General features: G+C 61.8%; 44 protein-coding genes. 15 read left to right on the forward strand and 29 right to left on the reverse strand.

Annotation, left to right across the window (positions count from 1 at the left end; translation table 11 throughout):
• Positions 1-316: LysR family transcriptional regulator (locus UW3_RS29965; RefSeq protein WP_010226459.1), on the reverse strand; the 316-nt coding region annotated here is incomplete at its 3' end.
• A gap of 192 nt (positions 317-508) precedes the next feature.
• Here UW3_RS29965 and UW3_RS0124330 point away from each other — a divergent pair.
• Positions 509-2,038 (forward strand): MFS transporter, encoded by a 1,530-nt coding sequence (locus UW3_RS0124330; protein ID WP_010226460.1) that lies wholly within the window; start codon positions 509-511, stop codon positions 2,036-2,038.
• Between the two features lie 28 nt (positions 2,039-2,066).
• Here the strand turns inward: UW3_RS0124330 and UW3_RS28825 are convergent, their stop codons facing one another.
• Positions 2,067-2,495: a hypothetical protein gene (locus UW3_RS28825; protein ID WP_145997596.1), complete on the reverse strand. Its 429-nt coding sequence runs from the start codon at positions 2,493-2,495 to the stop codon at positions 2,067-2,069.
• Between the two features lie 176 nt (positions 2,496-2,671).
• On the opposite strand from UW3_RS28825, the gene UW3_RS27660 reads away from it, so the two are divergent.
• Entirely contained in the window at positions 2,672-2,881 is a 210-nt protein-coding gene (locus UW3_RS27660; protein ID WP_010226463.1) for a DUF2158 domain-containing protein, read from the forward strand.
• Between the two features lie 109 nt (positions 2,882-2,990).
• Here the strand turns inward: UW3_RS27660 and UW3_RS27930 are convergent, their stop codons facing one another.
• From UW3_RS27930 to UW3_RS0124375, 6 genes are all read right to left on the reverse strand, one after another.
• The gene (locus UW3_RS27930; RefSeq protein ID WP_010226465.1) at positions 2,991-3,356 is read right to left on the reverse strand and encodes a hypothetical protein; all 366 of its coding nucleotides are present in this window, start codon (positions 3,354-3,356) and stop codon (positions 2,991-2,993) included.
• A 207-nt stretch (positions 3,357-3,563) separates the two neighbouring features.
• Complete coding sequence (locus UW3_RS28830; protein ID WP_148276817.1) at positions 3,564-4,034, reverse strand: hypothetical protein; 471 nt, start codon at positions 4,032-4,034, stop codon at positions 3,564-3,566.
• A gap of 783 nt (positions 4,035-4,817) precedes the next feature.
• A complete protein-coding gene (locus UW3_RS0124360) occupies positions 4,818-5,996 on the reverse strand; it encodes a cystathionine gamma-synthase (protein ID WP_010226471.1) in 1,179 nt (392 codons plus the stop codon).
• Complete coding sequence (locus UW3_RS0124365; protein WP_010226473.1) at positions 5,993-7,369, reverse strand: pyridoxal-phosphate dependent enzyme; 1,377 nt, start codon at positions 7,367-7,369, stop codon at positions 5,993-5,995. The genes UW3_RS0124360 and UW3_RS0124365 overlap by 4 nt, the downstream gene beginning before the upstream one ends.
• Before the next feature lie 314 nt (positions 7,370-7,683).
• Positions 7,684-8,727 (reverse strand): SDR family oxidoreductase, encoded by a 1,044-nt coding sequence (locus tag UW3_RS0124370; protein WP_010226475.1) that lies wholly within the window; start codon positions 8,725-8,727, stop codon positions 7,684-7,686.
• A 3-nt stretch (positions 8,728-8,730) separates the two neighbouring features.
• Positions 8,731-9,150, reverse strand: coding sequence for an ester cyclase (locus UW3_RS0124375; protein WP_010226477.1), 420 nt, complete (start codon positions 9,148-9,150; stop codon positions 8,731-8,733).
• 116 nt (positions 9,151-9,266) lie between these two features.
• On the opposite strand from UW3_RS0124375, the gene UW3_RS0124380 reads away from it, so the two are divergent.
• From UW3_RS0124380 to UW3_RS0124405, 7 genes are all read left to right on the forward strand, one after another.
• Positions 9,267-10,172, forward strand: a complete 906-nt coding sequence (locus UW3_RS0124380; protein WP_010226478.1) for a LysR family transcriptional regulator — start codon at positions 9,267-9,269, stop codon at positions 10,170-10,172.
• Between the two features lie 4 nt (positions 10,173-10,176).
• A complete protein-coding gene (locus UW3_RS28480; RefSeq protein ID WP_010226479.1) occupies positions 10,177-10,584 on the forward strand; it encodes an acyl-CoA thioesterase in 408 nt (135 codons plus the stop codon).
• 71 nt (positions 10,585-10,655) lie between these two features.
• Positions 10,656-10,862: a YceK/YidQ family lipoprotein gene (locus UW3_RS0124385; RefSeq protein ID WP_026001512.1), complete on the forward strand. Its 207-nt coding sequence runs from the start codon at positions 10,656-10,658 to the stop codon at positions 10,860-10,862.
• 114 nt (positions 10,863-10,976) lie between these two features.
• The gene (locus UW3_RS0124390) at positions 10,977-11,705 is read left to right on the forward strand and encodes a fimbrial biogenesis chaperone (RefSeq protein ID WP_010226481.1); all 729 of its coding nucleotides are present in this window, start codon (positions 10,977-10,979) and stop codon (positions 11,703-11,705) included.
• A gap of 26 nt (positions 11,706-11,731) precedes the next feature.
• Positions 11,732-12,724 carry a fimbrial protein gene (locus UW3_RS0124395; protein ID WP_010226482.1) on the forward strand — a complete coding sequence of 331 codons (993 nt, stop codon included), beginning with the start codon at positions 11,732-11,734 and terminating at the stop codon, positions 12,722-12,724.
• A 137-nt stretch (positions 12,725-12,861) separates the two neighbouring features.
• Positions 12,862-13,287 (forward strand): bleomycin resistance protein, encoded by a 426-nt coding sequence (locus UW3_RS0124400; RefSeq protein WP_010226483.1) that lies wholly within the window; start codon positions 12,862-12,864, stop codon positions 13,285-13,287.
• A 12-nt stretch (positions 13,288-13,299) separates the two neighbouring features.
• A complete protein-coding gene (locus UW3_RS0124405) occupies positions 13,300-13,827 on the forward strand; it encodes a DUF2867 domain-containing protein (protein ID WP_010226484.1) in 528 nt (175 codons plus the stop codon).
• Positions 13,828-13,837: 10 nt separating this feature from the next.
• Here the strand turns inward: UW3_RS0124405 and UW3_RS0124410 are convergent, their stop codons facing one another.
• Together UW3_RS0124410 and UW3_RS0124415 are read right to left on the reverse strand one after the other, a co-directional pair.
• The gene (locus UW3_RS0124410; protein WP_010226486.1) at positions 13,838-14,119 is read right to left on the reverse strand and encodes a hypothetical protein; all 282 of its coding nucleotides are present in this window, start codon (positions 14,117-14,119) and stop codon (positions 13,838-13,840) included.
• A 73-nt stretch (positions 14,120-14,192) separates the two neighbouring features.
• Entirely contained in the window at positions 14,193-14,717 is a 525-nt protein-coding gene (locus tag UW3_RS0124415; RefSeq protein ID WP_010226488.1) for a DUF3016 domain-containing protein, read from the reverse strand.
• 85 nt (positions 14,718-14,802) lie between these two features.
• Between UW3_RS0124415 and UW3_RS0124420 the strand changes: the two genes are divergently transcribed.
• A complete protein-coding gene (locus UW3_RS0124420; protein ID WP_010226490.1) occupies positions 14,803-15,498 on the forward strand; it encodes a metallophosphoesterase in 696 nt (231 codons plus the stop codon).
• On the opposite strand, the gene UW3_RS0124425 is transcribed toward UW3_RS0124420, so the two are convergent.
• Both UW3_RS0124425 and UW3_RS0124430 read right to left on the reverse strand, forming a co-directional pair.
• Entirely contained in the window at positions 15,476-16,102 is a 627-nt protein-coding gene (locus UW3_RS0124425; RefSeq protein WP_010226492.1) for a LysE family translocator, read from the reverse strand. The two genes, UW3_RS0124420 and UW3_RS0124425, sit on opposite strands and share 23 nt — an antisense overlap.
• A 79-nt stretch (positions 16,103-16,181) precedes the next feature.
• On the reverse strand, positions 16,182-17,000 hold the full coding sequence (locus UW3_RS0124430; RefSeq protein WP_026001514.1) for an AraC family transcriptional regulator: 819 nt from the start codon (positions 16,998-17,000) through the stop codon (positions 16,182-16,184).
• 142 nt (positions 17,001-17,142) lie between these two features.
• On the opposite strand from UW3_RS0124430, the gene UW3_RS0124435 reads away from it, so the two are divergent.
• Entirely contained in the window at positions 17,143-17,769 is a 627-nt protein-coding gene (locus UW3_RS0124435) for a LysE family translocator (RefSeq protein WP_010226496.1), read from the forward strand.
• On the opposite strand, the gene UW3_RS0124440 is transcribed toward UW3_RS0124435, so the two are convergent.
• A complete protein-coding gene (locus UW3_RS0124440; RefSeq protein WP_010226498.1) occupies positions 17,766-20,057 on the reverse strand; it encodes an autotransporter family protein in 2,292 nt (763 codons plus the stop codon). The genes UW3_RS0124435 and UW3_RS0124440 overlap by 4 nt on opposite strands.
• Before the next feature lie 274 nt (positions 20,058-20,331).
• Here UW3_RS0124440 and UW3_RS27675 point away from each other — a divergent pair, with 274 nt between their 5' ends.
• Complete coding sequence (locus UW3_RS27675; protein WP_010226500.1) at positions 20,332-20,592, forward strand: DUF1652 domain-containing protein; 261 nt, start codon at positions 20,332-20,334, stop codon at positions 20,590-20,592.
• On the opposite strand, the gene UW3_RS0124450 is transcribed toward UW3_RS27675, so the two are convergent.
• The 12 genes from UW3_RS0124450 to UW3_RS0124505 all read right to left on the reverse strand — a co-directional run bounded on the left by UW3_RS0124450 (position 20,589) and on the right by UW3_RS0124505 (position 34,037).
• Positions 20,589-20,864, reverse strand: coding sequence for a peptidylprolyl isomerase (locus UW3_RS0124450; protein WP_007932676.1), 276 nt, complete (start codon positions 20,862-20,864; stop codon positions 20,589-20,591). The genes UW3_RS27675 and UW3_RS0124450 overlap by 4 nt on opposite strands.
• 35 nt (positions 20,865-20,899) lie before the next feature.
• Positions 20,900-22,861 carry an acetoacetate--CoA ligase gene (locus UW3_RS0124455; RefSeq protein ID WP_010226506.1) on the reverse strand — a complete coding sequence of 654 codons (1,962 nt, stop codon included), beginning with the start codon at positions 22,859-22,861 and terminating at the stop codon, positions 20,900-20,902.
• Positions 22,862-22,934: 73 nt separating this feature from the next.
• Positions 22,935-23,414, reverse strand: a complete 480-nt coding sequence (eco, locus tag UW3_RS0124460) for a serine protease inhibitor ecotin (RefSeq protein WP_010226508.1) — start codon at positions 23,412-23,414, stop codon at positions 22,935-22,937.
• A 56-nt stretch (positions 23,415-23,470) separates the two neighbouring features.
• The gene (gene hbdH / locus UW3_RS0124465) at positions 23,471-24,241 is read right to left on the reverse strand and encodes a 3-hydroxybutyrate dehydrogenase (protein WP_010226510.1); all 771 of its coding nucleotides are present in this window, start codon (positions 24,239-24,241) and stop codon (positions 23,471-23,473) included.
• Between the two features lie 10 nt (positions 24,242-24,251).
• Positions 24,252-25,643, reverse strand: a complete 1,392-nt coding sequence (locus UW3_RS0124470; protein WP_010226512.1) for a GntP family permease — start codon at positions 25,641-25,643, stop codon at positions 24,252-24,254.
• Between the two features lie 278 nt (positions 25,644-25,921).
• Entirely contained in the window at positions 25,922-27,313 is a 1,392-nt protein-coding gene (locus tag UW3_RS0124475; protein WP_010226514.1) for a sigma-54 interaction domain-containing protein, read from the reverse strand.
• Between the two features lie 30 nt (positions 27,314-27,343).
• Positions 27,344-28,366 (reverse strand): ABC transporter permease, encoded by a 1,023-nt coding sequence (locus tag UW3_RS0124480; protein ID WP_010226515.1) that lies wholly within the window; start codon positions 28,364-28,366, stop codon positions 27,344-27,346.
• The gene (locus tag UW3_RS0124485; RefSeq protein WP_010226516.1) at positions 28,366-29,424 is read right to left on the reverse strand and encodes a microcin C ABC transporter permease YejB; all 1,059 of its coding nucleotides are present in this window, start codon (positions 29,422-29,424) and stop codon (positions 28,366-28,368) included. Before UW3_RS0124485 ends, UW3_RS0124480 begins: the two co-directional genes overlap by 1 nt.
• Positions 29,421-31,268 carry an extracellular solute-binding protein gene (locus UW3_RS0124490; protein ID WP_085989531.1) on the reverse strand — a complete coding sequence of 616 codons (1,848 nt, stop codon included), beginning with the start codon at positions 31,266-31,268 and terminating at the stop codon, positions 29,421-29,423. The genes UW3_RS0124485 and UW3_RS0124490 overlap by 4 nt, the downstream gene beginning before the upstream one ends.
• A gap of 100 nt (positions 31,269-31,368) precedes the next feature.
• Complete coding sequence (locus tag UW3_RS0124495) at positions 31,369-31,650, reverse strand: peptidylprolyl isomerase (RefSeq protein WP_010226518.1); 282 nt, start codon at positions 31,648-31,650, stop codon at positions 31,369-31,371.
• 111 nt (positions 31,651-31,761) lie between these two features.
• Positions 31,762-32,823, reverse strand: coding sequence for a 3-deoxy-7-phosphoheptulonate synthase (locus UW3_RS0124500; RefSeq protein ID WP_010226519.1), 1,062 nt, complete (start codon positions 32,821-32,823; stop codon positions 31,762-31,764).
• Positions 32,824-33,371: 548 nt separating this feature from the next.
• Positions 33,372-34,037, reverse strand: coding sequence for a response regulator transcription factor (locus UW3_RS0124505; protein WP_010226520.1), 666 nt, complete (start codon positions 34,035-34,037; stop codon positions 33,372-33,374).
• A gap of 162 nt (positions 34,038-34,199) precedes the next feature.
• Between UW3_RS0124505 and UW3_RS0124515 the strand changes: the two genes are divergently transcribed.
• A complete protein-coding gene (locus tag UW3_RS0124515) occupies positions 34,200-34,826 on the forward strand; it encodes a response regulator transcription factor (RefSeq protein WP_010226522.1) in 627 nt (208 codons plus the stop codon).
• On the opposite strand, the gene UW3_RS0124520 is transcribed toward UW3_RS0124515, so the two are convergent.
• Both UW3_RS0124520 and exaA read right to left on the reverse strand, forming a co-directional pair.
• Positions 34,823-35,461, reverse strand: coding sequence for a pentapeptide repeat-containing protein (locus tag UW3_RS0124520; protein WP_010226524.1), 639 nt, complete (start codon positions 35,459-35,461; stop codon positions 34,823-34,825). The genes UW3_RS0124515 and UW3_RS0124520 overlap by 4 nt on opposite strands.
• A 111-nt stretch (positions 35,462-35,572) precedes the next feature.
• A complete protein-coding gene (gene exaA, locus UW3_RS0124525; RefSeq protein ID WP_026001516.1) occupies positions 35,573-37,444 on the reverse strand; it encodes a quinoprotein ethanol dehydrogenase in 1,872 nt (623 codons plus the stop codon).
• Between the two features lie 260 nt (positions 37,445-37,704).
• On the opposite strand from exaA, the gene pedF reads away from it, so the two are divergent.
• On the forward strand, positions 37,705-38,142 hold the full coding sequence (pedF, locus tag UW3_RS0124530) for a cytochrome c-550 PedF (RefSeq protein WP_010226528.1): 438 nt from the start codon (positions 37,705-37,707) through the stop codon (positions 38,140-38,142).
• A gap of 84 nt (positions 38,143-38,226) precedes the next feature.
• Here pedF and UW3_RS0124535 read toward each other — a convergent pair whose 3' ends face one another.
• Together UW3_RS0124535 and UW3_RS0124540 are read right to left on the reverse strand one after the other, a co-directional pair.
• Positions 38,227-39,378, reverse strand: coding sequence for an acyl-CoA dehydrogenase family protein (locus tag UW3_RS0124535; protein ID WP_010226529.1), 1,152 nt, complete (start codon positions 39,376-39,378; stop codon positions 38,227-38,229).
• 16 nt (positions 39,379-39,394) lie between these two features.
• Entirely contained in the window at positions 39,395-40,465 is a 1,071-nt protein-coding gene (locus tag UW3_RS0124540; RefSeq protein WP_010226531.1) for an enoyl-CoA hydratase/isomerase family protein, read from the reverse strand.
• A 351-nt stretch (positions 40,466-40,816) separates the two neighbouring features.
• On the opposite strand from UW3_RS0124540, the gene UW3_RS0124545 reads away from it, so the two are divergent.
• Positions 40,817-41,998 (forward strand): porin, encoded by a 1,182-nt coding sequence (locus tag UW3_RS0124545; protein WP_010226532.1) that lies wholly within the window; start codon positions 40,817-40,819, stop codon positions 41,996-41,998.
• Positions 41,999-42,035 lie beyond the last annotated feature (37 nt).

A 42,035-nucleotide genomic window follows, 5' to 3' on the forward strand; every position in this document is an offset into this window, starting at 1 on the left:
GGCCGTCGCCGATAAAGTTCTCGGGTACACCGAAACGCACCGCCCCGGATATCGATGACGCTTCGAAACGTCGGGAAAGGGCGTCCTGCGCTCTGAGGACTTGTTCGGCATGGCGCAGAAAGTCTTCGCCATCTTCTGTCAGTGTCAAACGTCGGGTGGTGCGTACCAGCAGTCTGGTACCGGCCTGTTCTTCCAAACGCCGGATCTGATGACTGATCGCTGACTGGCTCACGTGCTGCCGCTCTGCGGCACGGGTGAAACTGCCGGTTTCCTTGATCGCGACAAAAGCACGCAATAACGCTGGGTCGAAGTCCATTAAGTTAACTCATGACGGGTGCTCATGAAACTTACGAAATTAAATCATTTCTGTCATTTTTTAATTACTTCCAGAATGCGGGCGGTCACCTGGACGTTTGCCCGGTGACGCTGGCGAGGCTATTGCGTCTGCCCCCTGACAGCGTTCAGAGCAGTCTTGCCAGGCCCCATCAACTTGATCTGGAAGATCACAATGCAGTTCTCTTCTTCGCAAAAAGATGTGTTCGCCATAGCCGCCGTTTGCTTGGCCTCGCTGATGTTCGGCCTGGAAATCTCAAGCGTGCCGGCCATCCTGCCCACGCTTGAATCGGTTCTGCGCAGCGATTTCAAAGAGATGCAGTGGATCATGAATGCCTACACCATCGCTTGCACCACGGTGCTGATGGCCACCGGCACGCTGGCGGATCGGTATGGGCGCAAGCGTGTGTTCGTCATTAGCCTGGTGCTTTTCGGCATTACCTCACTGGGCTGTGGATGGGCGCAAAGCGCCAGCGTGTTGATCGTCAACCGATTCCTGCAAGGTATGTCCGGCGGGGCCATGCTGATCTGTCAGGTGGCAGTGCTGTCTCACCGATTCCAGTCAGGCGCTGCACGCGGCAAAGCTTTTAGTGCTTGGGGGATCGTGTTCGGTATCGGTTTGGGGTTCGGTCCGATTATCGGCGCAATGATCGTGGCGTTGTCGAATTGGCAATGGGTGTTCCTGGTACATGCGCCAATCGCCGTGCTCGCGCTGCTGCTGGTGATCGCCGGTGTCGATGAATCACGCGATCCGCAGCGTCGCAAGTTGGATGTTTTGGGCATTACTTCGCTGTCGCTGGCAGTGTTAGGCCTGTCCTGGTTCATCACTCAGGGAGCGGCGCCAGGTTTTTCCAGCGCTTTGGCCATCGCCAGTCTGGCCAGTCTGGTTGTGGCAATGGTCAGCTTCATCGTCTTTGTCGTCGCGCAACGACGCAACGCCGATCCCATGTTCGATTTCTCTGTATTGCGCATCCGCCGCTTCTCGGGCGCCTTGTTAGGCTCGGCCGGCATGAACTTCAGCTTCTGGCCATTCATGATTTACCTGCCTCTGTACTTTCAAAATGGCCTAGGCTACGCCAGTGTCGGCACCGGCCTGGCACTGCTGGCCTACACGTTGCCGACGTTGGTTGTCCCCCCGTTAGGCGAACGACTGGCGCTGCGCTATCGGCCGGAGGTCGTGATCCCGGCGGGCTTGTTCACCATAGGCCTGGGGTTCCTGCTGATGAATTGGGGCAGCAGCGTCACGGATGCCAGCTGGCTGACGATGCTTCCAGGCTGCCTGATCGCCGGGATTGGACTCGGGTTGACCAATACGCCTGTTACCAATACCACCACCGGATCGGTGCCCAGTGAGCGTGCTGGCATGGCATCGGGCATTGATATCAGCGCTCGTATGATCAGCCTTGCAATTAATATCGCACTGATGGGATTCATCTTGGTGGAAGGCATCCTGTCTTCCCTGCGCGACCAGTTATCTGGCGCACCCGATGATGTGCAACTGAGGTTGCTGGCGGAGGAAATTTCAGCCGGCAACACTGCCGAGTTGGCGCAGGCTGGCCAAGGGACTGCGATTGCGGTCGATGTCGCCAATGCAGCGTTGGCGCATGGGTTTGGCTGGGTGATGCTGTATGGCGGTATTGCTGCATGGGTGCTAGTGGCGGCGAGCTACTGGGTCTTTCGTTCGAGCAAAGCCGTTAAGCCTTAGTTGTGACTGTAATCCGAAGGTCTTCGGTCTATCGACCTGGTATTTCGTTCGCGGTCAGTGCCGCTCTCTTGCACGCGATCACGAGCATCACGGTTGATGTGATCCCTGGCGTGAGAAAGAAGCAATAAATTTGCGGGATGAACGCCTTGAAGGAGGCGGCGATTGTTAGACCCCATAGGGTGGTAACAATTACCCCAACGACGAGCAGTGGCTTGTTTTTCAGTGCGGGTGTGCTCGAGATTGCAATGCTGAAGATTTTCCAGCCTGACCAGATTCCGAACATCGAGATTGCAGAAGCGATGAGCGTGAAAGGAATGGTGCGCGAAGGGACCTCGGGAACGAAAGGGGGATGGATGAAAATAGCCACCAGGGTCACCGAGAAAAGCACGGTGATCGGTAGCAGGCCGAAGAGTGCTCCGATGATTAAGCCAATACGGAGTTTGATGATGCTATCCATGCTTACCCTTACGAACTGAACCGGCGGCGAGGAATCACCCTGCAAGCGGTGGCGGCGGGTGAAATCGTAGGTTTGAGAATATACTGAGGCAGACGCAGATCAGGGCTCTCCAAGGGTAATTGCGCTTAGGTTTGCCGCAACCCATGAGGGGGGTCAATCAACCAGGGAGCGAGGCCATGTCGAATTTCGAGAAGGGCGATCTAGTGGTTTTGAACAGTGGTGGCCCTGTCATGACTGTCAGGTATGTTGATAATGACATAAGCGAAGGTTACAGCGTGCAAGTGACCTGTGATTGGTTTGATAAAGCAGAGCAGCATCACACGGCTACATTTAACGCTGAGATGATTGCAAAAGGGGACGGTCGGCTTAAAGGCTCAACCCTTTGAGGCAAGCGGGATAGGGATGATCACCATGCACGATCGGCGCAGCCGTGTCGATGGCGCTGGTGGCCGGGGCGCTCTGGCGTAGCTACCAGCACGGCCGGTGTCGTAGATATCAAGGGATAGATTTTCCGATCTTGGCGACAGCATGGACAATGGCGCGGCGCATCAATTCACACTCGTCATCGCTATCGATATCCGCGCCCTCAGACCAGTCGTCCGGGTTCTTTCCAAAAAGATCTTTGGGCATTGCGCATAGAAACGCGCAATCGATATGAAGACCAAGCTTCACCGCCAGGCGCAGCGCGTCGCCATCATTTACCAGTGGATTCCAGAGCGCTCTACTTTCGTCAACGAGCATTAGAAAGCCCTCTTCACAGACCCTCGGGTGCCCAGGATCGCCTTGCCACAAGTCCGTCCATTCGATGAGTTCATACCCAGCAGCCTTAGCCGCCAGCTCCAGCAATTCCCGGTCCATCATGATGTGTACCCATTATCCAGTGCCCGGCTGAGCCGTGCTGTCAAGTGCTGATTCCTTCAGATCCTCGCATGATACGAAAAATTCTACCGTTATTGTTCGGTAGGCGTGTTGGCGATGCGCCCCGAGAGGGGCGCATCGATGTGTTCGGATTTGCTCCAAGGGCCACAGGGGCAGTGCGACAAAGGACGCGAGCCTAACGGGCGGCCATCAATTCGGCAGCTGTAGTTCGGCAAGCGTATTCGATGCGGGCTGGTTGGTAAAAACCCATTGATTTTGATTGTCCAAGATCAGAATCTCTTCACCGTTCGTCGTGATGCTGTCATTTGTTGTTGAGCTCTGTACGTCGAGCCCATTGAAGTATTGAGTGAGCCTGTTAAAAATCTGTACTGAACCCATGCCTGCAGCATTCCCTCCCCACGTGAATCCTACTGCTCGGATAGTATTTCCGTTGAGTGGGAAGTGGTCGGTGAGCACGGGATCTAACGAAGCATCCACCCTGGCCTGGGTATAAGGAGGGCCATAATTCACAGAAAAATGGGCGCAACGCTTTGCTATGGCACCATTCTGGCCGTTCTGGTAGATGACGATAAGTGCGACGCAAGGGTCGCAGCCACGCGTTCTGATATTGTCCGTTCCATCACATTCAAGCAACTCACCCACGTTTACAGTTACAGGCATGGGGTTTCTCCGAGAAGGTTGCGAAGCTACAAACTGTAGCTTGCTTGTGAAAACATGCCAGCGTAGAGGGCTTACCGCTCTTGGCCGGCGCCAACAGGGTGGCGCCTGCTGGGTCCGCAAAGGTCCAGGGGAAGGCATGGGAAGGCCTAATCCGCAGACTTCACGGCTTTCATCATTACGCTGGCTGCCGACTATTGCGCCACCTGTAGCGACAATGAAGGTTACGGTGTATAAATTTGCCCTTCACTCGGAAAGCAGGAAAGGGAAACAGTGCTATTCAATAACGGCATCGCCAGTAAATCCCAACTATGGGATACGGTTTTCGGGTCCGCCGAATGTGTTAATAATTATTATTTTTACATGTATGAATACATTGACGAGTGCGCTTTCATGCAAGACGCAGAGGCTATGTTTGAGGGTTGGCCCCCAGCTGGCGAGTTGCTTAAAGCGGTTTACAAAGAACTAGAAGAACATGGGTGTTCAGGGGGTGGAAAATTTGAAATCATGTGGCTGCCGTCCTTCGTTGGAGCAAACACAAGCAACCATTACGGTCACTATCTTTTACATTACAAGCAGGATCAGGACGGCGTCTCGTGGCTAGTGTCCCCTTGCATTCTTCCGTTTCATCGGTTGTTTCAATGGGATGACACAGAGACTCGCCGACCTCGAACCAAAGATAAACTCACGGAATAAGCAAGGCCGCCCTGGCTCTGCTTGCCCAGAACGTAGGCCCTGTATACGAAACACTGGCAGACAGGTCAGCCAATGTCTTGCACCCACCGCTTATATCCGCGCCAATGCCTGGGCCAGGTCGGCGCGCAGGTCTTCGACATCTTCGACACCCACTGACAAACGCACCAGCGCATCACCGATGCCCAGTTGCGCGCGGGTTGGTGCGGGGATGCTGGCGTGGGTCATGATCGCCGGGTGTTCGATCAGGCTTTCCACCCCGCCCAGGCTCTCGGCCAAGGCGAATATCTGTACCGCTTCGAGGAAGCGTTTGGCGCCGTCCAGGTCGCTGTTCAGGTCAACGGAAATCATCCCGCCGAACCCGCGCATCTGCCGCTGTGCCAGTGAGTGCTGCGGGTGCGACGCCAGGCCCGGATAATAAACCCGCGCAACCTGCGGCTGACGTGCAAGCCATTGCGCCAGCTCCAGCGCATTGCTGCAGTGGCGCTCCATGCGCAGTGCCAGGGTCTTTACGCCGCGCAGGGTGAGGAAAGCGTCGAACGGCCCGGCGATAGCACCCACCGCGTTCTGCAGAAAGCCCAGGCGTTCGGCCAGCTCGAGGTTCTGCCCGACCACCGCGATGCCGCCGATCACGTCGGAGTGGCCGTTCAGATACTTGGTCGTCGAGTGCAGCACGATATCGAAGCCCAGCTCCAGCGGACGCTGAATCCACGGGCTGGCAAAGGTGTTGTCAGCCACACAGATGATCCCTCGCTCGCGACAGGTGCGCGCGACGGCGGCGAGGTCAGTGAGGCGTAGCAAGGGATTGCTCGGTGTCTCGACCCAGACCATCCGCGTGTCGTCCTGCAGCGCCGCTTCGAATGCCGCCAGGTCAGTCAGGTCGACGAAGCTGAAGCGATGCCCGGCGCTGCGCCGGCGCACCCGTTCGAACAGCCGGAAAGTACCGCCGTACAAGTCATTGCCAGAGACGATGTGGGAGCCTGTGTCGAGCAGTTCGAGCACAGTGGCGATCGCCGCCAGCCCGGAGGCGAAGGCGAAGGCCTGGGTTCCGGCCTCAAGGTCCGCCACGCAACGCTCCAGCGCCCAGCGCGTGGGGTTGTGCGAGCGCCCGTAGTCAAGGCCCTTGTGCACACCGGGGCTTTGCTGCGCATAGGTGGAGTTGGCGTAAATCGGCGGCATCAGTGCTCCGGTCGAAGGGTCCGGCGCCTGTCCAGCATGGATCACTCGGGTGGCGAAGGCGCGTGGCGCGCCGGTTTCATCGTGCTGACTCATGGTAGGGACCTGCGTAAGTGATTGAGCATGTCGACGCGGGTAATCACGCCGTGGAAGCCCGAAGCGTCTTCGATGATCGCCACCAGCCCACGGTCGAGCTCAGCCTGCAGCTCGGCCAGGCTGGCGCTGGGCGGCAGGGTTTCCAGTTTGTCGGTCATCGCGCTGGCCACGGTCAGATGAAAGTGCGAAGCGTCCTGGTGCACGCCGAGCAGAATATCGGACTCGTCGATCACGCCGACCAGGCGCTGTCCATTCACCAGTACCGGCAGTTGCGACACATCAGCCAGGCGCATGCGCTGAAAGGCGGTGAGCAGCGTGTCGTCCGGGCCCACGCTGATCACCCGGCCATCCTCGAAACGCCGCGCAATCAGGTCGCGCAGATCGCCATAACGCTTGCGCGCAAGCAAGCCCTGATCGGTCATCCACTGGTCGTTGTAGACCTTCGACAGGTAGCGGGTGCCGGTGTCGCAGACGAAGCTGACGACCCGCTTGGGCTCGGTTTGCTCGCGGCAGTAGCGCAGTGCCGCCGCCAGCAATGTGCCGGTCGAAGAGCCGCCGAGAATGCCTTCGGCGCGCAGCAGTTGGCGGGCGTGATCGAAGCTCTCCTCGTCGCTGATGGAGTAGGCCTGGTGCACACTGGAAAGGTCGGCAATAGACGGAATGAAGTCTTCGCCGATGCCTTCCACAGCCCAGGAACCGGGCGTACCGAGGGTGCCGCTGCGGCTGTATTCGGCGACCACCGACCCGATCGGATCAGCCAGCACCATGGCCAGGTTCGGCTGCAGGCGGCGAAAGAAGCGGGTCAGCCCGGTAAGCGTGCCGGCCGAGCCGACGCCGACGACGATGGCATCCAGATCATGCTGGGTCTGCGCCCAGATCTCCGGAGCGGTGCTGCACTCGTGGGCCAACGGGTTGGCCGGGTTGTTGAACTGATCGGCGAAGAAGGCGTCGGGAATCTCCTGCGCCAGCCGCGCAGCAACATCCTGGTAGTAGTCGGGATGGCCCTTGCCGACGTCAGAGCGGGTGATGTGCACCTCGGCGCCCATCGCCTTGAGGTGCAGGACTTTCTCGGTGGACATCTTGTCCGGCACCACCAACACCACCCGGTAACCCTTGGCGCGGCCGACCAGGGCCAGGCCCAGGCCGGTGTTGCCGGCGGTGGCCTCGACGATGGTGCCGCCGGGTCGCAGGCGGCCATCGCGCTCGGCGGTGTCGATCATCGCCAGGCCGATGCGATCCTTGATCGAACCTCCGGGGTTTTGCGATTCGAGCTTGAGGAACAGTGTGCAGGGGCCGGTATCGAAGCGGCTGACGCGCACCAGCGGCGTATTGCCGATCAGTTCGAGCACGGCAGGGCGGGAGTCGTTCGGCATGTCGTCACCTCGCTGCGGGAATTCGCACTGGATGGACGGTAACCTGCGCTGAAGCGTTGCGTGTCAGTCGCAGCGAAAGCCTCGCTTGGAACATAGGCCTGGATTGCACCCTCCGCAACCGTCCGCAGCCAGCCGGTAGCGATGCCGAGATGGCTGATGCTGGCCGGAAGTAGACAGTTGCGATCGTCGCTGATCGGGTTGATCCGCAGCGAAGCCCGAACCCCACCGCTCGCTGATTGGCGTCAGTGCCTGGGCGGGCTGGCCCCCGCCGTGGCCGAGGACAACCTGACACGGCGTCCGGGATCGGTTGACCACTATGTTTCGCGAGGTTCGCGCGCGGTGCTTTTTTCAATCCAGCCGTGTTCTCGGTACCACGCTATGGTCTCTGTGATGGTCCGCTCAACTCCCCGAAACGTCAGGCCGAGCTCTTCCTCACTCTTGCGATGGTCAAAACAGGTACGGTGCTCCTCCCGAATCAATAGGCGCAATGTCGCCATGCTCAGCAAAATGGGTTTGCCGGTAAGGCGCGCATAGAGCTCCTGCACGGTCGCCAGGAGGTATAACGCGGGCAGCGGGAGTTGCCGAACAGGCGTCTTAACGCCTGCGACTCGTCCAAGAATGGGTACCAGCTGGCGCATGGTCATGTTCCGACCTGCCGCGAGATAGCGCTCGCCTCTGCGCCCTTTATCCGCCGCGACTATATGCGCTAATGCCACATCACGGGCATCGACCACGGAGAAGGTACCCGGGATCAATCCGGGCAGTTTTCTGTTCACAACATCCTTGATCAATTGCCCCGAGGAGGTCGGACCTATGTCGCCAGGCCCCCACATCCAGCCTGGCAGGATCATGCAGGCATGCATCTCGGGATGTGCTTGCAAAAACGCCAGGACAACCCGATCAGCAAGTATTTTGCTGCGGTAGTAGTCATCCGCGTCGGCCTCGGCCCGCAGGCACGTCTCATCGATGGGGCTGCCAGGTGCGCCGTCGAGCACGGCAATTGAAGACGTATGGATGAACCGCCGTATGCCCGCACGATAAGCCTGGTGGATCAGCTCGTGCGTGCCCGTGACGTTGATCTTTTCGAGTGTTTTCCAGTGGCTGCCGCCCTTGTAGTTATCGCGAAAGAACGCTGCTGTATGAAACACCGTATCGCAGCCTTGCAGCGACGGCGCGAATGCCGTGACGTCGGCCATATCCCCAACGACCAACTCGACAGAGGGCAGATCGGCGAACTGCAGTTGACCTTTGGCTCTTGAGCGGACCAGGGCTTTAACCGCATAGCCACGTGCAACCAACTCGCGAACCAGGTTATTGCCCAACAAACCGGTGGCGCCGGTAACGAATGCGCTGCGCATGGTTCAACCCTCGCCCTGTTGTGCAAACGGCATCAACACCGCCGTGTCAAAAAAAACCTCCTCGCGGATGGCCAGTCGATCCTTGAAGGTGAAGTGCGCCGCGTAGTGCACGCAGATGGCTCGGCCATGGGCTGGGATTACCCGGTCTGGCAGTACCAATGGGGCCGAGAAGGTGCCGGTCAGTATGGCCGTCAGCGCCAGGCGATCCTCAGTGACAACGAATGGGGTCAAGATCACGTGGGCATCAGCAAATGCGTCGATAAGCGCGATTTCACGTCTGCGCATGGACTCCCGGCCTTTTTGTATCCCCATGGCATCAAGGTAAACGAAGTCTTCGTGAACCAGCGCAAGCATCGCTTCTACATCACGGCGATTGAATGCATTAGCGGCTCGATCTGCGTATTCGGTAGGGCCTGTAGTCATTTGTTCCATGCCAATTGTTCGGAGGGCTTGCAGATATACCCTCAAGGCATCCACCGAAAAACAGCGACTGCTGCATAATGGCTTTGCATTTATGCAAAACAGGGAAGAGATGGCATATGGCGATGCACGCAAATTGGGATGATCTTCGTCTGTTACTGGCCGTTTCGCGGCGTGGCAGCTTTCTTCAAGCAGGCCAGTTGCTGGGGCTCGCGGCGTCTACCGTGTCACGCCGATTAACTCAACTTGAAGCCGCCCTGGGCGAACCACTGGTCGAAAGGGGCGTTGAAGGCTGTTGGTTGACCTCCAGAGGACAATCGCTGGTGGAAGTTGCCTTGGCCGCGGAAGCAGGCTTGAGGGGAAAGACTGTCACTGTGCCCGGGTCGAGTTCGGCGTTATCCGGGCGGGTACTGGTGAGCGCCGGAGAAGGGTTCTCTTCTTGCATTATGGAGGCGGTAGCGCGCTTCACGTCCTTGCACCCGAGTTGCTCCGTGGAGTTGCAGGTCACAGCCGATTTCCACAAGATCGTGCGCGGCGCGGCTGACATTGCCGTACGCACCGCTCATTTGGGCGAGCCGTCGCTGATTTATCGCTCAGTAGGCAAACTCGCGTACGGTGTCTTTGCCGATGCAAGCTATCTGAAGCGATTTCCACACGTGACGCCGGCCATCGCCGACAGTATTGCCTTGCTTGCGCCGCTGGATATGTTGCCGCAGATGCGTGCAGCGAAGGCGGCGAGCCTGGACCGCGCGCAGGTCAGCGTAAGTTCCTTCGCTGCGCAGCTCGAAGCGGTGAGGCGAGGCATTGGCGTGGCCGTGCTGCCTCGGATGTTGGCAAACGGCTTGATCGAGTTGTTCCCCGAGCTGCACATCCCCGACATGGATGTGTACATGGTGACGCGGCCGCAGGCCCTGAAGCAGACCCATATCAAAACTTTTTATGCCATCCTGGAACAGGTGATGGTACAAACCCTTGGCGTTAAAAACGGGGATGTTAACGCTGTGCCTCTCACTATTAAGGATTGATCTTGTGCCGACTGCAGTGATTGTCAAGAGAACAGTATTGTTTGGTGACTGTGATCCCGAGGGGATTGTCTATACCCCGAGGTTTTCGTATTTCGTTATTGAGGCCGTCCATGAGGCACTTGCAGTCTGGCTGTCCGGTCCTGGATTAAGAACCCTGCTGGGTTTTGATCTGCTGCCTCCGGCAAGGGCATTTTCGCTAGAGTTTCTTCATCCGGTCACGTGGGATGATGAACTTTCCATGAAGGTAAGTGTTGCCCGTGTCGGGCGTCACTCGTTCACATTTCTTGTCGAAGGTCGTTTAGCCTCAGAGGTTGTGGCCTTTACCGCCAGCCTCACACAGGTTTGCATCTCACCGGTTACCCGAGCCGTTATTGAAGTTCCTGAGCCGCTGAGGGCGCTACTCCAGGCTTGAGCGCCGCGGGTGACTTGCTTTTTCGTGCCAACGTCTATGCAGCAGACAATGGAAAGTAATAAGGACATTACGTGCTACGTAAACTCATGTTGATCCTGGCCATTTCGCAGTTGAGCGGCTGCGCCTGGTTTGTTGCAAACTCTTACGGGCCTGCTTCCTGCTTTGAAGGCACAGAGCTTGAGTTCAAGGAAATGATGCCGTTGATTGGGCCGTTCATCATTCTCGACTTACCCTTCACCGTGGTGGCAGACACGTTATCCCTTCCGGCGTGCCTGTAATCGATCAATGCTGGATGCCCAGGCCGTTGACGCTGCCGGGCTCCAGTTTCTGGCGTACCAGTCTTTAGGAATCGTCTGATAGGTGACGGGCCTGGGCCACGCCAGAATCGGCGAATGAAATTCGACATTAGCGTTCGCCACACTCGTTGCCGGCTGCTGCCCGGCATCGGCATCCTCCTGGCCTTGCTGTTCAGCACAACGGCACGCGCCGACATCACCTTCGACGGTTTCACGCGCTTTATCTTCGAGGGCAAGCAGAAGCAATTGCCGGTGATTATCGTCAACCAGGGCAACCAACCGGCGCTGGTCCAGGTCAAGCTCGACTGGGGTGACAAGCAGGGCACCGGTGAATTGCCCATGGCTGTTTCCAAGCCATTGCTGCTGATTCCCGCCAACAGCAAGGCATCGACCGACATCCTTTACCAGGGGGTGGGCCTGCCGGATGACAGGGAGTCCTTCCTGTTGTTGAAAGTGCTGCAGATTCCGAAAAAAACCGTCGATAGCAACGCCATGGCGATTGCCTTGCAGCACAACCTCAAGCTGTTCTACCGGCCGCCATTGCCAGGCTCAGTCAGTGCCGGCGTTGAACAACTGCACTGGTCGCCGGCTGCTGCAGGCCGTTATCGGGCCCGCAACGACTCGCCCTATTACCTGACGCTGACCGAGGTCGCTTTGCTTGATCAATCAGGCGTCGCCTGCGGCCAGGCCATCGATCATCTGATGATCGCGCCGTTTTCGTCCTATTCATTGAACGTGAAAGGCTGTGACAGGCCTGTCAGCCAAGTGGCTTATGCATTTATCAGCGACGCCGGGCTAAGCCATGCGCGGCGCAGCAACTTGTGACCCTGGTTACCTCAGAAGGCATTGTCATGTTTACCAAGAAGCTGTTCTTTGTCGGTTTTCTGTTCTTCCTGAGCATCCCCCACAGCTACGCATTGAAATGCCAGCAGACCAGTTCGGGGCTGATCAATGACACCACAACCATTACCGATACCACCGCCATTCCCAATTCATTGCCCGCCGGCACGGTCCTCTGGCGGCAACCGACGCAACGCATCAATGTCCAGTGCTGGGTGGACATTCAGGGTAGCCCCGGCGAGAACATTTACTTCTACATGAACCCGAACCGGGTGGACCTGGGCAAGGACATCGAAATCGGTGTCACCTATGAAGGCAAGGACTATCTCTATTCTTCGCTTACCGGCGGCAAGCTCAATATCGGATGGTGGGTGAACGGCTGTCCGGCCAACGACAACTGCGGCTGGCAAAAAGAAAGCAAGGCCATGACTTACTCGCTGTTTTTCGTGAAGAAGTCGCCTGCCGGTGATAACAAGGAGGGGCCGATTACCTCACTGAGTGACTACCGGGCGTTCCAGTTCGACGGCGTTGGCGGGGTGCGCCCAGGGGTGAGTTACAACGTCACCGTCAAGGGCCTGAACAAGTTCCGCTACCTGCCGTGTGAATCGTCGATCAACATCCAGCCAAGCGTGATCGATTTCGGTGCGATCCGCACCTCTGGCGCCAAAGTCGGCGCGACGATCAAGGACGTACCGTTCACCATCACCGAACAGCGCACCTGCAATGCCGCCTATGGGCTGGGCGGTTACCTGGAGCCGCTGACAGGTACACTGTCCAGCAGCCAGGACACCCTGATCCCGACCGATAACAAATCGGTGGGGATCAGCCTGATCAACGAAGATGACCAGCGCGCCTTGCTGTTCAAGAAAGAATTCGTGTTGACGCCAAAAACCACGTCGACCACCAACTCGCACAACTTCCTCGCGCGCCTGAAGTGGATGACCGCGACGCCGAGCTTTGGCGAGTTCAACGCCGGTGCGACCCTGGATATTTTCTACAAGTAAGTTGCCGCCCTGTTGTAGACTCGGCGCCTTGCCAGCTTGCAATGGCAAGAATGTGCCGGTCATCGACCTGACGGTGACCACGTGCTCAGTTGCGAGCACCGAGGCGAGATCAGTCGTTACCCTGTATGGATATCCCTATGTTCAAGATGAACGCACTGGTGCCGGAACTGATCGTCACCGACCTGCAGCGCAGCCTGGGGTTTTATTGCGCCACGGGCGGTTTTTCCGTGGAGTACCAGCGCACGGAGGACAACTTTGCATTCCTCTCGCTTGGCCACAGCCAGATCATGCTCGAACAGGACTGGCACAGCGAGTCGCCATGGCGCGTCGGCCCGCTGCAGGCGCCGTTCGGGCGTGGCCTGAACCTGCAGATCCTGTGTGAAAATGCCAATGCGCTGGCCGGTGCGTTCGAGGCCGCAGGCTATCCCTTGCGCCGCGGGGTGGAAGACCACTGGTACCGCAGCGAAGCAAAGCAAGTAGGCCAGCGCAACTTCCTCATCCAGGACCCGGATGGTTACTTGCTGCGCTTCTTTGAAGACCTCGGCGTCCGTCCCTGCTCGTAAGGAAACCTGCAGATGAACACCCCCATCACACGCTGTGCGGTACCGGGCAATGCGCAGATCCATGTGCAATTGGCCGGTGCCGATTTCGTCGATGCGCACCGAGCGCCGGTGATCAACGCCGAACGCTCGGCGCTCGGCCATTTTCTGTTGCTGATGAGCAGCATGCCCCGCTGGATCGACAACCTGATGGTGCTGCGCAATCGCGCGGTGCAGCTGTTTGGCCTGAAAGACCTGGGGCGCTTGTCGAGAATCGACCTTCAGCGCGACGAGGCGTCTTACCAGGTCAATGAACGGGTCGGTATTTTCACCCTGATCAGCAATAGCCCGGATGAAGTACTGTTGGTCGACCGCGACAAGCACCTGGACGTGTATATCTCGCTGCTGCGCTTACCCTTGGGCGCCGACAACCGTCGCGAGATTGTGGTGTCCACGGTGGTGCACACCCACAATCGTCTCGGGCGTTTGTACATGCTGCCGGTCGCGCCATTTCACCGATTCATCGCGCCGAATGCGCTCAAGCGCCTGATCAACGTCAGATAAAGGCCTGGGCTCATACGAAGCCCTGGCCGTAAAATCCGCGCGGCAAACGCTGGCGGCCGGGCAGGGCGCTCAGGCGCTCGATCCAGGCGCTGCGCCAGTCGTTGCCGGTGGGGTGAGTGTTGGCCCTGCGCGCGCGCCGCGCGGCATTGCGCTGGTCCTTGCGTGCGGCCTTGAATGCCTCGGTGTTGCGGCAGCTGCGGCATTTGACCCGATTGAGCTCGCTGGTGGCGATCAGGTTTTTACCGTGGCGACCGCAAGCCAGGTGGCCGGCGGTCCTGTAGTGGGTGACCATGGGATACTCCTCGCCACCGTTGATGGCAAGCCTGTTAAAGACTTCGACTCTCAGGCATGGGCTCGGTTCGCCGCTAGGGCTGGGCCGAGGTCTGCCGTTGTACGCTGAACTGCTTGCCAAACCACTCCTGAAGCATGGCTTTCTCGGCATACAGGCGGTCGGTGTCGGCGCGCCGCCCCGGGCGTTGCAGGTAAAACTTGTCCGTCAGGTGCGCATCAGCCTGGCTTACGGTCTGGCCTTGTTGCGACAAGGCATAGTGCAGGTCGATACTGGGCCAGGTAACGTCACGCATGATCCGTACCGAGTAAGCATTGGCCCGCCACGGTTCGTACTGGCCGGCCAGGTCGATATTGCGGATGTCGATGCGCAGGCGTTGACCGGCGGGCAGGTAGCGCTGGCCGAGCTTGACCAGGTAAGCGCTCAGTTCCTTCATCACATAGGCGTCGGCACCGCGATGGTAGCCGTTGCTGTCGAGGCTGGCGTCGCGAAAGTGCTCGGGTTTGTCGAAGGTGACTTCGACGTTGGGGCTGGCCGGCGTTTGCGCCAGGCTGTTGAATGCCAGCAGGCTGAGCGTGGCCAGGGTCAGGGCAGGGCGCATGATTCACCTCCGGGTGCAGCCTTGCGCAGTTCGCTGCACAGGCTTCATTGTACGCCTGTGATGATTGAAAGCAGAGGAGTCGGCAGTGCGCAGGATCGAACGATTTACAGCCAACCGGCATGGGCGGGACATTGCCGTGGGGGACATCCACGGGCATTTTTCGCGCCTGCAGGAGCGGCTGACGGCGATAGGCTTCGATCCGGCGGTAGATCGCCTGTTCAGCGTTGGCGACCTGGTCGACCGTGGCCCGGAGTGCCCGCAGGCGCTGGATTGGCTGGACAAACCCTGGTTCCATGCCGTGCAAGGCAACCATGAAGCCCTGGCGGTCACCCATGTCGACGGCGGTATGCTCGACTATGGCCAGTACCGCGCCGCTGGCGGCGGCTGGTTCCTGGCCCTGAGCGCCGATGAACAGGCGCGGTTTGCCCAGCGCTTTCGGCGCCTGCCGCTGGCGCTGGAGGTAGAAACCGCGGACGGTCTGATCGGCCTGTTGCATGCCGATTGTCCGTTTCGCCACTGGGCGCAGTTGCGTGAGCTGCTGGCCAGTACGCCACCGAGCGAGGTCCAGGAGGTTTGCCAATGGTCGCGCCAGCGCTTGTACAGCGGCGATGCTACGCCCGTCGAGGGGCTGCGAGCGTTGATCGTCGGGCATACCCCGCAGCGCGAGGTGCGGGTGCTGGGCAACATCTGGCATATCGACACCGGCGGCTGGGCCAGCGGCCAGTTCAGCCTGCTCGACCTGGGCAGCCTGAGCCTGCTCAACGCCAGGCCAGGTGAGTGAGCACCCCCAGCGCCAACAGTATCAGCACCGCGCCCGAAACCCGTTCAAGCCATGGCAGCAGTCGCGCAAAGCGCCGGCGCACGTGCAGATTGCCGATGGCTGCGGCCACCAGCATGTCCCACAGCAACACCGCACTGAACATCCACACTGCGTACGTCAGTTTCCAGCCTGCGCTGGTCTGGCTACCACTGACCATGCTGGCCAGGCTGACATAGAACAGGGCGTTCTTCGGGTTGAGGATTGCAGACAGAAAGCCCATCAACAGGCCCTGAAGCCAGGGACTGTTCAAGGCATTGGCCCGAACGCTGACCTGGGTCAGCGAACTTGCGCCGGCATGGCGAATGAACAGCACACCGATGTACAGCAGGTAGGCGCAGCCGGCCAGCTGGAGGGAGACGAACAGCGCGCTGTCCGGGTGCAGCGCCGAGACCCCGCTGAAGGCGGCAACAATGAACACGCCGTTGGCCAGGGCGATACCCAGGCAGGCGCCGGTCGCCTTGAGCCAGCCGGCGCTCATCGACGTACGGGCAACCAGGAAAAAATCAGGGCCAGGCGACAGCAGGGCAAGAAAATGCGCTGCCGCCACGATCAGAAACTGCTCCATGAATGACGGACTTCTTCAGCGATAGGGGGGCTGATTGTCGGTGCCGTGCAAGGAGCCTGTATTGAACAAAATTGCGGGTTCAGCCGCGGTACAGCCCAGGCGTTACGCCGGTGTGGGCCTTGAACACGCGCTGGAAGTGGCTCTGGTCGGCAAAGCCCAGGCGATAGGCGATGTCAGCCATGTCCTGGCCCTTGCGCAACCACTGGCGCGCGCGGTTGATGCGCTGGTTCAACTGCCAGGCATGAGGGGTAAGGCCGGTCGCGGCACGGAACGCGCGGATCAGTTGATAACGGCCCATGCCGGCGCTGTCCGCCAGCTCGCCCAGCGACAGGCTGCCGGCGTCGTCCTGTGCAAGCCGTTGGAGCAACGTTTCAAGGTTGCGCTCAAGGCGTTGCGGTGGCTGCGACAAGGTCTGGGTTGGCGGGTTGTGGTGATCGCCAATGAACGCGATCAAGGCGGCTTCTTTCTCATGGGTACTGGCCGCAGAGAACAACAGATCGTTGAGCCGGGTAAAACGGGCGTAGGTCGACCGGTTGCGCGTGACGTGCGCCGGCGTTCCCTCTGCCTGCGCCAGCAGTGCCGATTCCAGGCGCAAGGTCTGCAGCCAGGCGGCGTCCAGATGGATCATCTGGTAACTCCAGCTCAGCCCGGGTTCGGGGTTGCAGGCATGCACGCAGTGCGCCGGAACAAACACCAGGGTGCCAGGGTGAAGGCGTGTTTGCGCTTTGCTCGCACCGCTGAACACACTGCAGCCCTGATCGACCGCACCCATGGAGAACGTTGGATGGCTGTGCGCCTTGTAGCAGGCACGGCTGTCGCAGGCGCGGCGGCTTTCGACATAGGGCAAGGCCGGGTCGCGCCAGAACGCTGTACGGGCGGCGTCAGTTGGCTGAGGCATGTGCAGGGGCCGATGAAAACGTGGCCAGAAGTCTATCACTGCATGGCCCGCCAAGGGCTGCACAGTTTTGTCGCCCAGCTGTACCTTGACGCGGGTACAGCGCCGAGGGGAACCTTGGGTTTTTCGCCACCGGAGCGCCTCCATGGACCTGACCACCCTGGCCCTGTTCATCCCGGCCTGCTTTGCCCTGAACATGGCCCCCGGGCCGAACAACCTGTTGTCGCTGAACAATGCCAGCCGGTATGGCCTGCGAACGGCCTGTGTGGCGGGGATTGGCCGGTTGTTCGCCTTTGCCGGGATGATCGTGCTGGCGGCCATGGGCCTGGCAGCGGTGCTGCACACCAGCGAATACCTGTTCCTGGTGATCAAGGTGCTGGGGGCCGCCTACCTGTTCTACATCGCCTGGCAGCTGTGGCGGGCGCCAGTGGCCGAGGCTGCCGTGCTCAGTGAGCGTCGCCGCGGTACGCTGCGCCTGGCGCGCCAGGAGTTCTGGGTGGCGGCCGGCAACCCCAAGGCGATTCTGATCTTCACCGCTTTTTTGCCGCAGTTCATCAGCGTCGGCAGCCCGTTGCCGGTGGCCGAGCAGTTCGTCTGGCTGGGCGGGATGTTCCTGTTGCTGGAATGGCTGGCCATTGCCATTTACGGCTGGCTGGGCGCCTACCTGCAGCGCTGGTTCAACCAGCCCGGCCCGCGGCGGCTGTTCAATCGGGTCAGTGCCACGCTGCTCGGCTGCGCCGGGGTCGGCTTGCTGGCAGCACGGCGGGCTTAGTAGCTCAGGCGTATCCCGAGGTTGGCGCCGACGCGCTCCTGTTGGTGGGCATCGAGGTTGCTGGCGTAGTCGATACCGGCATGCACGCTGAAGTTCCGGTTGATCTGCGCGACCAGGCCGGTACCGATGTCCATCGAGGTGTAGCGGTAGTCGGTCTTGATCTGGTCAAGGTCATCGAAGGTCAGGGTGTCGCGACCACCGTCACCGTGCCAGATATTGACCTGCAGGTAGGGCAGCAACGGCACTGCGCCTGATTTGAAGTTGCCTTCCAGGCGTACGCCGAGGCGCCCGGTCAACTCGGTCTGGGCGTCATAGCTGACGTGGCTGACGCTGTCGTTGGCGCTGTCCAGCGAGACCTTCGTGGCGATGATCTGCGCCTGGGGCTCCACCGTCCATTGCGACGACAGGGCAATGGGGTAACCGGTTTCCAGCGATGCGCTCCAGGCGTGGCCGTTGAGGTCGAGCTTGTCGCCACGATCGGATTTCGCCCGGCCGTCGAGGTCCGAGTACTGCAGCACGGCATCGACATACCACTGCTGCGCGCCGATCAGGGTCCAGTAGGCGCCGACGCTGTCGCTGTCGAGTTTCAGGTCGCCGACCTGGCTGTCCTCGACGCCCAGGGCGAAGCCCTTTACATCGCCGTTCACGCGGCTGTGACCGACATACAGGCCAACATGCTGGCGCAGGCCGTCATCGTTGAGCCAGGCCCACAGGTCCTGGCCGACCTTGAAGCCGTACAGGCTGCCGTCCAGGCTGGGGCTGACAGTGCCCGACCAGCTTTGATGGAAACTGTTGCTGTAGGCTTGTCCCCAACTGGCCGATACCGCGCCGCTTTCGCTCAGCAGGCTCTGGTCGCCCTGGCGTTGATGAAAGGTGCCCAGCGCCGAGCGCGCAATCAACGCCGCAGCCCGTGGCGCGGCGGCGTAAACGGCAACTTCCGGCCGGTACAGGGGGATACTCACGCCGGCCACCGGTGGCGGCAAGTCAGGCTGGCCAGGGGCAGGGCCCGGGGTGGGGGGCGGTATCGCGACCACAGGATCAACCGGGTCCGGCGTCTCAGGCTGCGGCCCAGGCAGTGGTACCGGGGCAATCACGGTGGAGCGCAAGTACCAGCTATTGACGCTATCAGCAGTCACCCCGCCTTTGAACAGACGATAGTCAAAAGCGCCGGCCGACAAGGTCTGGGTCTGGACGAAGGCCGTGTTGCTGCTGGTCGCTCCGTTGATTGCTTCAACCACCTGGATGCCGTTCTGGCGGGTCACCGCACCGGCACCGGCGAAGTTGCTGATCTGCAGGTTGGTGCTGCCGGAGATCGTGCCCCGGCTGACTACCAGGCGATCGGACGCTGCACCGTCGCCGGCCAGTACGCTGTTGAGCTTCAGGGTACCGCCGTTGCCTACGTAGCTGCCGTTGATGGTCAGCCGCCCTTGGGCGTCGCCGCCACTGCTCAGGTCGACAAGCCCGCTGTTGTTGACAGTCAGCGGCTGGCCGGCGGTGAAGGGGCTGATCGTCCCGGAGCGCGAGACCAGCGAGCTGCTGGGGTCGATGTTCAGGCGGGTGGGCGCGGTAACGGCGCTGGCATCGCCCAGGGTCAGGTTATTGTCCAGCTTGAACACACTGGCGTTAATCAGGTTGACGCTTTCCCAGTTGATATAGCGATCACCACCCACCGGCTGGCTGTTATCGAAGGTCAGGCTGTCGACGCCGGCACCGCCGTTGACGGTGATGTTCAGCACCGGGCTGGCGAGGTCTTTGAGCACTGCCACGTCATCGTCACCGCCCATGTCGACAGTGCCGCGAATAACGCCGCCCTGCCATTTGAGCGAGTCATTGCCGAAACTGGCCAGCAGGTTGCCTTGCAGCGTACCGCCGGTAATCACGAAAACATCGGTTCCGCCACTGGTGCTGATATTGCCGCCGATAGTACCGGCATTGAGGAAGATCTGGTCGTTGCCAAAGCCGGTGACCAGGTTGCCAACGATGGTGCCGCCGGACATGCTGAAAATGTTGTTGTCCAGCTTCATGTCGACCCGGCCGATGCTGCCACCGGAGAAGAACGCCACGTCACCGTCTTCGAAGGCACCGATGATCCGTCCCGCCGACATGTTGAATGTATCGCGGGCATCGCCCTGGGCCAGGGACTGCAGTGTGCCGCCGGTCATCAGGAAGTCATCGATAAACGGCGTCTGTAGCACGGCGCCGAGGGTGTCGCCGGGCCCGACCACCACGTTCTGGGCAATGGCAGTGAAAGGCAGGGCGCTGAGTACCACGATAAGCGAGGTGCGCATCAGGCGGGCTCCATTTCCATACAGGGCATTGACCACTGCGGCTCCAGCTTTCCTGCGAGCACTGGAGGGTCGTGCCCTGATGTATAGAGCAATCAGAAATATCGACAACTGACAAAAATGCTAGGTGGCCACTTGCTTCCACTGCCCGGAGGCCGGCCAAAGCCTGCGCTGCTTATAGTGAAAGGGTCTGATTCAATTGAGGAATATGACCTAGGCTTGGAGCTGGATCGGGCAACAGGAACCGCTGTCCGCCACCTGCCAAGGAGACGTACCGATGCTCTCGACCCTGGAGTTGCGCAACATCATAGAAAGCAGTTTTTTACCCACCCGCTGCCAGTGCACCCTGGCGGCCGACCGTTCGCTGACCGTACGGGTGCTCGACCGCAGCTGCGAGCGGGTCGACCTGCTGGTCACCGGCATCAGCACCGAGCAACTGACCAGCAGCCGGGCGATTTCCAACCTGATCGTCGGCCTGCGCAATGATCTGGAGGATCAGCGCAACCTGCGCTCGCAGCGGCGCCGCGACAGCCTTTAATCGCGGTAGAACACCTGCACCAGGTGATAGCCGAATTTACTCTTGATCGGGCCGTGCACGGTGCGCAGCGGCTTTTTGAAAATCACCTGGTCGATGGCGCCGACCATCTGCCCCGGGCGCACTTCACCCAGGTCGCCGCCGCGTTTGCCTGACGGGCAGGTGGAGTATTTCTTGGCCAGCACATCGAACGCCTCGCCCTTGGCGATGCGCTGCTTGAGCTGTTCGGCTTCTTCGGCGGTCTTGACCAGAATATGCCGGGCCTGTGCTTTCATCTCAACGTACCTTCGTAAAGCGCTAAAACCGCGCATTATGCCTGATTGCGCAACTCCGGGCGGTCGCGAAATTGCTCGAGGGCCTCGGGGTTGGCCAGGGCGTCGGTATTTTTCACCGGCTCCCCGTGCACCACGTTGCGAATCGCAAGCTCGACGATCTTGCCGCTGATGGTGCGCGGGATATCCGTCACCGCGGCGATCACCGCCGGCACATGCCGAGGCGTGGTGTTGCTGCGGATCACCTGGCGGATTCGCGCCTGCAAGGCGTCGTCCAGCTGCAGGCCGTCGCGCAGGCGCACGAACAGCACCACCCGCACATCATGCTGCCAGCGCTGGCCGATGGCGACGCTTTCGACCACCTCATGCACCTTCTCGACCTGGCGGTAGATTTCCGCCGTGCCGATACGCACGCCGCCGGGGTTGAGCACCGCGTCCGAGCGACCGTGGATCAGCATGCCGCCCTCGGCCCGTTCCTCGGCGTAATCACCCTGGGCCCAGACCCCGGGGAACTGGCTGAAGTAGGCCGCCTGGAAGCGCTCGCCCTGCGGGTCATTCCAGAAGCCCAGGGGCATGGCCGGAAAGTGCCGGGTGCAGACCAGCTCGCCTTTTTCACCGATCAGCGCATGGCCATCGTCATCCCAGACCTCAACGGCCATGCCCAGGCCCTTGCACTGGATCTCGCCGCGGCGCACCGGCAGCAGCGGGTTGCCGATGACGAAGCAGGAGACGATATCGGTACCGCCCGACATCGATGCCAGGCACAGGTCGCGCTTGAATTCGCGGTAGACGTAGTCGAAGCTTTCCGGCGACAACGGCGAGCCGGTCGACAGCAGCAATTTCAGCGAGTCCAGTGAATGGCTCAGGCGCGGGCGCAGGTCGGCTTGCTCCAGGGCTGCCAGGTACTTGGCGCTGGTGCCGAATGCGCTGATGCGCTCGCTGTCGATCAGGTCGAGCAGGCGTTCGGGGCCCGGATGAAAAGGCGAGCCGTCGTAGAGCACCAGGGTGGCCCCCACGGCCAGGCCGCTGGCCAGCCAGTTCCACATCATCCAGCCGCAGGTGGTGTAGTAGAACAGTACGTCGTCCGAGCCCAGGTCATTGTGCAGGCCGTGCTCCTTGAGGTGCTGCAGCAATACGCCGCCGGCGCCGTGGACGATGCACTTGGGCACGCCGGTGGTGCCGCTGGAATAGAGGATGTACAGCGGGTGATTGAACGCCAGCGGGGTGAACTGCGGTTCGCCGCCGGGTTGGTAGAAATCGTCCCAGAGGCTGACCCGGGCCTGGCAGATGAATTCGTCGCTGGCGGTGTGCGTGCGGGTGTAAGGCACCACCAGCAGGTGTTGCAGGCTTGGCAGTTGTGCCAGTACCTGGTTGATCTTGTCGACCTGGTCGATCTGTTTGCCGGCGTACGGGTAACCGGCACAGACGATCAACAGCTTTGGCTCGATCTGGCCGAAGCGGTCGATGATGCCGTGGGTGCCGAACTCCGGCGAAGAACACGACCAGATAGCGCCGAGGCTGGTGCAGGCCAGCATCGCCACCAGGGTTTGCCAGGTGTTGGGCATGCAGGCGGCAACCCGGTCGCCGACGCCGATGCCGGCGGCCTGGAAGCTGCGCTGCAGGCCGGCCACCTGTTCGGCCAGTTCGCCATGGCTGATAACCCGTCGCTCGCCGTCTTCGCGCACCACGATCAACGCCGGATGGTTGTCGCGGCGCCGTAGCAGGTGTTCGGCGAAGTTCAGGGTGGCGCCAGCGAACCAGCGCGCATCGGGCATCTGCGGGCCTTCGTCGAGCACCTGAGTGGCCGGCTGCTGCCAGCGCACCTGGAAATAGTCGGCAAGGGTTTGCCAGAACGCGGCACGCTGTTCGATGCTCCAGCGGTGCAGCGCGGCGTAATTGCGCAGCGCCAGGCCAAACTGCTGATTGACCTGCCGGCGAAAGGCATCCATCCGACTGGCCTGAATACGCGCCTTGCTCGGGCGCCAGAGCACTTCGTTCATGGGCGTTCCTTTTTGCGGTTGGCCAGGGCTGCTGCGCACCCCATCGCCGGCATTGCCAGCGATCAGCAGTGCTTTATTCCACTGTAGCTTTTTTCACTTTGTTCGAAGCCGACCAGACGCGGTAACGCACTTCAACGCCTTCCGGCACATACACCACCACCGGCAGCTTGCTGTTGTAACGCAGCAGGAAGCCATCGCCGACCACGGGCACGAAAGCCTGTTTTTTCTTGCCGTCAGGGCAGGCCATCAGGGTCGAGGCCGGGCCCGAGACTTTTTCCAGGCGGTAGTAGTTGTAGCCCCAGCCTTGCAGGGTCTGTTCTTCCAGGTTACCGCCCAGGTGCTGACGGTTGCAGTCGACTTCCAGTTGCTTGCCAGCCAGCACTTCGAGTTTGTAGGCCGACTCGTCAGCCTGCTTTGGCAGTTGGATCACCTGGCGGGTAAAGCCTTTTTCGGCCTCGGGGTAGGGCGCAACATCCTTGAGGCTGGCGGCCTGTAGCGAAGTAGCGGCAGCCAGGGTCAGGGTGAACAACGCGGTGAGGGAGAGTGGGCGCATAAGGCCTCCTTGCAGGTAAAAAAGACGATGCGGCAGCCAGGTGTTGAGGCTGCCCGTCACTGGGCCAGCCAGCCGCCATCGATGTTCCAGGCAGCGCCACGAACCTGACTGCCAGCCTCGCTACAGAGGAACAATACCAGCTCACCCAGGTGTTCGGGAGTGACGAAGGCCAACGACGGCTGCTTCTCGGCCAGCAGATCATGCTGGGCCCGCTGCGGATCAACACCGTTGGCGGCGCGGTCATCGATCTGTTTCTGCACCAGCGGGGTGAGTACCCAGCCCGGGCAGATGGCGTTGCAGGTGACATTGCTGGTGGCGGTTTCCAGCCCCACCACCTTGGTCAGGCCCACCACCCCGTGTTTGGCGGCGACATAGGCGGCCTTGCCGGTGGAGCCGACCTGGCCGTGCACCGACGCGATGTTGACGATCCGCCCCCAGTTGCGCGCGCGCATGCCCGGCAGCACCAGGCGGGTACCATGGAACACGGCCGAGAGGTTGACGGCGATGATCGAATCCCAGCGCTCCACCGGGAAGTCTTCAACCGCCGCCACATGCTGGATGCCGGCATTGTTGACGAGAATATCGACGCCGCCGAACTCGCGCTCGGCATAGGCGAACAGCGCTTCGAGCTGGTTAACGTCGCCAAGGTCCGCCGGGTGATGACCGACCCGGGTACCGAAGCGGGCCACTTCGGCGATGGCCGCGCTGGCATCGCCAAAGCCGTTGAGGATCAGGTTGGCGCCGGCCTTGGCCAATGCCTGGGCAATGCCCAGGCCGATGCCGCTGGTCGATCCGGTGACTACTGCTGTCTTGCCGTTGAGACGCATAGGGTGCTCCTTAGACGATACCGGTGGCATAGAACGTAGCAATCACCACGAACACCGCCAGGGTCTTGATCAGGGTAATGCCGAAAATATCCTTGTAGGCTTCGCGGTGGGTCAGGCCGGTGACGGCCAGTAGGGTGATCACCGCACCGTTGTGCGGCAGGGTGTCCATGCCGCCGCTGGCCATGGCCGCGACCCGGTGCAGCACTTCAAGGGGAATGTTGGCGGCATTGGCGGCGGCGATGAAACTGTCGGACATCGCCGCCAGGGCAATGCTCATGCCGCCGGAGGCGGAACCCGTGATACCGGCCAGCAGGGTGACGGTAATCGCCTCGTTAACCAGTGGGTTGGGGATAGCGCGCAGGGCGTCGGCGAGCACGAGAAAACCCGGCAGTGAAGCGATGACGGCACCGAAGCCGTATTCCGAGGCGGTGTTCATCGCTGCCAGCAAGGCGCCGCTGACCGCGCTTCTGCTGCCTTCGGCCAGACGGCTTCTGATCGCGCCAAAGCCTGTCACCAGCACCAGCAGGATACCCAGCAGCAAGGCCGCCTCCACCGCCCAGATCGCCGTGAGCTTGGCGATGTCGGTCTGCACCGGCGTGCTCATGCCCGCCAGGCTCAAGGTATGGGTCTTGCCGTACCAGGCCGGAATCCAGTGGGTGAACAGCAGGTTCATCACCCCCACCAACAGCAGCGGCGACAGCGCCAGCAATGGGTTGGGCAGCTTCAGGTCGGCGGCGGTTTCCGGCTCGTTGCGTAGCGCCGAACCATAGCCTTCACCGGTGCGCTGGGCCTTGTTGCGCTGGCGCTGCAGGTACAGCATGCCGGTGCAGAACACGAACAGGGTGCCGATCAGGCCCAGCCAGGGCGCGGCCCAGGCGGTGGTGTTGAAGAAGGTGCTGGGGATGATGTTCTGGATCTGCGGGGTGCCGGGCAGGGCGTCCATGGTGAAGGAAAACGCGCCCAGGGCGATGGTCGCCGGGATCAGGCGTTTGGGAATGTTGCTCTGGCGGAACATTTCGGCAGCAAACGGGTACACCGCAAACACCACCACGAACAGCGACACGCCGCCGTAGGTGAGCAGCGCGCAGACCAGCACGATCACCAGCATGGCCTGGCGGGTGCCGAGCAGGCGGATCGCGGCGGCGACGATCGAGCGCGAGAAGCCCGACAGCTCGATCAGCTTGCCGAACACGGCGCCCAGCAGGAACACCGGAAAGTACAGTTTGATAAAGCCGACCATCTTTTCCATGAACACCCCGGTAAAGGCCGGGGCGACCGCCGCAGGGTCGGTCAACAGCACCGCGCCAAGGGCGGCAATGGGGGCGAAGAGGATAACGCTATAACCACGGTAGGCAGCCAGCATCAGCAGCGCCAGGGCTGCCAGGGCGATGATCACACTCATCGAGTGTCTCCTTGGGTGCATCTTGTTTTTGTTGGTGCGAAGGAGATAGCGGGAATCGTGCCATGTTTATAAGTTATTGAATTTAAACGTATAAATTTAATTTCTGAATGGGTTTCAATAAGTATGTCTCTGTATAGAGACAGGTCTTGTGGGAGCCGGCCTTGCCGGCGATGGGCTGCAAAGCAGCCCAAAACCTGGCAAGGCTACGCCTTGCATCGCCGGCAAGGCCGGCTCCCATGGGGAGAGGTGTTCGTCTCAATATGGAGACACAATTCTGTTTAATGAGATTTTATGCCCAGCGCCAGCAACTTCTTGTACAACGTCGAGCGCCCCAACCCCAGCTGCCGCGCGGCCTCCGGCACATTCCCGGCACAGCGCGCCAGGGTGTTCTCCAGCAGCTGGCGCTCAAAATCGGCACAGGCCTGCTTGTAGCTCAGCTGTGGCAACTGGACCTGCAGCGGCGCCAGGTCGCCCAACGCCGCCTGTACATCACCCACGCTCAAGCGCGGCTGATCCGCCAGCAAGGTCGCCCGCTCCAGCACATTGCGCAGCTCGCGGATATTGCCCGGCCAGGCATGCCGGGCCAGCAGTGCCTGGGCCGGGTCCTCCAGTTCGTGCTGGCTGCCCAGTTCTTCAAGAATCGCCTCGCTCAAGGCCGGCAGGTCGTCCAGCCGCTCACGCAACGGCGGCACCTGGATCGGCAGCACATTGAGCCGGTAGTACAGGTCGGCACGAAACTCGCCACGGGCCATCGCCGCCTGCAGGTCGGTGGACGTCGCGGCAATGATCCGCACATCGCTGTGGATCATCTGGTTGGAACCGACCGGCTCGTACTCCTTCTCCTGCAACACGCGCAGCAGTTTGCTCTGCAGTGGCAAGGGCATGTCGCCGATCTCGTCGAGAAACAGCGTGCCGCCCTCGGCAATCTGCAACTTGCCCGGGCGGCCCTTGCGCTCGGCGCCGGTAAAGGCGCCCGGGGCGGTGCCGAAAAATTCGGCTTCAAGCAGGGTCTCGGGGATTGCCGCGCTGTTGATGCTGACAAACGCTTTGTGCGCCCGCGCCGAGGCCGCGTGGATGGCATGGGCCAGCAGCTCTTTGCCGGTGCCGGTTTCACCCAGTAGCAACACCGGCGAATCACTGCTGGCGCCACGCCGGGCGCGGCGCTTGACCTCAAGGCTGGCGGCGCTGGTGCCGATGAACTGGGCAAAGCTGTACTTGGCCTGGCGGGCGCGCAGCAACGAGCGGGTCGAGGCCAGCTCCTGCTGCATGCTGGCGTAGCGCTTGAGCAGCGGCGAAAGGCTGCGCAATTCGTCGAACAGGGCAAAACCGATGGCACCGATCAGCTTGCCGCTGCTGTCGTGCACCGGCAGGCGCATCACCACCAGCGGCTCTTTCGGGGTGTCGAGCATGTCCAGCAGGATCGGCCGACCGTTGCTCACCACCTCGCGCATCAAGCTGCCGGGGATGACACTCTCGCACGGTTGGCCGATCGCACTGCTGGCGTCGTCCAGGCCAAAGCGCCGGGCATAGCGCTCGTTCATCCAGACGATGCGCGCATCACGGTCGACGATGATCGTGCCTTCGCTGGACTGCTCGATGATTTCGAACAGCGAACGAATCGCCAACAGGCGCACCTGCTGGTAGTCCTTGAGGCTGTCACTGTCCTGCATGCGCCGCTCCGCCGGGGGTAAAGGCTGCGATTATGCCCGTGGATCGAAGGCTTCGCGCAAGGCATCGCCAATGAACACCAGCAGCGACAGGATCAGCGCCAGGGCAAAAAACGCGGTAAAGCCCAGCCAGGGGGCCTGCAGGTGCTGTTTGCCCTGGGTGACCAGCTCGCCCAGCGAAGCGCTGCCGGCGGGCATGCCGAAGCCGAGAAAATCCAGGGCGGTGAGGGTGGTGATGGCACCGGTGAGAATGAACGGCAGGTAGGTCAGGGTGGCATTCATGGCGTTGGGCAAAATGTGCCGCAGGATCACCCAGCGGTCGGGCAGGCCCAGGGCGCGGGCGGCCAGCACGTACTCGAGGTTGCGCCCACGGAGGAACTCGGCGCGCACCACATCCACCAGCGCCAGCCAGGAAAACAGCGCCATGATCCCCAGCAACCACCAGAAGTTCGGCTCGACAAAACCGCTGAGGATGATCAGCAGGTACAACACCGGCAGGCCCGACCAGACCTCCAGCAGGCGCTGGCCGATCAGGTCGACCCAACCGCCGTGATAGCCCTGCAAGGCGCCGGCGGCGATGCCGATCAGCGTGCTGATGGCGGTCAGCGCCAGGGCAAACAGAATCGACACCCGGGTGCCATACAGTACTCGCGCCAGCACATCCCGGGCCTGGTCGTCGGTACCCAGCCAATTGACCGTGGACGGCGGGCTGGGCGTGGGTACCAGCAAATCGTAGTTCGGCGTATCGGCGCTAAAGGGCACCGGTGCAAACAGCATCCAGCCGTTCTGGCCCTCGATCAGTTGGCGTACGTACTGGCTGCGGTAATCCGCCTGGAACGGCAACTGACCGCCAAACTGTTGCTCGGTATAGCGTTTGAACGCCGGGAAATACAGCTGCCCCTGATAACCCAGCAGCAACGGCTTGTCGTTGGCCACCAGCTCGGCCCCCAGGCTCACCAGCAATAGCAGGCCGAACAGCCACAACGAAATCCAGCCGCGACGGTTGCGCCGAAAACGCTGCAGGCGCCTGAGTGAAACCGGCGACAGGCGAAGCATCAGCGTGCCCTCGTGGCAAAATCGATACGCGGGTCGACCAGGGTGTAGCACAGGTCACCGATCAGCCGTACCAGCAGGCCAAACAGGGTGAAGATGAACAGTGAACCGAACACCACCGGATAATCCCGCGACACCGCCGCCTCGTAGCTCATGCGCCCCAGGCCATCGAGGGAGAAGATCACCTCGATCAGCAGGGAGCCGGCAAAGAACACGCTGATCAGTGCCTGGGGGATGCCGGCCACCACCAGCAGGATGGCATTGCGAAACACGTGCCCGTACAGCACTCGCTGCTCGCTCAGGCCCTTGGCCCGTGCGGTGATCACGTATTGGCGGGTGATCTCGTTGAGAAAGGCGTTCTTGGTCAGCAGGGTCAGGGTGGCAAAGCCGCCGATCACCAGCGCGCCGACCGGCAGCACCAGGTGCCAGAAGTAGTCGGCGAGCTTGCCCAGCAGGCTGAGCTGGTCGAAGTCTTCCGAGACCAGCCCGCGCACCGGAAACCAGTTCAGCGAAGTGCCGCCAGCGAACAGCACGATCAGCAGCAGGGCGAACAGGAACGAGGGCAGGGCGTAGCCGATGACGATCAGGCTGCTGCTCCAGGCATCGAAGGCGCTGCCGTGGCGCACCGCTTTGCGAATCCCCAAGGGGATCGACACCAGGTAGGTGATCAGGGTGGCCCAGAAGCCCAGCGACAAGGTCACCGGCATCTTCTCCAGAATCAGATCGGTGACCTTGGCACCGCGAAAGAAGCTGGCGCCGAAGTCCAGCCGGGCGTATTGCGTGAGCATCAGCCATAAGCGCTCGGGCGCCGACTTGTCGAAGCCGTACTGGCGCTTGATGTCTTCCAGCAGTTTGGGGTCCAGGCCGCGGCTGGCGCGCGAGCTGGTGTGCAGGGTTTCGGCGCTGGCCCCGGGCGCACCGCCGCCGATCCCCTGCAGGCGTGCAACCGCCTGCTCGACCGGGCCGCCCGGCGCGGCCTGGACGATGACGAAATTGACCAGCAGGATGATCAACAAGGTCGGGATGATCAGCAGCAGACGGCGCAGGATGTAGCCGATCACGGCGGGCTCCCCAGGCGCTCGGCCATCTGTGCGTTGGTCAGCGGCGTCGGGCTGACTTCCCACCAGCTGTCCAGGCCTTCGTCGTAGCTCGGCTGCACCTCGGGCAGGCCGAAGCGGTTCCACCAGACGGTGGATGAGCCAGGTGGGTAATAGTTGGGAATCCAGTAGTAGTTCCAGCTCAGCACCCGGTCCAGGGCATGGGCATGACGCAGCATGTCAGCCTTGCTCGCCGCCTTGACCAGGCCGTCGAGCAGACGGTCCACGGCCGGGTCCTGCAAGACCATGTAGTTGTTCGAGCCAGGGTCGCTGGCCGCCGCCGAGCCAAAATAGTTGTACAGCTCAAGCCCGGGCGACGGTGATACCGGATAGCCGCTGACGATCAGGTCATAGTCGCGGGCCATCAGGCGGTTGACGTACTGCGAGGCGTCGATACGGCGGATTTCCAGGGTGATGCCGATCTGCGCCAGGTTGCGCTTCCACGGCAGCAGCAGGCGTTCGAAACCGGCCTGACCATTGAGGAAGGTGAACGTCAGCGGTTCACCCTGGGCGTTGACCAGTTGATCGCCCTGGGGTTTCCAGCCAGCCGCCTCGAGCAGTGCCAGCGCTTGCAGTTGCTTGTCGCGAATCAGCCCCGAGCCGTCGGTGCGCGGCGCTTCGAACACCTGGTTGAAGACCTCGTCGGGCACCTGCCCGCGCAACGGTTCGAGCAACTTGAGCTCCTGCACATCGGGCACGCTGCGCGCCGCCAGGTCACTGTTGGCGAAAAAGCTCTGCTGGCGAATGTACAGGTTGCGCATCATCTGCCGGTTGCTCCACTCGAAGTCCCACAGCAGGGCCAGCGCCTGACGCACCCGACGGTCCTTGAACACCGGCCGCTGCAGGTTGAAGACAAAACCCTGGGCGGTCTGCGGTGCATCCTTGGCCAGGTGTGCGCGCTGCAGGCGGCCATCGTCCAGCGCCGGGCTGGCGTAGCCGAGGGTATAGGCGGTGGCGGAGAACTCGCGGTTGTAATCGAAACCGCCGCCGCGCAGCACCTGACGCGCCACCTCGGTGTCGCCGAAGTACTCGATGCGTAACTGGTCGAAGTTGTAGCGGCCACGGTTGACCGGCAGGTCGCGGGCCCACCAGCTTTTGTCGCGCTCGAAGGTGATGCTGCGGCCGTTGTCGACCCGGCCGACCTTGTACGGGCCGCTGCCCAGCGGTGCTTCGAAGCCTGCGCCATTGGCAAAGTCGCGGTCTTTCCACCAGTGTTCGGGCAGTACCGGCAAGGTCGCCAGGTCCAGGGCCAGGGTACGGTTCTGGTTGCTTTTGAAGTGGAAGATGATCTGCCGCGGGTTTTCTACCTTGACCCCATCAACGTCGGCGAACTGGGTACGGTACCTGAGATTGCCCGCACGCATGAACAGCTCGAAGGTGTAGCGCACATCCTCGGCGCGGATCGGCTGGCCATCGGCAAAGCGCGCTCGTGGGTCAAGATAGAAGCGCAGCCAGTACCCGTCGGGATCGCGCTCAAGCTTTTGCGCCACCAGCCCATACACCGTGTAGGGCTCGTCCTGCGAGCGCACGGCCAGCGGCGAGTACAGCCAACCATCTACCTCGGCAACGCCGATGCCCTTGTCGATATAGGGAATGAGGTGGTCGAACTGGCCGATCTCGATGGCCGAGCGGCGCAGGCTGCCGCCTTTGGGCGCGTCGGGGTTGGCGTAGCTGAAGTGCTGGAAGCCAGCCGGGTAGCGTGGCGCTTCATCATAGACGGTCAAGGCGTGACCAGGGGCTGACGTGGCAGCGCACGACCAGGCAAGGGCCAGGCCGAAGATCAACAACAGCAAGGGGAAGGGAGCAATTCGCAAGCGCCTGACCACCTGAACCACGACTGTGGCTGAAGCTTAGCAGGTCACCTGGGCAAACAAACCGGCCCTGGGGGGCCGGTTTGTACAGCAGCGATCAGTCCTGACGGCTGGTCACTTCCAGCAGGTGATAACCGAACTGGGTCTTCACCGGGCCTTGCACGGTGTTGACCGGTGCGCTGAACACCACGGTATCGAACTCCTTGACCATCTGGCCCGGGCCGAACGAGCCCAGGTCACCGCCCTGGCGGCTGGACGGGCAGGTGGAGTTGGCCTTGGCGATCTCGGCGAAATCGGCGCCGGCTTCGATCTGGGCTTTCAGTTCATTGCACTTGTCTTCGGTGGCAACCAGGATGTGACGGGCAGTGGCTTTGGCCATGGGAGTGGCTCCTTGGGGTAAAACCCCAAGCCTAACGCAAATGCGGTGTCGCCGCACCACCGACGGCCTGGAGTGGGAGCGGATGAATCCGCTCCTACCGTTGTGGGCGGCTCACAAGCGCTCGGCCGCCTCACGCAGCAAGCGTTCGGTCGAATCCCAGCCCAGGCAACCATCGGTAATCGACACACCGTACTTGAGCGGTTGCGCGCCCAGCGCCTGGCAGCCATCGAACAAGTGGCTCTCAAGCATCATGCCGACCAGCGAGGTGTCGCCCTGCAGGCGCTGCTCGAGCACTTCGTTGAACACCGCCGGTTGGCGCAATGGGTCCTTGCCGCTGTTGGCATGGCTGCAATCGACCATGATCCGCGGCGCCACACCGGCCTTGGCCAGGCCCTGACGGGCCAGGGCGAGGCTTTGGCGGTCGTAGTTCGGGCCCTTGTTGCCGCCGCGCAGCACCAGGTGGGTGTCAGGGTTGCCCAGGGTTTCGACAATCGCCGGGTAGCCTTGCACGTCCATGCCGAAATGCCGATGGCTGTGCGCGGCGCTGCGGATCGCATCGCAGGCAATGCCAACGCCGCCGTCGGTGCCGTTCTTGAAGCCGACCGGCAGGCCCAGGCCGCTGACCATCTCGCGGTGAATCTGCGATTCGGTGGTGCGTGCGCCAATCGCCGCCCAGCTCAGCAGGTCATCGAAGTAACCGGCGGCCATGGGTTGCAGCAGCTCGGTGGCAACCGGCAGGCCGCGCTCGAGCATGGCCAGCATCAGGCCGCGGGACAAGGCGATGCCGCCGTGCATGTCGTCGCTGCCATCGAGGTGCGGATCGTAGGCCAGGCCTTTCCAGCCGACGGTGGTGCGCGGCTTTTCGACGTAGGCGCGCATTACCAGGAGCATCTGGTCGCTTACGTCGATGGCCAGGCGCGCCAAGCGCTGGGCGTATTCGCGGGCCGAACGGGGGTCATGGAGCGAGCAGGGGCCAACGATCACCAGCAGGCGTTGATCTTCGCCATCGAGAATGGCACGTACGGCCTGGCGATGGGCTTCGACCTGGGCGGTGAGGGCAGGGGTAAGCGGCATTTGCTGCTTGAGCAGCAGCGGGCTCGGCAGGCGTTGGCTGACGGCGCTGTTGGCAGCAGTGGGTTCGGACAGTGGCAGAGCGAGGTTGGACGATTGCATGTTCTGGTTCCCTGGGCGGATGGCGGGGTCTGGCCCGCGCTGTCGGCCCTATCGAGGTGTTCGACAGATGGCCGGATTGGCGTCATGTGTGTGCGTGCCACCAACAAGTGACCGATCGGAGGCGGCAGGCTGGCCCGAACGGGATTGGCTAAATCGCCAGGCGCTAAAGCTTGGGTAAGGGTGGTAGGTGACGTAGTTCATGTACTGTTCCTCAATGTGATTCGCTAGTTGCCGGGGGCCTGAAACGCAAAACCCCCGGTCGGGGAGCCGACCGGGGGTTGAGTATTCTCGTGTTCGGCGGCCCCTTGAGTGTGGGCGCCGGTGTGGGTATCAGCGGCGCCTGTGGCTAAACCAATACCCAAAATAAAATCGAGCCGGTGAGGCCGTCGCGCACTCGACAGCCGCCACAGGGCGCGACAAGCGACCGGTGCTGCAAGCGTGAGTGAGGGGTGTGTGCGACATGTGACTCTCCAGTTGATGTTCCCGAGCTTACTTCAGGCGTTACCGTGGTTTCAATGGCTAATTTGCATGAATGCGATATGCCAGGGCTATCGCCGCAGGTAGGCGGTGAAGTCGATGTCGCCGGCACTGAGGATCGCCTGCACGCGGTTGTGCACATTGAGCTTGCGCAGAATCGCCGACACGTGAGCCTTGACCGTGGTTTCGGCGATGTCGAGGTTGTAGGCGATCTGCTTGTTCGACTCGCCCTTGGTCATGCGTTCGAGCACCAGCAATTGCTTGCGGGTCAGGGCCTGCAGCAGTTCCGGGGCAAAGCCCTGGTGTTCGCCCTGGCTGCGCCGGTGGCTGCTCTTCTGGGTGCGGATGATGTCTGGCGGCAGGTAGACGTTGCCGTTGAGGATCTGCTCGATGGCCTCGGTCATCTGCGAGCGCGGCGAGGATTTGGTGATAAAGCCGACGGCGCCGTAAGTGATGGCCTGCAGTACCACCTGTTTGTCCTGTTCGGCCGAAACGATCACCACCGGGATGGTCGGTGCCTCGTTGCGCAGGTTGATCAGCCCGCCCAGGCCGTGCATGCCGGGCATGTTCAGGTCGAGCAGGATCAGGTCGAGGTCATCGTGATCGCCGGTGATCGCCAGGGCACTGTCGAGGTCGGCGGTTTCCATCACCTCGCTGCCGGGAAAGCCATCGCTGATGACATTGTGGATGGCCTCGCGAAACAACGGGTGGTCGTCGGCGATCAGAATCTTGTACATGGCTTTGCACCTTATTGTTGTGGTTGTGCTGCACCCCTTCATTACAGGCCAGGTGCAACGCTTTGGGAATGCGACCATCGACAAGTAAAACAGTACCAAAGTAGTAGTCGAGCGCCCAGGCGTGCGTTCTAGCATGGGATAAAACTGCAGGAGCACCACGCCATGGCCATTTTGCTGGTCGACGATCACCCCATGCTGCGCCTGGGGCTGGCCGCTACGCTGCAACAGGGCCTGGACGGCATGCCGATCATCGAAGCGGCCAGTGGTGAAGAGGCCCTGCACAAGGTTGGCGAGCAGTTGCCGGGGCTGGTGCTGATGGACTTCGGCCTGCCCGGCATCAGCGGCCTGGAAACCACCCGGCGCCTGCGCCAGCGCTGGCCGCAGCTGCGCGTGCTGTTTTTCAGCGAGCATAGTGATCTTGGCCTGGTACGTCAGGCCATGGCGGCGGGCGCCTGTGGCTTTCTGTCCAAGGCGGCGGGGCCTGCGGTGTTGCTTGAAGCGGTACGCCGGGTGCTGTCCGGGCATGCCTACATCGAGCAGGCGCTGGCCACCGACCTGGCCTGCCAGGGGGGCAGTACGCGCCTGCAAGGCTTGAGCCTGCGCGAAACCGAAATTTTCCTGATGCTGGCCAAGGGCATGCCGACCCGGCTGATCGCCGAGCAGTTGTGCATCAGCGCCAAGACCGTATCCAACTGCCTGACCCTGCTCAAAAGCAAATTGCAGGTCGCCTCACACGCCGAAATGGTGCACCTGGCGATTGAGGCGGGCCTGCTGCGTATCGCCGCTTAGTCCCAGGTTTTCGGGCAACCCTGGCAACCTTCCATGTTGCTGTCCTGAAAGTTGGCGTAATGCTGGCGGCTGCCGCGCAGGTCGGCCTGCTCCAGATTGCTTTCGCCGAACTTGGCTTCTTGCAGGTTGGCATCGGCAAGGTTGGCGCCCTTGAGGTCGGCCTTGCTCAACCAGGTCATTTCCAGGTCGGCGGCCTGCAGCTTGCTGCGGTGCAGTTTGGCCCCGGAGAGGCGGGCGAATTCCAGGTAGGCGGCGCTCAAGTCGGCGTTCTCGAAGTTGGCGCCCTGGGCGAACATGCCCCAGGCCTGTACCGCAACCAGCTTGGCGTCGCGCAGGTCGGCCAGGCGCAGGTTGCTTTGCTGCAGGCTCGCGCGGGTGAGGTTGGCGCCTTGCAATTGGGCTTTTTCCAGGTTGGCCAGGTCCAGGCGCGCATGGCGCAGGTTCGCCCCGCGCAGGTCGGCACCGGCCAGGTTCATCTTGCGCAGGTCCTGGTTGCTGAGGTCGGCATTGCGCAGGTTGGCATTGGGGCATTGGCTTTCCTGGGCGATGGTGCAGCCGTTGATGGTCAAGGGCGTGTCGTCGTCGGCGAGGGCAGGGGTGCAGGCCAGGGTGAGCAGTAGCGGGAGGTATTTCATGGGGATCTCCTGGGGCTGGGCGATAGCAATCGCTGGCAAGCCAGCTCCCACAGGGTTTGGTATGCACCGATCCACTGTGGGAGCCGGCCTTGCCGGCGAGAGGGCGTCAAATCAGCGCTGGGCCGTCTTGGTGTCCCAGGCGGGGATCTTGAACACCCAGAACGAGCCACCCTGGGCCACCGGCTTGGTCAGCTCGGCCATGTCGCCGCCCCACAACGGCACCGCGCCGCCGTAGCCGACGGTCACGCCGATGTATTGCTCACCGTCCTGTTCCCAGGTGATCGGCGGCGAGACGATGCCGCTGCCGGTCTGGAATTTCCACAGCTCCTCCCCGGTCTTGGCATTGAAGGCCTTGAAGTAGCCGTCACCGGTACCGGTGAACACCAGGTTGCCCTTGGTCGCCAGTACCCCGGCCCACAGCGGCAGGCGTTCCTTGTGCTCCCAGACCATCTTGCCGGTGGTCGGGTCCATGGCGCGCAGCGAGCCGACGTGGTCCTCGTACATGCGCTTGATGCGAAAACCCATGCCCAGGTAGGCCGAGCCCTTCTTGTAGTTGACCTCCTCGGTCCAGTATTCCTCTTTCCACTGGTTCGACGGCACATAGAACAGGCCGGTGTCCTGGCTGTAGGCCATGGGGTTCCAGTTCTTGCCTCCGAGGAACGGCGGCGACACTTCCACCGGCTTGCCCTTGGTCTGCCCTGGCTCGGGCTTGGCCGGGCGCTGGCCGGGGTTTTCTACCGGGCGGCCGGTCTTGAGGTCGATATGGCTGGCCCAGGTGATGTTGTCGGCGAACGGGAAGGCGTTCTTCAGCTTGCCGTTGGTGCGGTCGACCACGTAGAAGAAGCCGTTGCGGTCGGCATGGGCGGTGGCCTTGTACTGCTTGCCGTCCTTGTCCTTGTAGTCGAACAGCACCAGTTCATTGTTGCCGGAGAAGTCCCAGGCGTCATTGGGCGTGTGCTGGTAGAACCATTTGACCTCGCCGGTGCTCGGGTCGACGCCGACCTGGCCGGAGGTGTAAAGGCTGTCGTAGTCGTGCGGGTTGCCGTCTTTGGACGTGCGCGCCCAGGTGTTCCAGGGGCCCGGGTTGCCGGCGCCGACAATGATGGTGTTGGTCTCGGCATCGAAGCTTGCGCTCTGCCACGGGGCGCCGCCGCCATGGCTCCAGGCCTCGACCTTGCCGGACTCGGTGCTCGGGTCGTTCGGCCAGGACGGTGCCTTGACGTCGCCGGTGGGGGTGCTGTCCTTGCCGTTCAGGCGGCCCATGTGGCCTTCGACGAAGGGACGCATCCACACCTCGTCGCCGGTTTCCGGGTCGCGGGCGTACAACTGGCCGACCACGCCGAACTCGTCGCCGGAGCTGCCGTGAATCAGCAGCACCTTGCCGCTCTTCTGGTCCTTGATCAGGGTCGGGGCGCCGGTCATGGTGTAGCCGGCGCTGTGGTCGCCGAACTTCTTCTTCCACACCACCTTGCCGGTGTCCTTGTTCAGGGCAATGACCTGGGCGTCGAGGGTGCCGAAGTAGATCTTGTCGCCATAGATGGCGGCACCGCGGTTGACCACGTCGCAGCACGGGCGAATGTTGTCCGGCAGGCGATGATTGTAGGTCCACAGGCGCTTGCCGGTCTTGGCATCGAGGGCAAATACCCGCGAGTAGGAGCCGGTGACGTAGATCACCCCGTCATTGACGATGGCCTGGGACTCCTGGCCGCGTTGTTTCTCGTCGCCAAAGGAGTACGACCAGGCCGGGGTCAGCTTGAACACGTTCTGGTCGTTGACCTGGGCCAGCGGGCTCCAGCGCTGGGCATTGGTGCCCATGCCGTACTGCAGCACGTTGCTGGTGCTCTTGTGGTCGTCGGCGATGTCTTCCCAGCTCACCGGTTTCGCCAGGGCATGCGGGGTCAGGGCCAGGCTGCCCAGCAGGAGGACGGTGTGCACGGCGGCAGACAGCGGAGAAAGCGCGGCGGGTAACGATCTTATTGTCATGGTTGGAGTTCCCAATGAAGGTTTTGGCCTGCATAGACTGGAACGCCAAGGGCGCGATCGATACGGAAAAACTCCCGGTCTTAGCGGGAAAACTTCCCAATCCGGGCATGATTTGGCACTGCCCCACAAGCGCTACTACCAAGGGAGGAGGCTGCGACCACCAAAGCAGCATGGGGCCCTTGCCAGGGCCTTCCTAAGATGCCGGCACAACCTTTCAGCCGAGAGGTTCTTGCGTGCAAACAGCAGTCGAGGGCAGAACAATGAAAACAGCAAAACACGCCTGGTTGAGCCTGATCGTCGGTGTCGGCCTGATGAGCAGCGCCGGGGCTTTCGCCCATGGCAACGTCACGCCGACCGCGGTCAATACCGGTAACCTGGAAAAGCTCGGTGATCAGTGGCGCGCAGAAAACCCTTACCGCAACAGCAAGGACCATGACGAGGCGGTGTCGATCGGCGCTTCGGCCTATAACCAGAACTGCGCCGCCTGCCACGGCCTGGAGGCCAAGTCCGGTGGCATCGCCCCGGATTTGCGCTTGCTTGACGAAGGCGCTGCCGGTGATGAGTGGTTCGTCGAGCGGGTGCGCAACGGCGCGGTACGCGATGGCCGGGTGTACATGCCGAAGATGGCCGACTACCTGAGCCAGGAAGCACTATGGGCGGTGCGCAGCTACCTCGACAGCGTGCATGTCGAAGAGTGACTGCAGGAGCGGGCTTGTCCCGCGATGCGATATCACTGTTGAATCGCTATCGCGGGACAAGCCCGCTCCTACAGTAGGTCGTGATTACAGGGTGTAGTGCTTCAACTCCCGCGCAATCAGCATGCGCTGAATCTCGCTGGAGCCTTCGTAGATCTGGGTAATGCGCGCATCGCGGTAATAGCGCTCGACCGGATAATCCTCCAGATACCCATAGCCACCGTGTACCTGAATCGCCTTGGAACACACCCGCTCGGCCATCTCCGAAGCGAACAGCTTGGCCTGTGAAGCCTCGCTCAGGCACGGCTTGCCGGCGCTGCGCAGGCGCGCGGCGTGGAGGATCAACAGCCGCGCGGCGTTGATCTGCACCTGCATGTCGGCCAGCAGGTTGGCGATGCTCTGGTGCTCGTTGATCGGCTTGCCGAACTGGATGCGATCGCGTGAGTACAGCAGCGCCGCCTCGAACGCCGCGCGGGCAATGCCCAGGGCCTGGGCGGCAATGCCGATACGGCCGCCTTCGAGGTTGGACAGGGCAATGGCCAGGCCCTTGCCGCGTTCGCCGAGCATATTGGCGGCGGGGATGCGGCAGTTGTTCAGGGTTACCGCGCAGGTGTCGGAGGCGCGGATGCCCATCTTGTGTTCGCTGCGATCGACCACGAAGCCTTCGTTATCGGTGGGCACCAGAAACGCTGAGATGCCTTTTTTGCCCAGCTCCGGGTCGGTCACCGCGAAGACGATGGCAAGCCCGGCGCGGCGGGCATTGCTGACGAACTGCTTGGCGCCATTGATCACCCAGTGATCGCCCTGCAGTTCGGCGCGGGTGCGCAGGTTGTGGGCCTCGGAGCCGGCCTGCGGTTCGGTCAGGCAGAAGCAGCCGATCACTTGCCCGCTGGCCAGGCGTTCGAGCCAGGTCTGTTGCTGCTCGGCGCTGCCGTAGGCGAGCAGGGGGCCGCAGCCCACCGAGTTGTGGATGCTCATCAGTGCGCCGGTGGCGCCATCGCCGGCGGCGATCTCCTCGACCGCCAGGGCGTAGGCGACATAGTCGGTGTAGCTGCCGCCCCATTGCTCGGGCACGACCATGCCGAGCAGGCCCAGCTCGCCCATCTTCTGCACCACGCCATCATCGATCCAGCCGGCCTTTTCCCAGGCCTGGGCATGGGGGGCGATCTCGCCGCGGGCGAAATCCCGAGCCATGTCGCGGATCATGATCTGTTCTTCAGTCAGTTCCAGGTCTTGCATCTGCGTACTCCAGGCCTCACAGGCCTTCGAAGAATTGATCCACGCGCTGGCGGTTGAGGCCGGCGAGGGTGGTGGGGTTCCAGCGTGGCTGCTTGTCCTTGTCGATGATCAGTGCGCGCACGCCTTCGATCAGGTCGCCATGCTCGAACCACTGGCGGTCCAGGTGCAGTTCCATGGCGAAGCAGTCTTCCAGGCCCAGGTGGCGGCCACGGCGCAGCATCTCCAGGGTCACGGCCATGGCCAAAGGCGAGCGGCTTTCCAGCAGGTCGGCGGTTTTCACCGCCCATTCGTGGCTGTCGGCCACGGTGACTGCCCGCAATTGCTCTACGATACTGCCGACATCGGCCAGGGCGAAGAAGTGATCGATGGCCGGGCGCAACCTGGCCAATGGCGCGTCTTCGAGCACCTGGGTGCCAAGCTTGGCCAGCACGCTTTGCAGGTCCTTGAGCGGGTGTTCGCCAAAGCGCAGGGTGTCGAGGCGTTCATCGAGGCTGGCCAGCTTGCTGCTGTCCAGGTACCAGTCGGCCAGGCCGCAGTACAGCGCATCGGCCGCCTGCACCTGTACGCCGCTGACCCCCAGGTAGGTGCCCAGCTCGCCAGGAATGCGCGAAAGAAAATAACTGCCGCCGACATCCGGGAAGTAGCCGATGGCGGTTTCCGGCATGGCCAGGCGGCTGCGCTCGGTGACCACGCGCAGATCGGCACCCTGGGCCAGGCCCATGCCGCCGCCGAGGGTGAAGCCGTCCATCAAGGCGAGGATCGGCTTGTGGTAATGGTGGATGCACAGGTCGAGGGCGTATTCCTCGACGAAGAAATCCCGGTGCAGGCTGTCGCCGGCCTTGTAGCTGTCGTACAGCGAACGGATGTCGCCGCCGGCGCAGAAACCTTTCGGGCCTTCGCCGCGCAGCACCACGGCCTGCACCTGCGGGTCACTGGCCCAGGCATCCAAGTGGCGTTGCAGGCTGCGCACCATGTCCAGGGTCAGGGCGTTGAGGCCGGCGGGGCGGTTGAGGGTCAAGTGACCGATATGGTTGCGAACCTCGGCCAGTACATGGGCGTCGGTTGGCGCTTGAGCGTGCGCGGTCATCGCTGTCTCCCTGCTTTGTTATTGATTTTCCACGTGTTTTAACACGGTCTGGATAGGCGCTAGAGGATCGAAGGATCCTATCAGTGCAAAATTGCCCAATACAATCCGTAAATCTGCAGGCTGAGTCTGCATTTTTGCATGGCCGATTGCGCCTAACGCACCGGGTCTTGCCACTTTAGCCTTGTGGCACCGGTGGGCAAGGGCTTAGGTCAGAGGAGTAGTTCCGCCTGCGGGGAGCCAGGCCCGCGCCGCCAAAGCAGCACCCGGCCGGTGCCAAGGCAGCGTATGGCTGCCTGGCGAGGGTTTCGATAATCGCCTCCGACATTCGTCCCCCCGTTTGCGGAGAGCGCCATGCACAACAATAACAATGCCAATCGCCGTTTCCTGCCCTTGCTGACCAGCCTTGTCGCCTTGAGTCTGAGCCCCTTGGCCGATGCCGAAATCATGCTCTACGACAAGGAGCAGACGACCTTTTCCACCGACGGCTATATCAACGCCTTCTACGTCAATAGCGACGTCGATCGGGCGGGGGAGCAGTACGACCGTCGACAGTCGCGGGTGAAAATGGGCTTTTTGCCCAACTACCTGGGCTTCAACATGACCCGCCAGGTGGATGACCTCAAGCTCGGTGGCCGCGCCTCGTTCTGGGTGACCATCAATGACAGCGAAACCAACGGCACCGACACCGCCATCGACGTGCGCCAGTTCTACGGCACCGTGGCCAACCCCGAGTGGGGCGAGGTGCTGATCGGCAAGGACTTCGGCCTGTTCGCCCGCTCCAACATCCTCCTCGATGAGCTGCTCGCAGGTTATGGCCAAGTCAGTGACACCCTGGGCCTGGTCGATGGCGGCGGCGTGTCGTTCGGCAACATCGGCAGCGGTTACCCGTACCCGTTCCCGACCTCGCAGATCACTTACCGCACACCGGTGATGGAAGGCCTGCGCATTGCCGTGGGGATCATGGACCCGGTCGATACCAACGACGACAGCGCGGTGGGCAAGGCCTACCAGGAAAACCCGCGTACCGAGAGCGAGATCACCTACCAGTTCGACCTGGGCGGGGTGCAGCTCTACAGCTGGCTCAACGGCACCTACCAGACCTCGGACAACACCGACAGCCGGGTTGATTCGGTCACCTCCAAAGGCCTGGGCTATGGCGTGCAGGCCAAGGTGGGTGGCTTTTCCCTGACCGGCTCGGGTTTTACCGCCAAGGGCATCAACCCGTTTTTCACCAACAACGCCGGTGAGGCCACGTTGCGTGAAGTCGACAGCAAGGGTTATTTGCTGCAGGGCTCGTACAAGGTCGGCAAGAACCGCGTGGCGCTGTCCTACGGCAAGACCAAGGATGACGGCAACGGCGCAGTGAACACCGGCGCCGATTATGAAACCCGCGGTATCGCGCTGTTTCATGACATCAACGACAACCTCAAGCTGGTGGCCGAGTACAACCAGTTCGAGATCGACGGGCATGAGGGCGATGCGCAGAACGAGGATACCGATACCTTTGCCGTGGGGGCGGTGCTGACCTGGTAAACACAAGACCTGGGAGCACTGCCAATCCTGTGGGAGC

This window comes from Pseudomonas donghuensis (assembly GCF_000259195.1).
Classification (GTDB): Bacteria; Pseudomonadota; Gammaproteobacteria; order Pseudomonadales; family Pseudomonadaceae; genus Aquipseudomonas; species Aquipseudomonas donghuensis.

Bases quoted from the DNA above. Each gene is read 5' to 3' on its own strand.
- UW3_RS0124425 (WP_010226492.1), bottom strand. From the start codon at position 16,102: ATGGAGCAGTTTCTGATCGTGGCGGCAGCGCATTTTCTTGCCCTGCTG.
- UW3_RS0124360 (WP_010226471.1), bottom strand. From the start codon at position 5,996: ATGAGTCAGCACGATGAAACCGGCGCGCCACGCGCCTTCGCCACCCGA.
- hbdH (WP_010226510.1), bottom strand. From the start codon at position 24,241: ATGCGTCTCAACGGCAAGACAGCAGTAGTCACCGGATCGACCAGCGGC.
- UW3_RS0124435 (WP_010226496.1), top strand. From the start codon at position 17,143: ATGGACCTGACCACCCTGGCCCTGTTCATCCCGGCCTGCTTTGCCCTG.
- UW3_RS0124475 (WP_010226514.1), bottom strand. From the start codon at position 27,313: ATGCAGGACAGTGACAGCCTCAAGGACTACCAGCAGGTGCGCCTGTTG.
- UW3_RS0124540 (WP_010226531.1), bottom strand. From the start codon at position 40,465: ATGACCGCGCACGCTCAAGCGCCAACCGACGCCCATGTACTGGCCGAG.
- UW3_RS28825 (WP_145997596.1), bottom strand. From the start codon at position 2,495: ATGGATAGCATCATCAAACTCCGTATTGGCTTAATCATCGGAGCACTC.
- UW3_RS0124405 (WP_010226484.1), top strand. From the start codon at position 13,300: ATGAACACCCCCATCACACGCTGTGCGGTACCGGGCAATGCGCAGATC.
- exaA (WP_026001516.1), bottom strand. From the start codon at position 37,444: ATGACAATAAGATCGTTACCCGCCGCGCTTTCTCCGCTGTCTGCCGCC.
- UW3_RS0124440 (WP_010226498.1), bottom strand. From the start codon at position 20,057: ATGCGCACCTCGCTTATCGTGGTACTCAGCGCCCTGCCTTTCACTGCC.
- UW3_RS0124395 (WP_010226482.1), top strand. From the start codon at position 11,732: ATGTTTACCAAGAAGCTGTTCTTTGTCGGTTTTCTGTTCTTCCTGAGC.
- UW3_RS0124410 (WP_010226486.1), bottom strand. From the start codon at position 14,119: ATGGTCACCCACTACAGGACCGCCGGCCACCTGGCTTGCGGTCGCCAC.
- UW3_RS27930 (WP_010226465.1), bottom strand. From the start codon at position 3,356: ATGATGGACCGGGAATTGCTGGAGCTGGCGGCTAAGGCTGCTGGGTAT.
- UW3_RS0124500 (WP_010226519.1), bottom strand. From the start codon at position 32,823: ATGCAATCGTCCAACCTCGCTCTGCCACTGTCCGAACCCACTGCTGCC.
- UW3_RS0124450 (WP_007932676.1), bottom strand. From the start codon at position 20,864: ATGAAAGCACAGGCCCGGCATATTCTGGTCAAGACCGCCGAAGAAGCC.
- UW3_RS0124545 (WP_010226532.1), top strand. From the start codon at position 40,817: ATGCACAACAATAACAATGCCAATCGCCGTTTCCTGCCCTTGCTGACC.
- pedF (WP_010226528.1), top strand. From the start codon at position 37,705: ATGAAAACAGCAAAACACGCCTGGTTGAGCCTGATCGTCGGTGTCGGC.
- UW3_RS0124515 (WP_010226522.1), top strand. From the start codon at position 34,200: ATGGCCATTTTGCTGGTCGACGATCACCCCATGCTGCGCCTGGGGCTG.
- UW3_RS0124535 (WP_010226529.1), bottom strand. From the start codon at position 39,378: ATGCAAGACCTGGAACTGACTGAAGAACAGATCATGATCCGCGACATG.
- UW3_RS0124520 (WP_010226524.1), bottom strand. From the start codon at position 35,461: ATGAAATACCTCCCGCTACTGCTCACCCTGGCCTGCACCCCTGCCCTC.
- UW3_RS0124390 (WP_010226481.1), top strand. From the start codon at position 10,977: ATGAAATTCGACATTAGCGTTCGCCACACTCGTTGCCGGCTGCTGCCC.
- UW3_RS27660 (WP_010226463.1), top strand. From the start codon at position 2,672: ATGTCGAATTTCGAGAAGGGCGATCTAGTGGTTTTGAACAGTGGTGGC.
- UW3_RS0124400 (WP_010226483.1), top strand. From the start codon at position 12,862: ATGTTCAAGATGAACGCACTGGTGCCGGAACTGATCGTCACCGACCTG.
- UW3_RS0124330 (WP_010226460.1), top strand. From the start codon at position 509: ATGCAGTTCTCTTCTTCGCAAAAAGATGTGTTCGCCATAGCCGCCGTT.
- UW3_RS0124365 (WP_010226473.1), bottom strand. From the start codon at position 7,369: ATGCCGAACGACTCCCGCCCTGCCGTGCTCGAACTGATCGGCAATACG.
- UW3_RS0124470 (WP_010226512.1), bottom strand. From the start codon at position 25,643: ATGAGTGTGATCATCGCCCTGGCAGCCCTGGCGCTGCTGATGCTGGCT.
- UW3_RS0124430 (WP_026001514.1), bottom strand. From the start codon at position 17,000: ATGCCTCAGCCAACTGACGCCGCCCGTACAGCGTTCTGGCGCGACCCG.
- UW3_RS0124495 (WP_010226518.1), bottom strand. From the start codon at position 31,650: ATGGCCAAAGCCACTGCCCGTCACATCCTGGTTGCCACCGAAGACAAG.
- UW3_RS28830 (WP_148276817.1), bottom strand. From the start codon at position 4,034: ATGCCTGTAACTGTAAACGTGGGTGAGTTGCTTGAATGTGATGGAACG.
- UW3_RS0124505 (WP_010226520.1), bottom strand. From the start codon at position 34,037: ATGTACAAGATTCTGATCGCCGACGACCACCCGTTGTTTCGCGAGGCC.
- UW3_RS0124380 (WP_010226478.1), top strand. From the start codon at position 9,267: ATGGCGATGCACGCAAATTGGGATGATCTTCGTCTGTTACTGGCCGTT.
- UW3_RS0124455 (WP_010226506.1), bottom strand. From the start codon at position 22,861: ATGAACGAAGTGCTCTGGCGCCCGAGCAAGGCGCGTATTCAGGCCAGT.
- UW3_RS0124375 (WP_010226477.1), bottom strand. From the start codon at position 9,150: ATGACTACAGGCCCTACCGAATACGCAGATCGAGCCGCTAATGCATTC.
- eco (WP_010226508.1), bottom strand. From the start codon at position 23,414: ATGCGCCCACTCTCCCTCACCGCGTTGTTCACCCTGACCCTGGCTGCC.
- UW3_RS27675 (WP_010226500.1), top strand. From the start codon at position 20,332: ATGCTCTCGACCCTGGAGTTGCGCAACATCATAGAAAGCAGTTTTTTA.
- UW3_RS0124480 (WP_010226515.1), bottom strand. From the start codon at position 28,366: ATGCTTCGCCTGTCGCCGGTTTCACTCAGGCGCCTGCAGCGTTTTCGG.
- UW3_RS0124370 (WP_010226475.1), bottom strand. From the start codon at position 8,727: ATGCGCAGCGCATTCGTTACCGGCGCCACCGGTTTGTTGGGCAATAAC.
- UW3_RS0124415 (WP_010226488.1), bottom strand. From the start codon at position 14,717: ATGCGCCCTGCCCTGACCCTGGCCACGCTCAGCCTGCTGGCATTCAAC.